At 65.6% G+C, this 43,973-nt stretch carries 44 protein-coding genes, 1 tRNA gene and 2 pseudogenes; 29 read left to right on the plus strand and 18 right to left on the minus strand.

Annotated features, from left to right (window positions below):
- Positions 1-8 precede the first annotated feature (8 nt).
- Positions 9-215, plus strand: a pseudogene (locus tag K7711_RS08895) (oxidoreductase); the annotation flags it as partial.
- Positions 216-235: 20 nt separating this feature from the next.
- Complete coding sequence (locus K7711_RS08900; RefSeq protein ID WP_222966414.1) at positions 236-1,009, plus strand: SDR family NAD(P)-dependent oxidoreductase; 774 nt, start codon at positions 236-238, stop codon at positions 1,007-1,009.
- 175 nt (positions 1,010-1,184) lie between these two features.
- On the opposite strand, the gene K7711_RS08905 is transcribed toward K7711_RS08900, so the two are convergent.
- Positions 1,185-2,540, minus strand: coding sequence for a hypothetical protein (locus K7711_RS08905; protein ID WP_222966416.1), 1,356 nt, complete (start codon positions 2,538-2,540; stop codon positions 1,185-1,187).
- A 296-nt stretch (positions 2,541-2,836) separates the two neighbouring features.
- Between K7711_RS08905 and K7711_RS08910 the strand changes: the two genes are divergently transcribed.
- Positions 2,837-3,247 carry a VOC family protein gene (locus K7711_RS08910; protein WP_222966418.1) on the plus strand — a complete coding sequence of 137 codons (411 nt, stop codon included), beginning with the start codon at positions 2,837-2,839 and terminating at the stop codon, positions 3,245-3,247.
- A gap of 157 nt (positions 3,248-3,404) precedes the next feature.
- Here the strand turns inward: K7711_RS08910 and K7711_RS48860 are convergent, their stop codons facing one another.
- The gene (locus K7711_RS48860; RefSeq protein ID WP_222966420.1) at positions 3,405-4,511 is read right to left on the minus strand and encodes a class I SAM-dependent methyltransferase; all 1,107 of its coding nucleotides are present in this window, start codon (positions 4,509-4,511) and stop codon (positions 3,405-3,407) included.
- Between K7711_RS48860 and K7711_RS08920 the strand changes: the two genes are divergently transcribed.
- The gene (locus tag K7711_RS08920) at positions 4,487-5,176 is read left to right on the plus strand and encodes an O-methyltransferase (RefSeq protein ID WP_222966422.1); all 690 of its coding nucleotides are present in this window, start codon (positions 4,487-4,489) and stop codon (positions 5,174-5,176) included. The two genes, K7711_RS48860 and K7711_RS08920, sit on opposite strands and share 25 nt — an antisense overlap.
- Before the next feature lie 8 nt (positions 5,177-5,184).
- Here the strand turns inward: K7711_RS08920 and K7711_RS08925 are convergent, their stop codons facing one another.
- The gene (locus K7711_RS08925; protein ID WP_222966424.1) at positions 5,185-5,805 is read right to left on the minus strand and encodes a TetR/AcrR family transcriptional regulator; all 621 of its coding nucleotides are present in this window, start codon (positions 5,803-5,805) and stop codon (positions 5,185-5,187) included.
- Between the two features lie 254 nt (positions 5,806-6,059).
- On the opposite strand from K7711_RS08925, the gene K7711_RS08930 reads away from it, so the two are divergent.
- Both K7711_RS08930 and K7711_RS08935 read left to right on the plus strand, forming a co-directional pair.
- Positions 6,060-6,791, plus strand: a complete 732-nt coding sequence (locus K7711_RS08930; protein ID WP_222966426.1) for a dienelactone hydrolase family protein — start codon at positions 6,060-6,062, stop codon at positions 6,789-6,791.
- 380 nt (positions 6,792-7,171) lie between these two features.
- A complete protein-coding gene (locus K7711_RS08935) occupies positions 7,172-7,477 on the plus strand; it encodes a putative quinol monooxygenase (protein WP_222966428.1) in 306 nt (101 codons plus the stop codon).
- Between the two features lie 3 nt (positions 7,478-7,480).
- Here the strand turns inward: K7711_RS08935 and K7711_RS08940 are convergent, their stop codons facing one another.
- On the minus strand, positions 7,481-7,678 hold the full coding sequence (locus K7711_RS08940) for a hypothetical protein (protein ID WP_222966430.1): 198 nt from the start codon (positions 7,676-7,678) through the stop codon (positions 7,481-7,483).
- An 85-nt stretch (positions 7,679-7,763) separates the two neighbouring features.
- Positions 7,764-8,927 carry an MFS transporter gene (locus K7711_RS08945; RefSeq protein WP_222966432.1) on the minus strand — a complete coding sequence of 388 codons (1,164 nt, stop codon included), beginning with the start codon at positions 8,925-8,927 and terminating at the stop codon, positions 7,764-7,766.
- A gap of 140 nt (positions 8,928-9,067) precedes the next feature.
- Between K7711_RS08945 and K7711_RS08950 the strand changes: the two genes are divergently transcribed.
- Together K7711_RS08950 and K7711_RS08955 are read left to right on the plus strand one after the other, a co-directional pair.
- The gene (locus K7711_RS08950) at positions 9,068-9,886 is read left to right on the plus strand and encodes a mycofactocin-coupled SDR family oxidoreductase (protein WP_222966434.1); all 819 of its coding nucleotides are present in this window, start codon (positions 9,068-9,070) and stop codon (positions 9,884-9,886) included.
- A 120-nt stretch (positions 9,887-10,006) separates the two neighbouring features.
- The gene (locus K7711_RS08955) at positions 10,007-11,044 is read left to right on the plus strand and encodes a hypothetical protein (RefSeq protein WP_235746613.1); all 1,038 of its coding nucleotides are present in this window, start codon (positions 10,007-10,009) and stop codon (positions 11,042-11,044) included.
- A gap of 20 nt (positions 11,045-11,064) precedes the next feature.
- Here K7711_RS08955 and K7711_RS08960 read toward each other — a convergent pair whose 3' ends face one another.
- Complete coding sequence (locus K7711_RS08960) at positions 11,065-12,213, minus strand: alpha/beta hydrolase family protein (RefSeq protein ID WP_222966436.1); 1,149 nt, start codon at positions 12,211-12,213, stop codon at positions 11,065-11,067.
- Positions 12,214-12,331: 118 nt separating this feature from the next.
- Positions 12,332-13,126 carry an IclR family transcriptional regulator gene (locus K7711_RS08965; protein WP_222966438.1) on the minus strand — a complete coding sequence of 265 codons (795 nt, stop codon included), beginning with the start codon at positions 13,124-13,126 and terminating at the stop codon, positions 12,332-12,334.
- A 278-nt stretch (positions 13,127-13,404) separates the two neighbouring features.
- Between K7711_RS08965 and K7711_RS08970 the strand changes: the two genes are divergently transcribed.
- Positions 13,405-14,058, plus strand: a complete 654-nt coding sequence (locus K7711_RS08970) for a TetR/AcrR family transcriptional regulator (RefSeq protein ID WP_222966893.1) — start codon at positions 13,405-13,407, stop codon at positions 14,056-14,058.
- 7 nt (positions 14,059-14,065) lie between these two features.
- On the opposite strand, the gene casG is transcribed toward K7711_RS08970, so the two are convergent.
- Together casG and K7711_RS08980 are read right to left on the minus strand one after the other, a co-directional pair.
- Positions 14,066-15,727: a steroid-24-oyl-CoA synthetase gene (gene casG, locus K7711_RS08975; protein WP_222966440.1), complete on the minus strand. Its 1,662-nt coding sequence runs from the start codon at positions 15,725-15,727 to the stop codon at positions 14,066-14,068.
- Positions 15,728-15,927: 200 nt separating this feature from the next.
- Complete coding sequence (locus tag K7711_RS08980; RefSeq protein ID WP_222966442.1) at positions 15,928-16,929, minus strand: sigma-70 family RNA polymerase sigma factor; 1,002 nt, start codon at positions 16,927-16,929, stop codon at positions 15,928-15,930.
- Between the two features lie 145 nt (positions 16,930-17,074).
- Here K7711_RS08980 and K7711_RS08985 point away from each other — a divergent pair, with 145 nt between their 5' ends.
- Positions 17,075-17,656, plus strand: a complete 582-nt coding sequence (locus tag K7711_RS08985; RefSeq protein WP_222966444.1) for a dihydrofolate reductase family protein — start codon at positions 17,075-17,077, stop codon at positions 17,654-17,656.
- A 44-nt stretch (positions 17,657-17,700) separates the two neighbouring features.
- On the opposite strand, the gene K7711_RS08990 is transcribed toward K7711_RS08985, so the two are convergent.
- Positions 17,701-18,597 carry an aromatic prenyltransferase gene (locus tag K7711_RS08990; RefSeq protein ID WP_222966445.1) on the minus strand — a complete coding sequence of 299 codons (897 nt, stop codon included), beginning with the start codon at positions 18,595-18,597 and terminating at the stop codon, positions 17,701-17,703.
- A 189-nt stretch (positions 18,598-18,786) separates the two neighbouring features.
- The gene (locus K7711_RS08995; protein ID WP_222966447.1) at positions 18,787-19,602 is read right to left on the minus strand and encodes an SDR family oxidoreductase; all 816 of its coding nucleotides are present in this window, start codon (positions 19,600-19,602) and stop codon (positions 18,787-18,789) included.
- A gap of 74 nt (positions 19,603-19,676) precedes the next feature.
- Here K7711_RS08995 and K7711_RS09000 point away from each other — a divergent pair, with 74 nt between their 5' ends.
- The 3 genes from K7711_RS09000 to K7711_RS09010 all read left to right on the plus strand — a co-directional run bounded on the left by K7711_RS09000 (position 19,677) and on the right by K7711_RS09010 (position 24,737).
- Positions 19,677-20,273 (plus strand): TetR/AcrR family transcriptional regulator, encoded by a 597-nt coding sequence (locus K7711_RS09000; protein ID WP_222966449.1) that lies wholly within the window; start codon positions 19,677-19,679, stop codon positions 20,271-20,273.
- A gap of 1,160 nt (positions 20,274-21,433) precedes the next feature.
- Positions 21,434-22,738, plus strand: coding sequence for a cytochrome P450 family protein (locus K7711_RS09005; RefSeq protein WP_308014563.1), 1,305 nt, complete (start codon positions 21,434-21,436; stop codon positions 22,736-22,738).
- Positions 22,739-23,021: 283 nt separating this feature from the next.
- On the plus strand, positions 23,022-24,737 hold the full coding sequence (locus K7711_RS09010) for an acyl-CoA dehydrogenase family protein (RefSeq protein ID WP_222966451.1): 1,716 nt from the start codon (positions 23,022-23,024) through the stop codon (positions 24,735-24,737).
- Between the two features lie 159 nt (positions 24,738-24,896).
- Here K7711_RS09010 and K7711_RS09015 read toward each other — a convergent pair whose 3' ends face one another.
- Positions 24,897-25,427 (minus strand): hypothetical protein, encoded by a 531-nt coding sequence (locus K7711_RS09015; RefSeq protein WP_308014565.1) that lies wholly within the window; start codon positions 25,425-25,427, stop codon positions 24,897-24,899.
- A 272-nt stretch (positions 25,428-25,699) separates the two neighbouring features.
- Between K7711_RS09015 and K7711_RS09020 the strand changes: the two genes are divergently transcribed.
- Together K7711_RS09020 and K7711_RS09025 are read left to right on the plus strand one after the other, a co-directional pair.
- Positions 25,700-26,491 carry an SAM-dependent methyltransferase gene (locus K7711_RS09020; protein WP_222966453.1) on the plus strand — a complete coding sequence of 264 codons (792 nt, stop codon included), beginning with the start codon at positions 25,700-25,702 and terminating at the stop codon, positions 26,489-26,491.
- Positions 26,492-26,801: 310 nt separating this feature from the next.
- Positions 26,802-27,542: a DsbA family protein gene (locus K7711_RS09025; protein ID WP_308014566.1), complete on the plus strand. Its 741-nt coding sequence runs from the start codon at positions 26,802-26,804 to the stop codon at positions 27,540-27,542.
- Positions 27,543-27,622: 80 nt separating this feature from the next.
- Here the strand turns inward: K7711_RS09025 and K7711_RS09030 are convergent, their stop codons facing one another.
- A complete protein-coding gene (locus tag K7711_RS09030; RefSeq protein WP_222966455.1) occupies positions 27,623-27,904 on the minus strand; it encodes a hypothetical protein in 282 nt (93 codons plus the stop codon).
- 13 nt (positions 27,905-27,917) lie between these two features.
- Positions 27,918-29,297, minus strand: coding sequence for a DUF222 domain-containing protein (locus K7711_RS09035; protein WP_222966457.1), 1,380 nt, complete (start codon positions 29,295-29,297; stop codon positions 27,918-27,920).
- A 151-nt stretch (positions 29,298-29,448) separates the two neighbouring features.
- Between K7711_RS09035 and K7711_RS09040 the strand changes: the two genes are divergently transcribed.
- The 3 genes from K7711_RS09040 (at position 29,449) to K7711_RS09050 (ending at position 31,935) form a co-directional block, all read left to right on the plus strand.
- Positions 29,449-29,521: transfer RNA gene (locus K7711_RS09040), tRNA-Ala, on the plus strand.
- A gap of 138 nt (positions 29,522-29,659) precedes the next feature.
- Positions 29,660-30,907 carry a tyrosine-type recombinase/integrase gene (locus tag K7711_RS09045; protein ID WP_222966459.1) on the plus strand — a complete coding sequence of 416 codons (1,248 nt, stop codon included), beginning with the start codon at positions 29,660-29,662 and terminating at the stop codon, positions 30,905-30,907.
- Between the two features lie 335 nt (positions 30,908-31,242).
- Entirely contained in the window at positions 31,243-31,935 is a 693-nt protein-coding gene (locus tag K7711_RS09050) for a hypothetical protein (RefSeq protein ID WP_222966461.1), read from the plus strand.
- A 54-nt stretch (positions 31,936-31,989) separates the two neighbouring features.
- On the opposite strand, the gene K7711_RS09055 is transcribed toward K7711_RS09050, so the two are convergent.
- Genes K7711_RS09055 through K7711_RS09065 form a run of 3 tightly spaced genes read right to left on the minus strand, consistent with a single transcriptional unit; the run spans position 31,990 to position 33,675 of the window.
- Positions 31,990-32,841 carry a helix-turn-helix domain-containing protein gene (locus K7711_RS09055; protein WP_308014567.1) on the minus strand — a complete coding sequence of 284 codons (852 nt, stop codon included), beginning with the start codon at positions 32,839-32,841 and terminating at the stop codon, positions 31,990-31,992.
- On the minus strand, positions 32,838-33,365 hold the full coding sequence (locus K7711_RS09060) for a DUF6879 family protein (protein ID WP_222966464.1): 528 nt from the start codon (positions 33,363-33,365) through the stop codon (positions 32,838-32,840). The genes K7711_RS09055 and K7711_RS09060 overlap by 4 nt, the downstream gene beginning before the upstream one ends.
- Positions 33,343-33,675, minus strand: a complete 333-nt coding sequence (locus K7711_RS09065) for a hypothetical protein (RefSeq protein WP_222966466.1) — start codon at positions 33,673-33,675, stop codon at positions 33,343-33,345. Before K7711_RS09065 ends, K7711_RS09060 begins: the two co-directional genes overlap by 23 nt.
- A 218-nt stretch (positions 33,676-33,893) precedes the next feature.
- On the opposite strand from K7711_RS09065, the gene K7711_RS09070 reads away from it, so the two are divergent.
- The 3 genes from K7711_RS09070 (at position 33,894) to K7711_RS49250 (ending at position 35,809) form a co-directional block, all read left to right on the plus strand.
- Entirely contained in the window at positions 33,894-34,196 is a 303-nt protein-coding gene (locus tag K7711_RS09070; protein WP_222966468.1) for a hypothetical protein, read from the plus strand.
- 447 nt (positions 34,197-34,643) lie between these two features.
- Positions 34,644-35,270 (plus strand): hypothetical protein, encoded by a 627-nt coding sequence (locus tag K7711_RS09075; protein ID WP_222966470.1) that lies wholly within the window; start codon positions 34,644-34,646, stop codon positions 35,268-35,270.
- A gap of 155 nt (positions 35,271-35,425) precedes the next feature.
- Complete coding sequence (locus K7711_RS49250) at positions 35,426-35,809, plus strand: pentapeptide repeat-containing protein (RefSeq protein ID WP_222966901.1); 384 nt, start codon at positions 35,426-35,428, stop codon at positions 35,807-35,809.
- 293 nt (positions 35,810-36,102) lie between these two features.
- Here the strand turns inward: K7711_RS49250 and K7711_RS09085 are convergent, their stop codons facing one another.
- Positions 36,103-36,573 (minus strand): hypothetical protein, encoded by a 471-nt coding sequence (locus K7711_RS09085; RefSeq protein ID WP_222966472.1) that lies wholly within the window; start codon positions 36,571-36,573, stop codon positions 36,103-36,105.
- Between the two features lie 575 nt (positions 36,574-37,148).
- Between K7711_RS09085 and K7711_RS09090 the strand changes: the two genes are divergently transcribed.
- The 8 genes and pseudogenes from K7711_RS09090 to K7711_RS09125 all read left to right on the plus strand — a co-directional run.
- Positions 37,149-37,508: a hypothetical protein gene (locus tag K7711_RS09090; protein WP_222966474.1), complete on the plus strand. Its 360-nt coding sequence runs from the start codon at positions 37,149-37,151 to the stop codon at positions 37,506-37,508.
- Between the two features lie 470 nt (positions 37,509-37,978).
- A complete protein-coding gene (locus K7711_RS09095; protein WP_235746615.1) occupies positions 37,979-38,875 on the plus strand; it encodes a hypothetical protein in 897 nt (298 codons plus the stop codon).
- Entirely contained in the window at positions 38,863-39,606 is a 744-nt protein-coding gene (locus K7711_RS09100) for a class II glutamine amidotransferase (protein WP_308014568.1), read from the plus strand. Before K7711_RS09095 ends, K7711_RS09100 begins: the two co-directional genes overlap by 13 nt.
- Positions 39,607-39,750: 144 nt before the next feature.
- The gene (locus tag K7711_RS09105; RefSeq protein WP_235746616.1) at positions 39,751-40,845 is read left to right on the plus strand and encodes a hypothetical protein; all 1,095 of its coding nucleotides are present in this window, start codon (positions 39,751-39,753) and stop codon (positions 40,843-40,845) included.
- The gene (locus K7711_RS09110) at positions 40,833-41,603 is read left to right on the plus strand and encodes a class II glutamine amidotransferase domain-containing protein (RefSeq protein ID WP_222966476.1); all 771 of its coding nucleotides are present in this window, start codon (positions 40,833-40,835) and stop codon (positions 41,601-41,603) included. Before K7711_RS09105 ends, K7711_RS09110 begins: the two co-directional genes overlap by 13 nt.
- A 201-nt stretch (positions 41,604-41,804) precedes the next feature.
- Positions 41,805-41,927 (plus strand): annotated as a pseudogene (locus K7711_RS49630) (DNA-processing protein DprA); the annotation flags it as partial.
- A gap of 363 nt (positions 41,928-42,290) precedes the next feature.
- Positions 42,291-43,346 (plus strand): amidoligase family protein, encoded by a 1,056-nt coding sequence (locus K7711_RS09120; RefSeq protein WP_235746976.1) that lies wholly within the window; start codon positions 42,291-42,293, stop codon positions 43,344-43,346.
- Positions 43,334-43,973: class II glutamine amidotransferase (locus tag K7711_RS09125; protein WP_222966478.1), on the plus strand; the 640-nt coding region annotated here is incomplete at its 3' end. The genes K7711_RS09120 and K7711_RS09125, both read left to right, overlap by 13 nt.

Raw genomic sequence — 43,973 nt, forward strand, 5'->3', positions numbered from 1 at the left:
AATGCGGGATCCGGGTCACCACCATCTCACCCGGGGTCGTCACTTCCGAACTGGCCGACTCCATCACCGAACCCGTTGCGGCACAGGCGATGCACACCTACCGAGCACACGCCATCGCACCCGATGCCATCGCCGCGGCCGTCTCCTACGCCATCGATCAGCCCGCCGACGTCGACGTGAACGAGATCGTCGTGCGGCCGGCCCGGCAGCGTTGACAATCATCGAAGGGAAAATCATGACCACGTCGAACACAGCCATTCCCGCGTCCTGGGACCTCACCGGGCGCGTTGCCGTCGTCACCGGAGCCGCGCGCGGCATCGGACGCGCCACCGCCACCCTGTTGCGTGAGCGCGGCGCCCGGCTGGTCGTCACCGACCGCCGGGACACCGTGGAGGAGTTCGCGGCCGAGGATCCGGACCATGTGGCCGCGCTCGTCGGCGATGTCGCCGAGGCGGAATTGGCAAGCGCCACCATGCAATTGGCTGTCGAGCGGTTCGGTCGCCTCGATATTCTGGTGAACAACGCCGGACGCACCCTGAACAAGCCGATCACCGACACCAGTGCCGAGGAATTCGACGAGATTCTGCGGATCAATGCGCGCGGTAATTTCTTGCAGGCCCGGGAGGCGTTCCGCGTGATGCAGACCCAGGGCGGTGGGGCGATCGTCTCGATCGCGTCGGTCTCGTCCGTCGTCGCCTTCTCGACTCAGACCGCCTATGCCGCATCCAAAGGTGCTCTGGCACAGATCACCCGAGTGCTCGCGATCGAGGGCGGCCCGCACGGGATACGTTCCAACGCAGTGCTTCCCGGTGTGATCGACACCGACATCATGGAGGGCGTGGTCGACAACGGCCGCGAGATGCTCGCCTCCTTCGGTTCCGCGCACCCGATCGGGCGCATCGGGCGGCCCGAAGAGGTCGCCGAGACCGTCGCCTTCCTGTGCAGCGACGCCGCGAGCTTCATCACCGGCGCACTCGTCGCCGTCGACGGCGGGTGGACCGCACAGTGAGCCTTCCCGGTAAGCGGTGTGTCGTGGGGTTCAGCTTCCCTACGGCGGGCTTCTCGACCGCGACGCTCACGGGCACGGTGATCGCCTGCACGCCACCGCCGTGATGAGGATGTTTCCAGGACCACCACACGTCGACATGCACACACTCGCCAACGCGGGGGCCGGTCCCAAGGGGTCAGTTGTCAATCGGCGGTGTCTGTTCCTGGGCTTGGAAGCTGCTCTGCGAGCTGACCGGTGCCACGAATTCGCGCTGCAGCTCGCGGATCTGCCCGGCTTCGTAAGCGTCGACGTCTCGATACGTCGATGCCGCCTTCACTATTGCTGCCGCGGAATCGGTGAGGGCGTCGGTGACTGTGGTCACCAGCCCGTCGAGTAGATGCGCCGCCTCGTTGAATTTTGCCACCGCCATCGGGAACTGGTGATCCACACCGATGATATGCGCTCCCGAACTGATCCCCGCCGCGATACCGTATTGCTCAGCAGCCTCCGGCAGAAGGCGATACCCGACCTCGAACAGCTGGGCGATGGCGATGATAACCGGATCGTGGGTGTTACTGATCGGGTCCGTGGTGTCATCGATTCCCTTGGAATTCAACTGTTGGTACGCCGACGACTGCAGCTGCGGGCGCCCCAGCCGAGCGAGCGGATTGTCGAACAGCTCAGAATCGGTGAGGTCCTTTTCGAGTCCCTGGTCGATCTTCGTGTCGAATTCGGCGAGGTTCTGGTCGAATTCGTTCAGCGCCGTCCACGCGCTGTAGATGAGCGGGATTGCGGCTGGTATCGGGCCGTTGGGTTCAACTTCGAAGGGCGACGAGAAAAATGGAATGTCCGATTCGGATTGCATGCCGGTGATCCACCCGCCGATGCTGATGATCACATCGGCGGCGTCGAGTTCAGGCGCGAGTACCGCGCTGAACAGCGAGACCGTGCTGAACAGGATCGACTCGAATCCAGCCACATCTTGTCCACCCGGTTGGCGCACACCGGGAGCCAGCCCGGGGGCGCTCCCTCCGCCGAGATAAAAAAGCAATGACTTGCAGATCCATATGACGGATTCCTTGGCCAGCTCGACCGCATCGGCGAGGGCCTTCGCGCTGATTGCCAGTTCTCGCGCACACAGGGCGTGGATCTGAGCGGCTTGCTGGAACGGACGCAAGAAATTGTCGAAAAATTTTTTCGTCCCCTCGCCATGCCATTGTCCACGGCTGACCAAGCTTTCCGTACCGCGTACGGTCTCTTTGGCCCGCACGATGCAGCAGTACGCGGAAGAACCCGTCGGCGACGTCGCCCGATCCGACGGAACAGCGAACTGATCAGCAATCTGAGCCAGATCGGGCCCATCCAGGGAATAGTACCCGCGAAACCGGACAAGGAGCTCCGACAGGTCACTTTTGAAACCAGCCACCGCCTGTTGATATTGCTCTGGGGTCGGCTCCGGTGGCTGGGAGATATTGTATTCAAATAAACTGTTGGCGGCCGACGCAAGCTTGATTAGTAGCGGCTCCAACTCGTCCTGCAATGACATTACCATCGAGTGGTCTCCTCCCGATCCGCTCTCCCAAATCGTAAACAACCCCCGCATCCGAGTGCCACGTAATTCGTTGATATCCGCCTACTCGCGGATGTTTCGGATCACGAGATCGCCACAACGCGGCCATCGCAGGCCGGACGGACCTGGCCACGGAGATCGCGTACGCGATGCTCTACCTTCCAGTGACGAATCCTCTTACGTGACAGGCACGGAACTCGTCGTCGACGGCGGCCTCACCGCACACTGACAGGTCCGAGCACTGTTATAGATCCGTCTACAGCTGACAGCATGTGCGGATGACCGTCACCGCACGCCTGTTCGCCATCACCGTCGACTGTCCGGATCCCGCCCAGCTTGCCCGGTTCTATCAAGCGTTCCTCGGTGGTGAACTTCGTTCGGCCAGTAGGGATTTCGTTGTACTGACCAGTGACGACGCGGTGCGGTTGGACTTCCAACGTGTCGCCAACCATCAGCCACCCCCATGGCCCGATTCCTCCGCACCGCGTCGACTCCACCTCGACTTCTGCGTCGAAAACTTGGCGCAGGCCGAACAGCACCTGCTCGACCTCGGCGCCACACTTGCGCCGCACCAGCCCGGCGGCAGACGCTTCCGCGTGCTGATCGACCCCGCTGGGCACCCCTTCTGCATCGCCACTGCCGCAGCGGCCGAAGTCCCGGGCCGGACACTCGACTCATCTACCCCCTGATTCCACCGTTGCTGAAGCGAAATATCTTGCGAAGCAAGGGTATTCGAACTGACAGCGCGAGTGCTGTCGAGATACGGAACACGTCCCCGGATCCGACTACCTCGAAACCTGCACCGCCCGAGCACATCTCAGTGCCTTATACCGATCCGTATGCGGGTCACGATACCGCTTCGGCGATGAACACGAACTCACGGCCGGGCCGGTCGGGAGCGTCGCGAACGTCCCGGAGTCGGTAGCCGCGGGCTCTCAAGTCGGATTCGATTTCGACACGCGCGCGGAACCGCAGGGTCGAATCCGATACGACGACCGAATCATCTCCTGTGAAGGTGTACGTATGCCGGATCGATACGAACGGGAGGTCGACCGCTGTTACTTCCAGGCGTTGCTCCACCCGCCCGACGTCCGGAATTTCGCGAACCACCGCACCTGTGCTCTCTGCCCAATCCTCCCAGGCGCGGCGTTCGGGACGTCTGGTCTCGAACGCGAGATGACCGCCGCCACGCAGGGCGTAGTGGATGCTGTCCAGCGCGTCGGCCCAGTCCTGGTCGGTGAGAAAGACCTGTGCCACGTTGCCGGTCATCACCGCGAGGTCGGCACCTGCTGCGGGAAGGTCTGTGGCGCGGCCGCGCAGCCAGGTGACACCGGTCGACGCAGGCTTTGCCTTCGCGACCTCCAGCGATGCTTCGGCCGGATCGATCGCCACCACCGATCGACCGCTGTGCGCTAACTGCACAGCGAGACTCCCTGTCCCGCAACCGATATCGACCACAAGCTCAGCGCCGATCTCGTCGGCAATTCCCATATAGAGACCCAAATCCGCACGATCCCCCTCGAACTCGTCGTAGAGCAAGGCGAGGCGTGAATCGGCGAAGATCGGATCCGGCACCGATCGACCGTAACCATTCGAGCGCTCTCCGCACCAATGGTTTTCAACCGCGGTCCCGCAAGCTGTGCGTACATGCCCTCTGGCACATGAGATTTCACTCGACACTATTTCGCCGAACGGCGCGTGCTCGGATGAATATCGCCGCGTCTCTCCAGGCTCTGGCGCCGCGTGGTACTCGAGCTCGACGAAATGTGAGCAGCCGCGGCAAATGCGCGCTTTCAGTGCGCTCGGCCAGGTCCCGACGGGGGCTGTTTTCGCAGTTCCGAGCGGCGACGCTTCAGTCGCATACCGCTGCCCACGACCGACCGTGAAAGCGAGTTTCGTTGGGGTGCAGATGTATTCAGAATTGAGCCATGACCAAACGTGATCCTTTCGCACTCCTGGACACCCGAGCCGCCGGGGTGCTGCGCCGGCTGCACTCGGCGAACGATCGGCAGTTGCCGCGGATGCTCGCACGGCTCGCCGGTGACCTGCCCGCGCTCGCGCTCGGGCGTCCACGGCGAGCCTCGGACGATGCGCCCGAGCGCTTCGACGACGCGTTCCTCGCACTCGGGCGGGAGCAGGCCGCCTATTGCTACGCCCAGGCTCGCGCCGTGCGCGCCCGCCGCGTGGTCGAGTTCGGGACGTCGTTCGGCGTCTCGACGATCTGGCTGGCGGCGGCCGTGCGTGACAACGGGGGTGGCACGGTGATCGGCACCGAGATGGTGCCCGCGAAGGCCGAACGCGCTCGCGCCCACGTGCGCGAGGCAGGTTTGGCGGATCAGGTCGACATCCGCACCGGCGATGCCCTGGAAACGTTGCGCGACCTCGACGGGCCGGTCGATCTCATGCTCAACGACGGCTTCCCGGACGCGGCCCTGGGCGTGTTGCGCCTCGTCGCACCGCACCTGCGCACGGGCGCTGTGGTGATCACCGACAACGTCGGGGTGATGCGCGGCGACTACGCCGACTACGTGTCGTGGGTGCGGGATCCGGCCAATGGCTTCGTATCGGTTCGGGTGCCGTACAAGGGCGGCACCGAAGTCTCGATCCGCGTGGCCTGACCGCGCGTCTATCGAGATCCGCGCAGGTACCGAGTCACCATGTCCACCAGCTCGTTCTCCATCGGCTCGACCGTGGTGGTGCGTGGATCGGCCATGAACTTGTGTGTGTTGATCTCCACCGTCAACACGATCAGCTCCGCGGCAGTGTCGAGGTCGCGCACGCCGACGTCCGGGTGCCGGGCGAGCAACTCGCGCACCTGACCGACGCGCAGCTTCCCGTGCCGGGCGATCGTGTCGCGCAGATCCTGCGACATCGGCGCCTGCTCGATCATGATCCGGAGCAGCTGCGGGTCGTCGCGGTGGTTGTCGATGGCGTCGCGGACCAGTGCTCGCACCATCGCCTCGAGGCTCCCAGCGGACAGATCGAGCTGGTCGGCCTGGGTCCACGTGCCGCGGTCGACGTGCTGCACCAGCAATTCGGCGAGGATCGCGTCCTTGTTCGGAAAGTATTGGTACAGCGAGCCGATGGAGATCTCGGCGTGTTCGGCGATGCGGTTCGTGGTGCCCGCGGCGTAGCCGTGCTCGACGAAGATGTGCGCAGCGGCGTCGAGGATGCGTTCGCGGGTGAGTTCGGCGCGCACTTGGCGGGGCTTGCGACGCGGGTCGAGGCGGCGACCGGCCGATGGCATTCGGATCCTCCCGCAGGACGCGACGAGCGAACAGTCGAAAAGCTGAGCTGGTGTTCACGATAGCGGCCGGGGCCTCCGCGAAAACCTGTTGGCGATGCCCGGCGGCCACTGCTACCTTTCCGGAGACCGTGCGAGAGAACGAGGAGGTGGTACCCGTGAACGCAGTATCGACATGGGTGCTCCCCTCCGGGGTCACGGTCGGGCGATAGGTCGTCCGGGAGCGCCGCTCGTGAGCACTCCCGAAAGGCACGACCATGCAATTCACTTCCGAACAGCGCCTCGACGACGGGGTCCTGGAACGCGAATTCACCCTCGGCGAGATCCCCGGCATCGTGTGGACGCCCGGATCCGCATCCGCACCGACACCGTTGATCCTGCTGGGCCACCCCGGCGGACTGCGCAAGATGTACCCCCGGCTGGTGGCCCGGGCACAGCGCGCCGCCGCGCAGGGTTTCGCCGCGGCCACCATCGAGTTGCCCGAGAGCGGCGAACGACCTCGCTCCGCGGCCGCCGAGCAGGCCCGCGCCGATCTGCGCGAGGCGCTGGCCGCCGGTGCGCCGGTCGACGACGAGATCGTCGAGCGGCTGATCCTCCCGCTGGTGGACCAGGCGGTCCCGGAATGGCGGGCCACCCTGGACGCCCTGCTCGAGCTGCCCGGGATCGGCGGCCCGGTCGGGTTCGCGGGCGGGGTGATCTCGATCGCCCTCCGGCTGGCGGTGGTCGAGCCGCGCATCTCGGCCGCGGTTCTGTTCGCCGGAAGTTTCGTGCCCCGCACCATGTTCGAGGAGGCCCGGCAGGTCAGCGTTCCGCTGCTGGTCCTGCTGCAGTGGGACGACGAAGGCAACGACCGGCAACTGGCCCTGGACCTGTTCGACGCCTTCGGCTCCGCGGAGAAGACGCTGCACGCCAATATGGGCGGGCACACCGGCGTCCCGCAGTTCGAAGGGGACTCCGGGGACCGGTTCTTCGCGCGGCATCTGAGGTGAGGCCGGGCCGTCGGGCCGACGGCAGACGGTAAGGGCTGTCGGCGAATCCGCGTATCGGGGACAGGTCCCAGCCCTCCCCGATGCGCGGTGGCCAGACCGACATCCACGCCCCTGGATCACCCTCGAAACTTACCGACAACCTTGAAAGTCGAAGCGCCATAACGACATCAGTCGCGTCAGCTCGACTGCGGTACCCATTCCAGACCGGAGAAGACGGCGGCGACGAGGTGCGCGCGCTGATCGCGCCGTACACGCCGCGATACGACTGGCAGGGCGTCTCCGACGAGGCCGAACTCGACGCGATCCGCGCCAGGATCCCGGGAATGGCACTGACCTGAGCAAGGGGTCCGGCCGCCGTGACCGGCTGGTAGCCTCGCCTCATGCCAGTGATCGTTGCCACCATTACGCCGAAGCCCGACAAAGTCGACGAGGTCGCGGCGGTTCTCACCCGCCTCATTCCCGAAGTCCACAACGAGGACGGGTGTGAGGTGTACGCCCTGCACAAAGGCAAGGACCGTTTCGTGTTCGTCGAGAAGTGGCGGGACATGGCAGCACTGGGCGCCCACAGCGGCGCGCCGAGCATCAAAGCCTTGAACGAAGGACTCAAAGATCTGGTGGCCGGCCCGCTAGACGTCCAGGTCCTCGAAGCTCTTCCCGCGGGCGACCCGGCGAAGGGCGCCCTCTAGCCACTACTCGTCGTCGAGTCGTCGGGCCAGCGTTTGGCCCGACGGCAGATGGTCGACGAAGCTGTGGATGAAGCCCAGTGCGGCCACCGAACCCGAGAACGTCCCCGGGGCGAAGCGGGTGAAGAAGCTCAGTACGAACGGGACGATCAGCGTGCAACAGCCGACCCACCGCATACCGGATGTTCGACGAGAAATCCCCACTGCCACAGCCTAGTTCGACATTTCTTCGCCGGGCACGCAGTCGAGAATCCGATTGTCCTGCCGCACAGCCGGTGTGCTGGCGATGTCATCGATCTCGGTGGAAGGACAGGGATACTGCCACGGCGATGGCCGCGACGAGGCCGGCCAGAGTGAGCAATCCGAGGTCGACCGTGGCGGCGGTGGCGACCGCGCCGACCAGCAGTGGGCCGCCGGCATCGCCGAGTTCGCGACCGATCTCGGCGGCGCCCATGGTCTGACCGAGCCGTTCCGGCGGTGTGGTGGCGGCCAGGTGGGCGAAACCCAGCGGGGTCAGCAGGCCGGTTCCGGTACCGATCAGGATGGCGGCGGCGAGAACTCCGATGAGGCCGGGCAGCATGGTCGCGAGCACGATTCCGGTCGCGGTCACCATCAGTCCCGCTGTCATCCCGGTGCGGTCGCGCAGGCGTCCGGTATCGCGGGCGCGTCCGGCACGCGGTTGAACGAGCGCGGCACTGGCAGCGAGCACGGAGACTGCGGCGCCGGTGGCCAGCGGACCGAGCCCGTGCCCTGCGCCGACCACGGGCAGGAATCCGACCCCGACCGCGAGCGCGGCCGTTCCTCCGGCGAGGGCTGTGGTCGGGCGCAGGAAGTTACCGCTGCCCAGGCGGCGGATCAGACCCAGTACGGTCTCGCGGGCCCGCGGCAACGCGGGCACGGCAGGCACCGCCAAGGCCGCCCAGACCGCGACGGCCGCGGCCAACACGGCGAGGGTCGCGAACAGCAATCTGTAGCCACCGAAAACGACCAGGACCCCACCGAGCAGAGGACCGAGCGCGTATCCGAGGCCCTTCCACGCCCCGTACCCACCGAACGCGCGACCGTGCCCGGTATCTGGCGTCAGACGGGCCACCATCGCCCCGGCCGCAGGCGAGAACGCTGCTGCCGCAGCACCTTGCCCGAGACGAGCGACGCCGACGAAGGCGGGGTCGGCCGTCGGCACGAACGCGACCGAGGCGATGGCGAAGGCGATGAGACCGCCGAGCAGCACCGGACGAGGTCCGATCCGGTCGGCCAGGGTTCCGAACACGGGTTTGAGCAGCACTTCCGCGCCGTCGTACACGGCCAGCAGCACACCGAGAGTCAGCAGGTCGGCGTGTTCGGCGGACAGGTAGCGGCCGAGGCCGGCCGCGATGCTGTGCGCGCCGAACGCGGTGACGAAACCGGCCGCATACAGCGGTAGCAGTCGCGCCCTCGGCGTCGCGGTGACCATCTTTTCCACAGTAGGCGTTGGTGATTCGATACCGGAGCCGGAGGTGATGCGTGCGTCACGCGGCCCCCGACGACCTGCCGGACAATTACCGTTGCGCTTACGATATAGCCGTCCACATTCCGAGAACTGCAGGAGGGCATGTGAGCGGCCGACTGAACGGCAAGGTGGCATTCATCACCGGAGCCGCACGAGGACAGGGACGTGCGCACGCGGTGCGGCTGGCGAGCGAGGGAGCCGACATCATCGCCGTCGACCTGGCCGGTCCCCTCCCACAGGTGCAGTACGAGTCCGCCACCCCGGACGACCTCGCCGAAACCGCCCGCCTGGTCGAACGGACCGGCCGGGGCATCGTCACCGCGCAGACCGACACCCGGGATCTGGACGGCCTGCGCAAGGCCGTGCAGGAGGGCGTGGAGACCTTCGGGCGACTCGATGCCATCGTGGCCAATGCGGGGATCTGCGTCCCCGAGACCTGGGACGAGATCACCCCGGAGTCCTTCCGGGATGTCATGGACATCAACGTCACCGGCACGTGGAACACCGTCGTCGCGGGTGCGCAGCAGATCATCGACGGCGGCCGCGGCGGGTCTATCGTGCTGATCAGCTCCACGGCCGGACTCAAGCCGCAGCCGTTCATGGTTCACTACACCGCCAGCAAGCACGCGGTGACCGGGATGGCCCGCGCCCTCGCGGCCGAATTCGGCAAACACTCCGTCCGGGTCAACAGCGTGCACCCCGGCGCGGTCGACACACCGATGGGCGGCGGCGACATGGTGAACGGACTACGCCGCGTCTTCGCGACGAATCCCCAACTGACGCAGATGAATGCACCGTTCCTGCCGGAGGGACATGCCGAACCGGAGGACATCGCCGCGACGGTGTCCTGGCTGATCAGTGACGACGCGCGCTTCGTCACCGGCGCACAGATCGCGGTCGATCTCGGGTCCGCCCAGTACTGACCGAACCTCCTGCGGCTCGATCCACTCCGAATCCGGAAGCCAATACTGTCGCATTAACAGTAGTGTTCGCAGTATCATATCCGGGAGCGACCGCAGCTACGCCGGAGAGGACCGACGCCGATGACCGCGGACAACACCCCGACCGAGACCCCGCCGATGTCGCGTGCAGAGCAGATGCGCGCCAAGGTCACCGTGATCCCGTACGTCTCGATGGCGGACGCCTCGGTGCACGACCACTCCACGCGCGACAAGCAGTTCCCCGGACTGCACAACGATCTGCTGTTCCTGTGGGCGATGGCCGATACCGCGGACGGGAAGCGCTACGAACTGGTTCGAACGTTGTCCGCCAGTGCCACATACGATTTCACGGTGCACGAATGTTCTACCGAGCTGTGGTCCGATCCGCGCAACGTCTGGTTCCCGGGTGAGAACGATCTGTACTGGGGCCCGATCCTGTGGATCGAGCGCGAGGGCGAGCAGACCCTCTTCCCGGCGAATCTGGACATGCGCGCCAAACATCCGATCCGGGTTTCCCTGGGCCCCGAGCGGTACGTGTGGAAGGAGCACCGCGACGGCGTCGACATCGTGCTGACGCCGTTGCCGATGAACGTCACCACCATCTACGTGCCCGGCCCGCCCGACGACGTCGGCTACACCAGCTCGGGCTGCTCGGTGTCCGGCAGTATCCAGGGCTCACCGATCGTCGGCGGCTACGGCGGACTCGACCGCATGTACTGCCTGCCGGGGATGAGCGCCCAGGTCTCCAAGATCGCTGAGCTGGAACACTATTGGTTCGTCTGGGGAGCGGTGTTCGCCGACGGGCACTGGGAGACCGGCAACGCCATGCTGGGCGCGGGCGACTACGCCACCGCCACCTTCCACCGCCAGGGCGAGGACCCGATCATCGCCACCAACCGCGAGGTCGGCTCCAAGGTGGTCTGGGAGGCGAAAGGTGATGTGCGCCAGCCTGTGCACGCGAGACTGGAGTTCGGCGGACGCACCTTCACCTTCGACGCCACGCACAATGCCGCGGCGGCCGCGGTGTCCATGGGCATCGCCTGGATGCACGGAAACGTCCGGGAGCAGGGCGCTCCCGAACCCGTCCGGTGCTGGTCGACGATGGAGGTCATCAAGATCCGCGCCACCCCGCGCGACTGAGCTCCTCGCCCGGCTACGGCTCAGTGGCCGAGCGCGTGGGCGACGAAGCTCTCCGCATCCTGCAGTGACACCCCGACCGTGCCGCGGTGATCCGCGCCCTGATATTCGCGGTAGTCGACGGTATTGCCGTTGTCCCGCAACGTCTTCACCAGCAGATCGGTCGATGCCTTCGATATCACCGCGTCGCCCGCGCTCTGCGCGAGCATCGTGGGAACCGACAGGTGCAGCCTGCCCGGATCCTGCTGGACGAGATACGCGGTCAGCGGCCCGAGGTCGGCGTCGGTCCGGAAAATCCGGTCCGCGGGCACCGGGGTCACCTTCCGCAGCGCATCGATGCAGTCCACCTTCCCCGCCGACAGCAGCGGCTGTGCGTCCTGGGTGACCCAGCGGGACGGATCGAGGGCCGGATCCGCGGCCTGCGCGCCGAGCAGGATCAGCGGCAGGAACGGTTCGGCGACCTCGGCCCCGGGAGTGCCCGCGGCGAAGTACCGCACGACCTGATCGAAGCCGCTGCCCGGTGCGATGGCCACCGCACCGGCGAGATGCAACTCGGGTGCGCGCTTGGGCCCCTGCGCGGCGGTGAACAGCGCGGCTTGCCCGCCCTGGCTGTGGCCGATCGCGAACCACGTCGAGCCGACCGAGGAATCCGTGTGCCGGGCGGCCCGGACGATATCGGTGACCGCGTTGACCTCGGTGACGCCGTTGACGTACGGATGAATTCCGGGCGTGCCCAGTCCCTCGTAGTCGGTGCTCGCCACGACGTAACCCTTGGCCACCCAGTCGTTCAGGGAGGTGTCCATCTCGGTGATGTAGTCGTGCGTCGGACCGCCGGGGAAGTCCGCCGAGGGTGCGCACCCGTCCGCGACACCGGTCGTCCCGTGCGCCCAGCTGATCACCGGATACCCGCCGGACGGGGGCGGAGTGCGGGGAATCGCCACGGTCCCCGAGACCACGACCGGCTTGCCTGCGGCGTCCTGCGAGACGTACGTGACGAGTTCGGTGCGCGCGGCGCTCGGTAGTGCCACACTGCCGTCGACGGTCCGGGAGGTCAGCAACTCTCCCGGGCGCAGCTCGGCCGCACCGGCGCTGTCATCGGATTTCGATGTGCTGCAGGCTGTTCCCGCGATCAGGACGGCGAGAGCCAGAACTCCGGCATGGATCGATTTCATGAAATGGTCTCCCGCGGTTCGGATTCGGTGATCAAGACATCGGCTCCACGGCTCGCACCGGAGGTCGAAGTGGACCCAGAGTGCCTACGCGCCAGGTCGTTCGGTGCGCAGGTCCCGCTCACCGAGATTCCGAATACAGCGCATCGGTCACCGCACGAGCCGCGGTGAGCACCAGCGGAGCGACCCGTTCGAGTCGGACGCTGCGCACATCGCCGCACAGCGACACCGCGGCCACCGGACCATCGGGCCCACGGACCGCGACGCCGACGCAGCCGATCCCGGAGACCGCCTCACCCCGCTCGTAGGCGATACCGTGCCGCTGCCTGATCCGGTTCAGATCCTGGTGCAGCAGTGGCAGTTCGGTGATCGTCCGGTCGGTGCTGCCGACCAGGCGCCTGCCACACAGCCGATCCACCTGCTCCGGATCGATCCACGCGAGCATCGCCTTGCCGCCCGCGGTGGTGTGCGCGGGCACCCGGCCGCCGACCCGCGAGGGCAGCGTCGTGGCCAGTCGCCCGCCCACCTTGTCCAGGTAGACGCTCTCGTCGCGCTCCAGAACCGCAAGGTGCACAACCAATCCCGTCTGCATGTGCAGTTCGTGCAGCAGCGGCGCCGCGGCCGCGCGGATCAGGCCGTGCCGGTTGTCGCTGCCGCCGAGCCGCCGGGCGCGCCGGCCCAGGCAGTACCCCAGATCGAGGTGATCGACCCAGCCGAGCCGAACCAGCTGATCGAGTATCCGGTGCACCGTGGAGCGCGGCAGATGGGTCCGCCGCGCGACCTCCTGGAGAGTCAGCCGCGAGTCGGGCCCATCGATGGCATCCAGGATCAGGGTCATCCGCTCCACCATCGAGGGCGGCAGATCCTGCTTCCCGGTGACCGCCGACGGTGCGTCACACGAATCGACGAGCGTCATCGACACCTCCAAATGCCCTGGTCGAAGACCTGCATCTTGACAAAACTGAAATTAATTCTTGAAATACTAGCAGCGGGCACCCCGACCCGGAAGTGAATCGGACATCGGGTTCGCGGTGGTGGACGCCGACACCCGGTTCGTTGCTAGCCTGGACGAACCGGCGGTCCCGCGATGTCCTCCGGACCATCGACGACCGCCGAGCCGGGCCTCGGGCCAGTGGCGCCGAACCGGTCCGCTACGACCGGATTCGTCGCCGTGGCAGGACCGAAGGGATGAGAGTGCCGAGAATCGCCGAAGCGCGCGACGCCGCCGAGCCGAGTTCGCAGGAGCAGCGCGCACGCCACGTCCGCATGCTCACCGCCGCCGCCGAACTGGCCTCGGAGAAGGAACTGGCCCGCGTGCAGATGCACGAGGTGGCCAAACGCGCCGGTGTCGCGATCGGCACGCTGTATCGGTATTTCCCTTCCAAGACACACCTGTTCGCGGCGGTCATGGTCGATCAGCTCGAACGACTGGCCAGCAGGTCCGCCCGCAAACCCACGTACGACGCACCGCAGGACGCGATGCGCGCCGTACTTGTCCGGGCCACCCGCGGGCTGCTGCGCCGGCCCGCGCTGTCCACGGCGATGGTCATGTCGACCTCCACCGCCAATCACGACCTGGTGCCCGACGCGGCCCGGGTGGACCGGATGTTCCGGCAGATGCTGCTGGACGCGGCGGGTATCGCACAGCCGACCGAGGTGGAGGTGACCTCGGTGCGACTGCTGATCCAGCTGTGGTTCGGCGTGGTGCAGTCCTGCCTCAACGGGCAGATCTCGCTGCCCCAGGCGGAATCGGATATCCGCCGGGCCTGTGAGCTGCTACTGGTCGACCTGCGCGATCCGCGCCGGGACGGACCGGGCGATGCGAACGGCATCGCTCCGCCGTCGTGAGTACCGCTCAGACCTCGATGCCGCGGCGGATCAGTTTGCCGGTTGCGTTGCGCGGCAACGGTTCCCCGGTGAAACGCCAGCGGCTGGGCACCTTGAAATACGACAGCCGCTCGGCCGCGTAACCGCGCAGATCCTCCGAAGTCACCACACTGCCGGGTTGCACGACCACGACCGCGGAGACCTCCTCGCCGAGATCCTCGTGCGGAGTGCCGATCACGACGCATTCCAGGACGTCGGGATGTTCGTCCAGGCACTGTTCGATCTCGGTGGGATAGACGTTCTCACCGCCGCGCAGGATCAGATCCGAACGTCGGCCGACCAGACGCAGCAGACCGTTCTCGACGATACCGAAATCGCCTGTCCGGAGCCATCGTTCGGGTGTGATCGCCGCATCGGTGGCCGCCTGATCCGCCCAGTAGCCGAGCATCACGTAGGGACTCCGCACGCAGACCTCGCCCTCGACACCCTCGGGCGCCGGATTCCCTTCCGGGTCACGGATTTCCAGATTCACGCCGATGATCGGACGCCCCAGTGTGCCCGGGAACTGCTCGAGCTCAGCGGGAGTCGCGACCGCGACCGCCGTACTGCATTCGGTCAGGCCGTAACTGTCCACCAGCGCCGCGCGGGCGAACGGAACCCGTTCTCGCAGACGCTCTTTGAAGGCGATCGAGGACGGTGCGGAGGCCAGGGCGAAGGCGGTGAGCGAGGACAGATCGTAGGCGTCGAACTCGCCGTACTCGACCAGGCGTGCGGCCATCGAGGGCACCGCACCCCAGCTCGTGACGCGCTCACGTTCGACCAGACGCAGTACCGCCGCCACGTCGAACGCGCCCTGATGCATCACGACCGCGCTGCCGGTGACCAGACGCGGCACCACCAGATTGTGCAGGCTCGCGATGTGGAACAGCGGCGAGGTGAGCAGATAGCGCAGCGAACTCGGCGCATCCGGGTCGTAGGGCTGCCCGGTGAACGCGGCGAGTGCGGCATCGTTGAACCGGTGGTAGTCGGCGACGGCCAGGATGTTCCGCTGCGAGTGCAGCGCGCCCTTGGGCCGACCACTGGTCCCGCTGGTGTAGACGATGGCCGCCGGGTCGTCCTCGTCGACCTCGGTGTGCGGCAACGGAACTCCGGCGTTGCGCGCGAAGATCGCGGGCAGGTCCTCGGCCATCGTGAGCACCCGGACGCCGGTATCGGCCGCGGCGAGCACAGCGGCGCGCTTGGCGTCGGCGATCACCACCGTGGGACGGCTGTGCTCGATGCCGAAGGCGACCTCCCGCGACACCCACCAGCCGTTCATGCACACGGTGACCGCGCCGAGCATCTGCGTCGCCCAGAACGCGATCACCCATTCGGGCGTATTGGCCGCGTAGATCGCGACCCGGTCGCCCTTCCCGACGCCGAAGTCGTCGCGCAGCGCAACCGCCAGCGCCGCGACCGCCGCCGCGTGCTCGGTGAAGGAGATCCTGCGGTCCGCGGTCACGAGATAGTCCCGCTCACCCCACCGCAACGACTCGGTCAGCAACTCCCCCACCGCACGACCCCGATGTCGCATCACCGGCATCCGCGCACCGAGCACCGTCTCCTCGACGAGTTCGAACGGTCCCCCGGGCCCCATCAGCGCGGCTATCGCCAGATTCGGGTCCCGCGCTGAATCCGTTCGCCCACTCATCGTGCCGACCTTTCGTCCCTGCCACTCGTACCAGGCACACAATGGCACCTACCAGCGCCACCGGCCCGTGTCGGTACCGCTCAGCGAGACCCGCATCAGCCGGTTGCGTCGGTTCCGGCTCCAGGCGCACCTGCACTCATCCCATACCGATTCCGTTGCAGTGCAACGGACTGGACGGTCAGCAGCAGGTACCAGCGAGGTCAGTTCGCGGGCCGGGGGCAGGGTAGTGAGCGCGGGAGTCCGAACCACGGCAGGACGGTGTTGTCGAACCGGGTCATGGCGCTGATCCGGTCGCCGGAGAGGGTGAGTTCGTAGAGTCCGGTGCCGTGGCCGATGCCGCTCGGGTCGCGCAGGTACGCGCCGAAGGCCGGTTGCCCGTTGGCCCGGGTGGGCACCAGGTCGAATCTTCTTCCCGCGCCGAATATTTCGGCGCAGAAGCGGGCGACGAGATCTCGGCCCTGGTACTCGAACGGTACCGGGGGCATGGCGATGAAGGCGTCGTCGGTGAGCAGCTCGATCAGGGCGTCCAGGTTCGCGGACTCCCAGGCGTGCACGAACTTCGCCACGATCGCGTCCTCGGCGCTCGAATGGGGTGGCGGCGGGCGATCACCCGTCGGCCGGGGCAGCGACGCGCGGGCCCGCTTGAGCGCACTGGTCACCGAATCGACTGTGGTGTCCAGCATTTCGGCCACCTCGACGGCATGGAAGCCCAGCACGTCACGCAGCAGCAGGACGGCGACCTGGCGGGGCGGCAGCGCCTGCACGGCGGTGATGAACGCCAGGGATATCGCCTCCCGGCGTTCGTAGCGCGCCTCGGGTCCCGCCTCGCCCGTGTCCGCGAGCAGCGCGTCGGGGTAGGGCTGCAACCAGACGATCTCGCCGAGGCGGGTCGGCTCGGGCGGCACGACGCCGGGCACATCCCACTCCCGTGCCCGGCGGCGGCTCGTCGCGCGGCGCGCGTTGAGACACCGGTTGGTCGCGATCCGGTAGAGCCAGGTGCGGACCGAGGAACGTCCGGCGAATCCGCTCATCCCCTGCCAGGCGGCCAGCATCGTGTCCTGCAGGGCGTCCTCGGCATCCTGGAACGATCCCAGCATCCGATAGCAGTGCACGTGCAATTCCGCGCGATAAGGCTCGGTCACCGCGCGAAACGCCGCCGCGTCCCCCGCCCGCGCCAGCGATACCTGGTCACCAGTCACCATCGGTGGTGTCACCCTCCTCGGTCGTAGGCCGTTTCGAATATCGACACCGCATCGCGCCCGAACTGGTCGCTCGCCGACCGACCGGTTCCCCGATGCCGCGGGTTCTACCTCAGTGATAGCCCGCCCGCCGACAAGGAGCATCGAAATGGGAAAGATCGTCGTGTTCGAGAACATCACCCTCGACGGGGTCGTCCAGGACCCGACCGGTGCGGAGGGCTTCTGCGCAACGGACTGGCGCACCGACCTCACCGTGAGCGACCACGAAGCGTGGAACCGGCTGATCCTCGACGACGCCCGCACCGCCCAGGCACTACTCCTGGGCCGTCGCGCCTACGAGTTCTTCGCCGCCCGGTACCCCTCCCGCACCGGCCCCCTCGCCGACGCGATGAACAACCTGCCCAAGTACATCGTCACCAGCACGCTCACCGACCCCGGCTGGAACAATTCGACAATCCTCAAAGGCGAAGTCCTGGAATCGATTACACAACTGATCGACACGATCGACGGCGAGATCCGCGTCTACGCGAGCTCGCTGCTGGTACACACCCTGATCGAGCAGAACCTCGTCGACGAACTCCGTCTGGCGGTTTTCCCGCTGATGATGGGCGCGGGCAACCGCCTGTTCGACCGAACCGATGAACCCGGCCCGCTGACCCCGGCGCGCCTGCACCTCGCCGAGGTTCGCACGATCGGCGACAACCTCATCCACCTCACCTACCGCCGGTAACAGGGAACGGCGGCCCCGCTGGGGCGCAAGCAGATCGGCAGGGTTCAGTGCGTCGGCGGGATCGCGACGTCGCCCGGCAACCGCAGATCACTGCTGCGCGGATTGTAGTCGGCCTGCACCTTGTAGTACCGGCCGTCGGGTTTGTAGGCGGCGTAGAAGGTGAAGGCGTGCGCACCGTCGCCGACCAGCGGTGCGCTCCGGACGAAACGCTCCAGCACCGGATCCAGATGCACCGGAAAGGTTTCCCGGGAGAACCTGCGCGGGAAGCAGATTCGCCGCACACCCGGATCGGACCAGGAGAACGTGCGGTAGATCGTGTAGGCGTGCGCACCGAGCGCATCCAACTCGGCATCGCTCGCCGGAGCGAAGTCGAGTTCGCGCAGGATCGCGGCAATATCCTCGGGCGGCAGCTGGCCGGGAGTCAGCAACTGCGAGTACAGATTCATGGTCCGGCCGACGAAATCCACTGCCACCAGCAGGAATTTCCCGCCACCCCACCGGGTGAGGTGCTCGGCATCGGCGCGCACCGCGTCGGGCATCCCCGGTAGCGCCGAAATCTGCTGTACATCGAGCATTTCGCCGAGCGCGAGCCAGACCTTCTGCACGCCGGACCCCACCGCGACGTCGACGCCGAACTGCACCGGCACCGCCTCGGCCACCGCGGCCAGCACCTGTTCGAGCGGATGCCCGGTGAACTCGAGCAGTCCCGCCTCCCGCAGCGCGACCGTCGGATCGGCCGTGAAATTCATGAACCGCACGTTGACTTCACGCTCGCCGACCGGCTCGGTGGTGGTACGCACAGCCATCAGTGCGTCCGGCGCGATATCGGCCAGCACATCGAGTACCGGCTCCACCCGCGATACGTCATATGCCGCATCGGCCAGTCGCGCGTACTCCCGCAGATCGTCTCGCAGACGTTGAGTCACAGCAGATGTCGGCATCGGACCAGTTCACCTCGCGTATGGAGTGTGTTCGTCGAATCTCCGGCACAGGATATCGCCGCCTCGCCGATCATCGGCAAGTATCGAGCATTCCGGCATGCCACGCCGCAGTCGATCGATCACCACCGGTGACCAGGTGATCCGCGCTCGCCGATGCGGATTCCCGCACGCGGACAACAGATTCGGCAATCACGCCCCGCCGTACCGGGCACCGGCCACGGCCCCGCCGTCGACCAGGAGATCGGTTCCGGTGATGAAGGAGGCGTCGGGGCCGAGCAGGAATGCCGCAGCCGCCGCGATATCGCCCGCGGTGCCCTGCCGCCCGGTTCCCGACGCCTCGACCATCGCACGCATCCCGGCGCCGGACTCCCCCGCCAGCTCCCGACGTCCCATCACGGTGCTGATGACGCCCGGACTGATGCTGTTGACCCGAGCGCCACGCTGTCCCCAGGCCAGGCTCGCCGCCTGCACCCGGACCTGATTCGCGCGTTTGGCGACGCTGTAGGCCGCGCCCGGATTCGGGAGCCCGGCCAGGAAGGGCAGGTCGAGCAGGTCGTCCGCAGCGGTGGTCGCCAGCGCGGCCTCGGCCTCGGCGGGCAGCTGCCCGATCGCGAACGCGCCGGCCATGCTCGCGATCACCACACCGGCCCCGCCCGGTGCGACGACCTTCGCGAACTCCTCGAGCACGAGTGCCACACCGACCATGTCCACCGCCAGGATCGCCGCGGTCGACGCCTGCGCCGGAGAGAGCCCGGCGGTGTGCGCCAGCGCCGTCACCGAGCCCAGCGCGGCGGCCTGGCCTGCCAGCGAGGACACCGAATTGCGCTGGGATACATCGACTTTCCGCGCATGCACCTGATATCCGTCACCGTCCAGCGCGGCGGCGACCCGGTCGAGAACCTCCGCGTCGAAATCGGCCAGCAGCACCTGCCGACCCGACCCGAGGCGACGCGCGATGGCCTCACCCATACCGCCGGCCCCGATCACCACCAGAACCTCGCTCATCGCACTCCCTACCTAAATACAATACGAATCGTCTCGCTTTCAGCGGACAGTACACCCCTCGTACGCTGACGGCCATGACCCAGTCCCGCCGCGGCCCCAAACGCAACGAGGCGTCCCGTCGGGCAATCCTCGAAGCGACCCGCGACATCCTACGCACCGACGGCTACGACCGACTGTCGCTGGACGGCATCGCCCGACGGGCCGGGGTCGGCAAACAGACGATCTACCGCTGGTGGTCCTCGAAGGCCGCTGTCGTGGTCGACGCGGTCCTGGACGGCTTCATCCCCACCCCGCCCCTGCCCGAACCGAGCGGATCCGATATCGCCGAGGCGCTGCGCGAATGGCTTCTGGCATTCCGCGAGCAGATCGCCTCTCCCGTCGGCCGCACCCTCTCCCGAGCCCTCACCGGCGCGGCGGCCGTGGACGACACCGCCGCCACGCGCCTGTACACCCATTTCACCGGCCCACTGCGGGAGCATCTGCGCGAGCGACTCGCCGCCGACGCCGAACTACGCCCCGACGCGGACCACCTCGCCGCCGCCGACGCGCTGATCGGCACCCTGATCTTCCTCACCCTCTCCCGGCAGCCCGTCGAATCCGACCACCTCGACGGACTGCTCGACGTCGTCCTCAACGGCCTGCGCGGATCCTCGAACGAATCCGCCGAGTAGATCGCCACGGCGCGTGGGGAATTCACCTCCGCGCCGGACACCTCCCGGTACCACTATCACGAATTGTTCACGAGCTTCTCGTCACACTTTTCACATCGATTTCACGAGGGAAATCCAGCTGTTTCCCATTTCTCCCGCACGAGCCACAGCGCGGATCGATAGCAGATGAGCATCGATCGAACCGATGGATCGCAGGCGAACGGTTGCTGTACGACCGCGAACGAGGCGGTTGCGCGCGGCGGAAACCGCTTCCACCGCAACGACGCTCACCCGAACGCCCACTCCGCGAACTCCGGCAACCCGCCCGAGCACATGCGGTGACCTGCGCCCGAGCGACCGGCCCCGAATCGGATTCGCCCGATGGCGAACGCTTGTTACCGTTCGCTGTGAGTCGTAAGAAAATTTGTGGCACAATACAATTCGTGACTAGGTCGGTCGAAAGCTACTCTGCGGCAAAGGCAATGCCTGCTGTCCGCACGATCGACATTTCCGCTCGCCATCGCCGGTGCATAGTCGCGCAACCGGCCGAAACAGACCACTCGCCGCCTCGGCGAGGACCGATCGAGCAACCGCGGCTTCGAGAGTTCGCCCCGGTGTCCACGCGATTGCCCGAGAGCCGGGAACAGTGCGCATTCGGCGCGCGCCGCCCGGCGTCCGGGTAGGGGCGCGTGGTGTACGTGAAGGTGTGTGATGCATCGAGCTTCTGACATGTGATCGCCCGGCTCCCGCCACCGGTCCCCCCGCATCATCGACGCAAATATGCGGTGAACTCCGGCGTGCCGAAGCACGGCAGCACGGACCTCGGTATGCCCAACGGTGGCGAGCTACCGCTGGATAGGAAATCAGCAGGAGGCAATCATTGCCTGGAGTCCGCCATGAAGTCCCCGAAGGTTCGTGCTGCGAGCCAAGTTGCCGAGGGCTATGATGAGATCGTTTGATCGCATCCAGATACATTGCGGTCGAACGACTTTCGCGTGTCGAAGGTTGGTCGAACAGGAGTTGCAGGACATGTCGCGCAGATCGGCCGGTACCGGTGACGCCACTACGCCTGGACAGCAGAGCGAACCGACCGGTCCGGATCGGTTCCGGTCGCGCCGTCCCGCTCCGAACCCCTTCGCCATCATCATCCATTATCAGGTCATCCGAGGAGCCGTTTCACCGTGAATTCCCCACAGCCCACCAAATTTCAGCGGCCGGATGCGTCCTCGGCGGTAGATATTGGCGCTGTCGAGGAACGCGTGCCGATGCACACCCAGGAATTCGCGCAGAATCCGCACGGTTATTTCCAGTTCATGCGCGATTATTATGGCGACCTACCGCTGATCCCGGTGTGGATTGCCGAGGGAATACCGGCGACGCTGGTGATCAAATACGAGACGGCGAGACGAATCCTACACGATCCCGCTCATTTCTCCGCCGACCCGCGCACCTGGCAGACCAAACTCCCCACCGATCGGCGGCTGGATTTCCTGCCGATGGTCGAGTGGCGATCGAACGCACTGCGCAGCAATGGCGACAGCCCGGAGCACAAACGCTACCGCGAGGCGACGCAATACGCGCTCTCGAAAGTCAACCAGTTCGCGTTGCTGGACCAGTTGGAGTACGAGGCACACAATCTGATCAATGCGTTCTGCGCCGAGGGCGCCACGCAGGATCAACCGCTCGATCTGATCCAGCACTACGTCGCTCCGCTGACCTTCACCATGCTGAACTACATGGTCGGCTCGCCGCCGGAGATCATGGCGCGCATCGCCAAGGCCAGCGCCGATCTGTTCGAGGGACAGGACACCGTCGAGACCAACGCCCAATTCGCCTCGGCGCTGCTGGACCTGATCACACTCCGGCGCACCGAGCCCGGCGACGACATCACCACTCGCCTGATCGCGCACGAGAGCGAACTGACCGACGAGGAGATCGCCCAGCAGTTGGTGACCTGCCTGTCGGCCGGTACCCAGGGCCCCGGCGATCTCGCGGCCAGCACGATCAAGCTGCTGCTGACCACGCCGGTGCACGAGCGGCCGCTGACCAAGACCGCACTGAACCAGACCCTGGCCACCGACCCGCCGATGGCGAATTACCAGATCACCTATCCGCGACAGCCGATCGCGATCGACGGCGTGTGGCTGCCCGCCGACGAGCCGGTGATCGTCAGTCTCATGGCCTGCTGCACCGATCCGATGATCAACAACGGTGATTATCACAGCGACGGTTGGCACGCCGGTTTCGGTTTCGGCCCGCACGAATGCCCCAACGATGCGAAAAGCATCTCTCTCCAGATCGTTCACGGACTCATCGACTGGCTCTTCGATATTCTGCCGGAAATACAACTCGCCGTTCCGGCCGAATCACTGGTGTGGCGTCCGGGACCGTTTGCTCACGGACTCCTGACACTGCCAGTCACATTCCCCAGAACTCCACCGATGATGCCGACGAGGCGTCCCCCGACTTCTCAGTACTCGGGCTGAGAAGAATGACACCTCTTGAAACTCCATGGAGAATATATGAGATGACCATGAATGTTTGATCGAAATAACATCGGGGCCACGACAGGATATGACCCCGGATGTTGGGCATTCCGCGCGGGGGGGTTTGCTGTGCCATAACTCCATGGCCTGGGCGCGGATTATAATCCGTTACCAGAGTGGGTGTGTTATGACAACAACAGATCTTCCCCGTCCCGCCGGTTCTGTCAATGAAACCCCTCCTCCCGTTCACGATCCACGGCTCGCCGCCGAATCAGCACCCACAGTGGCCGCACTGCGCCGGGTGATCTTCGGCGAACAGTGGCCACTCCAACGTCGATTCAGGGATGTCATCGCCGGACTGGGCGACGGTCCACGGACTGGACTCATTCACTCGGAAGAAGCTCTCATCGGGCCGGAACTGTTGCGGCTCGCACTGTTCCGGCTGGGCCACCCCGCCCGGGAGATCGCCGCCGACCATCAACTCCGCGGCGCGCTGTGCGGTAACGCTCTCGTGGCCGCGCCGCACATGGCGCCCATCCTGACCGGACACTTCTCGTTGTCCGCCAGCGCAATCAACCGGCTGGGCAACGGATCTCGCTATCAGCAGGAGTGCCTGACCGAACTGGACTCCGCGCAGGCGATCGGTCTGCTGTGCCTGACCGAACTCGGCGGAACCAACGGCAACGATCACAAGACCATCGCGGAGTGGGACGCCGAAACCGGAGGTTTCCGGATTTCCTCGCCCAGCGCCGAAGCATGGAAGTTCATGCCGAACGCGGCCTCGGCGGTGCCCAAGACCGCGGTCGTCACCGCGCGGCTGCTCGTCGACGGTGAAGACCAGGGCGTGCTGCCGTTCCTGTTCCGGTTGCGCACATCCGATGGTCTGGCGAAGGGGGTCGATGCGGTCACCCTGCCGGACAAATCCTCGACAGCGATGGACCACGGCATCTTCCGATTCACCGGACTATGGGTGCCGCGTGATGCGCTGCTCGGCGGCGACTGGGCCGTGATGACTCCGGACGGGCGGTTCGAATGCGATGTGCCACTGCGTCATCGGTTCCACCGCGCGATCGGTGTCCTGGGCGACGGCCGACTGGACCTGGCCAACTGCATCATCGCGGCGGCGCGGGCGGGGCTGGCCGGACTGGTCAACTACTCGCTGCAACGTCGGCCCGGCGAGGGGATGCTGATGGCCGACCGTGACAATGTGCAGCTCGACCAGGTCTCCGCACTCGCCGCGGTCTACGCCACGAGCGTGCTGGGTCGCCGCATCCGCGACCTGCGCAGCGGACCCGATGCGGATGCTCACCCGCACGCGGTGTGGTCGATGATCGCCAAACCTCTGCTCACCTACACCGGGCTCGAGGTCCTGACGATGTGCGAACAGCGGGCCGGCGCCCAGGGGGCATTGCGTTCCAACCTCCTGGCCGACTGGATCGGCGGCACCAAGGGCGCGATCACCGCCGAGGGTGAGAACCGGATCCTGCAGGTCAAGGTCGGACGTCCCGATATCGAGTTCCTGCGACTCCCGGGCACGCCCGACCGACTGCCGTGGTACCTGGAAATGTTGATCGACCGCGAACATCGGATCGCGACGAGTCTGCGCAACGGCTCACCCGACCCGGCGAGCTGCGCACTCGGTCCCGAATCGGCCGCGGTCGAGATGGCCGACGCGACAAGTCAACGACTCGCCGCCACAGCGCTGTATCTGGAATGGGTCAACGGGTCGGACCCGACCGCCTGCAGACTGGCCGAGTCCGCGGCTGCGGCGTACGCATTGGAATGCATTCACTCGAACGCCGCATGGTTCATCGGTCACGAGCACATGCCGAAGGTGGCCAATGAGCTCCGCGGGTACCGCACGGTTCTGCTCGATCACCTGACGACCATGGTCGACGGGTTCGCGCTGCCCGACCTGTCCTTCGCCCCCATCTTCTCGGAGAACTACATCGAGGCGTACCGAGAATTCACCGGTTGGGAGGATGCCACCGCAGCCTGAGCGCCCATCACCGCCGCCAACGTCGTCGGCGATCGATTCCCGACCCTCGTCAGGGTCGCGCCCATGCATGCGTTCTGACAGCGAAAGGTGCTCCGAGCCAAGCGGATTCGGCAGTCGTCGGTCGAATCACAACGGCCAGGGCACCTTTCGTCATGCATCTCACCATTTCACCATCGGCAGCGGATGTCTCGGATTCCGTACCGCATGGGATCCGATGTTCCGCAGCAGAAATGCATGGAAACCCCGGTACGGTAGTTCGGCCACGATATCGCGTACGTCCCGAATGCCCACTCCGGAACGAACCAAACCACCACTGACATCTATTCGGTCGGCTATTCGGAATGTTTCATTCAGCTCGTCGGCCGAACGGCGTAAGCGATGGTGGTCCAGTACGAGTGTGCGCACTGTCTCGATGTCATCGATCCCGTAGTCGGCGGCCAACTGCTCGGCGAGGTCCGCGGACGGAGCCAGATAATCGACCGTCCCGGCCGTCCAGATACCCAGGTCGTGGATCGCCCAGGCCAGTGCCGCGGTCTCGGGCGGATCGGCCCGCAGCAGCAGACGTTGATAGTTGACGCAGCGCAGCACGTGGTTGCGGTACATCTGCTCGTGCGAGCCCAGCACATCCACGTACCGCTGTAGCACATCGTCGATCAGGCGGTGCGAGGTGATCACACCCGAACCATGCACTGAGAATCCTTCCCACGAAATGGTGACGTACCAAGTGATTCGATGCCCAGACTACCGGCATCGACCTCGCCATTCGAGAGCAATTCCGACAAATCCGACCCACTGCACCCGCGCCTCGATTCGATGCGCGTGCCGGACGACGAACCCGAGATGTGCCGGTTCACCGATCCCGTCGAAATGTCCGCGATATCGCGTTTGCTGATCCCGCGCAGTCTGCAGATATTCGAAATAGTCACTGTGTTTCAACAGCTTTCGCGCTACAGTGCGTAATTGTGGACTCCTCGGAGCTCGACCCCCAACTCGCGCACACCGCGCGGGTCTACGACTACTGGCTCGGCGGACACGACAACTACGAGGCGGACCGCCGCGCCGGTGAACGTTCCGAACAGGTCCATCCACACGTACGGGTGACTGCCCGGCAGAATCGCAGTTTCATGTTGCGCGCCGCGGAATTCTGCGCGCGAGAGGGTATTCGGCAGTTCCTGGATATCGGCACCGGCATTCCCACCGAACCGAATCTGCATCAGGCCGTCCAGAAGGTCGACCCCACGTCGCGAGTGGTCTACGTCGACAACGACCCCTTGGTCCTCGCCCACGCCCGCGCCCTGATGACCAGCACTCCCCAGGGCTGCACCACCTACGTACACGCCGACGTACGGAATCCGGACTCGATCCTGACCGCCCCCGAACTACTCGAAACCCTCGACCCCACCCTGCCGACCGCGCTGTCACTGATCGCCGTGATGCATTTCGTGGAAGACGAACACTCCCCCTACGAAATCGTCGAACACCTCGTCGCCGCACTGGCCCCCGGCTCATATCTGCTGATGACCCACGCCACACCCGATTTCGGCCCGGAGATGGCAGAAGTCGAACGCGTCTACCACGAATCCGGAATGCCCGGACAGATCCGCACCCGAGACCAATTCGCCCGATTCTTCACCGGCCTGGAATGGGTAGCCCCCGCCCTCACCACCCCACACAAATGGCGTCCGGCGATCACACCACCCGACAAGATGGACAACCAGGTCCAGTTCTACGCGGGCGTCGCCCGCAAAATGTGAACCGCCGCAAACGGTTCGAGGCTCACGCCGCCAGATGCGAACCGGCGGATCACCGAGCTACCACAACTGGTTCGAGATCTACCCTGGCCGGTGGACGCAGGCGACGCAACGTCCGGTCGAACCCGGTGAAACACAGCGCCCACCCCTCACCGTCCGGACCGATCCGCACCGAACTCGGCCCGGTCCAACCGCCCGACAGCCCCGACGCGATCGCGCACGAGTGGCCGGTGGCGGGATCGAGCCGATAGATCGCGCAGCAGCGGACGTGTCGGATTCCGGCGGGTGCGGCTGCTTTGGCAGAGTGGGGCCCGTGAACTCCTCCCCCGGATCGACGTATCAGCCGCGACCGATGTCCAGCCGCACTGCCTACCTCCTCGGCGGCGTCGCACTCGTGGTCATCGTGCTGATCGTGGTGTACGTGATGCATTCGAGCAGCAGCAAGAGTCTGAAGGTCCAGGAAGACGGGTACGGTCCGGTGCACGACTCGGCGGTGAGCGCACTGCTGGATTCGGACGGCGCGATCGTGCTCGGTAAATCCAACGCCGCCAAGACGATCGATCTGTACGAGGATCCGCTGTGCCCGGATTGCGGATCGCTCGAACACTATTACGGGCAGCAGATCGCCAAGAATGTCGACGCGGGCAAGCTCATCGTGCGGTACCGGTTCGTGAACTTCCTGGATTCGAAGTCGGGCACGAAGGATTACTCGACCCGTGCGATCGCGGCCAGTGATTGCGTCGCCTCGGCCGGGGACGGCCCGACGTTCTCGAAATTCCATCAGGCGCTGTTCACCACCAAACAGCCCAGCGAGGAAGGCGGCAGCCTCAGCAACGACGAGCTGGCCGCGATCGCCAAGGATGCCGGGGCTTCGCAGGACGTGCAGCAGTGCATTGCCAAGGGCGACCGCGTCGACGAGGCGCGCGACCACGCCCAAGCCGCGATGACGGCCCTCAAAGACGCTGCGGGGCAGGTGCAGACCCCGACGGTGCTGGACGGCGGCAAGAACGTCGACACCGAGGACTCGACCTGGGTGACCAAGCTCGCGGGATAGCCGCGCTCGGTCTCGAACCGCCCGGACGGCAACCCCAGCCGTCCGGGCGGTGTCCATCAACCCCGTGGACAAACTCCGGATCAGGGGTCCTCATCGATCAGCGCCTCGTAGACGCGATTGCGCGCATCGGCGATGGCGTTGACGGTGTCGCGCAGTTGTCCGGCCATCGCGGCATAGCCGGATCCGGCAGGGGTCCGGTCGAGTTCGGATTCCAGGCGACTGCGAAGTTTGTCGAGCGCTGCGATTCGTTCGCGTTCCACGGCGACGTCGATGACGGTCGGCGCCGGCGGGCGGTCCGGGTGCGACATGTGCGGTGTCCTGTGGATCGCTACCGGACGGACGTCCGGCTGCAGAGCGAGCATCAGTGAATCCCCCTCAGCGACTTGGGTTTTCGACAACAAGGTGACCGGGCGGCTCGTTCTCGGGCGTCATCGAGACCAGCTCCGGATGGACGAACGCGCCGTGCTCGATCGGGTAGGTCAGGTCGACAGTGGACGGGTGCGGTGGTGCGGAAACACTTGCAGGGGAGGGCCATATAGCATCGAACGCCTCGATATCGGTGTGTGGAAACAGATATCGCTCACCCTCGCGGAGGGTGGTGCGCTCATCGCCGGTGGGACTCCTCCAGCGTAGCCGATCGGCATCGACGCAGTCGATCCGCCACGACGTCTCCCCTCGCCCGGCCGCAGCTTTCAAGCGAAGATGACGTGTACACAACACGGCGAGGTTCGCCAGAACCGTCCCCCGGCGCGCGGCATCGAACGGAACACTGTGGTCCAGTAGCGATTCCGAGGACGGCATCGTGCACCCGGGAAAACGGCACATGCCATCGAGCGCGCGGACATCCCGCTCCTGCCACTGCGCCGGGTCGGGCCGCGCCGCCTCCTCCGAACTGGTCGGATCGTCGATTCGCTCCGGAATCAGTTGGAACCGAGCGTATTCCGCGATCCGGCGAACGAGCGCCGCATCGATCGGACCGTAGCCCGCCAGATGAGCCGGGGCATCGCGCTCACCCAGGAACGCCTGGGCGGGCACACCGATCTGGATCAAGGGCCGCCGTGATGGCTCGGATTCCGGTGCGGTACAGCGTTTTCCGCGCCCACACGTGCAACGCAGATGTCGCGACCCGTCGGCCAGCGCCACCAGCGCATCCGCACGCCGCTGTGCCATCGTGCGCGGATCGGACCGGCACACCTGCAGACTCATCTCCCGCAAACGCATCGCGACCGTCTGCGCGCCCACCGCGGGAACCACACCGTCGAACACCGCCATACCGTCCTGCACGGCCTTGATGCGCACATCGCGATCGCCCTCACGCCGCTCGCGACGACGACTCTCACCCGCAGGATCGAGCCTGGCCACCCAGCGCCGCACCGTCTGCCGCAGCCGCGCGGGCGGCAGCCGCTCCGCCACATCGATCAGCGTCGGTTCGACATCGGCGAGCAACTCCTCCGGCAGATCCCGCACGTTTTCCACCAGGACCTGCGTCCGCGCCAGATCGATCCGCCCGGAAGCGAACGCCTCGCGAATCCGCGGCAGCCGGTCGAGCCCGATCCCGATATCGATCAGCCCCGCCGCCACCGTCTCGGAGATCTGCACCGCCATCGACGCCTCGGCCGCGGCGAACTCCGCGCCCCGCTCCGCCGCCGCCCGCCGCCGATACAACTCCCGCACGGCAAGCACCTCGGCAGCCTGCGCGAAGGCCGCCGCCCCATGCGCCCGCCGCACCGCGTCGAGCAGCCCCTCATCGGTCATCCCCTGAAGCTCTCCGCCATCGAACATGTGTTCGATCCTACCTTTCGAACACCCGTTCCACCACCCCGTTGTCCAGGCGATTTGGCGGCAAATACCCACGTGGTGTAACTTCGTTCAAGCCGAAGGGGAACACCCCCGAGGCAAACTTCACGGGGCTATGGCGCAGCTGGTAGCGCACCACACTGGCAGTGTGGGGGTCAGGGGTTCGAGTCCCCTTAGCTCCACTCAGGAATCTGCATGTCGGAGGCAGGATAGCTAGACTGTCTCCGTTCAGGTCAACACTCGCGGTCAACACTCGTTACCAGCGGTCGGTAACAGCACATCTCAGGGGATGTCGGCTGATACCCAACCGGAGGTAACAGATGCCCACCCCACGTCCCCGTCCTCGCAGCGACGGAACGGTCGCCTGGCAGGTGCCGTTCAGCATCTACGAGTACGGCCGCCGTCGCCAGACCTCGGAGACGTTCGACACGCTGGATGACGCCTCCCGCTGGGCCGATCTGCTCGATCGTATCGGCGTCGAGCAGGCACTGAAGGTCCTCGACGCCCAACAGAACGACCTGCAGCGCGAGGTCGTCACGGTAACGGCGTGGCTGCGCCGCTACGCGGACCTGCGGACGGGGATACAGTCCGATTCCCGTCGCAAATATCACCGCTACATCGACAACGATATCGACCCGTTCATGGGCTACCTGCCGATCGAGGCCGTCACACAGGAGACCGACGCTTCCTTCGTAGTTCATCTGGAAGAGGACAAAGGCAACGCCCCCAAGACAATCCACAACAAGCACGGCTTCCTGTCCGCGGGCATGCGCGCGGCGGCCGAACTACGCCCGACACCGCTGATCGCATTCAACCCGTGCGCGACCACACGGCTGCCGCGGGTGGACACCCCGGAAATCGAGATCTTCGACGACACCGAATGGGAGCTGTTCGAACAGCTCATGCCGCCACGGTGGCGCCCGCAGGCCGAATTCGGCCTCGTCTCCATGGCACGCCCCGGTGAGATCAGTGCGCTGCTGGTCGGGGACGTGAACCGCAAGACCGGTGCTGTGCGGATCAACAAGGCATGGAAAGACCAGGGAAGCCGGATGGTCCTCGGCAAGCCGAAGACCAAGCGCGGCGTGCGGACGGTCAACATCCCCCTGGAAAGCCTGGACCGGCTCGACTTGGATCGCCCTCGCGATGAGCTTCTGTTCCACACCACCCAAGACACCCCGATTCGGTCGGTCTACTTCTACGAGAAGGCATGGCTCCCCGCCCTACGGCGGCTACAAGCGCTGCATGATCTGAATTTCAGGCCCTTCACCAGGGCGGCAGGCTGGACTGGGGCCGATCCCGAGATGCTGCTCGACCAGTTCGAAGACACTGTGCCGACCTTGATCGCCAAACGCCTGACGCCCTACACACTCCGGCATACAGGCATCTCGTGGCGACTGCAGGACGGTATCCCGCTGTTCGTGGTCTCACGCGACGCGGGCCACGAATCGACCAGTACCACCGATCGCATCTACGGACACAACAACCGCAGGGCCAGCGAATCTGCGGCGCTCGTCGTCGCCAGCCGACTCCCCCGCGTCCGAAGGGCCCTTCTGCAGATCGCGGCCTGACTGCGACGGCGGCGGTTTCGATGTCGCCGTTTCCTTACGCAACGGTAATGAAATGCTATGGAATGGAATGAAATTCAATGGCAGAGGTAAGTGGGGCCCAAATCATGTCCACCGCCTCCACGCGTACGTGTCAATTCCCCACGGGACCCGACAGCGTGTGCGGGGCACAGATCGTGAACACCGGGCCAGTGCGAGGCGCTCCTCGGCAGTACTGTGACCATCCCGATCACACAGCGCAGAAGGCACTCCGACTCAAACGCAAACTGGCCGACCAGGCATTACGGGACGAACCAGTGCCTCAGGTAGAGCGACCCATTGCCGGCGGAATCGTCACGTTGTCCGCCCTCATCGGGCGAATTGAACAGCTGCAGGGTGAGCTGGCCGCCATAGTGACCGACGTCGGCACGGTCGTTGCTTCCATCACCAACCCTGAAGCCCTGACACGCGAGATCATATCGATCGAGCGGGATGCTGAACTCAAGATGGCGGCGATCGAACGGGCCAAGGCCGGCGCAGAGAGGGCCGCAGAGGTCATGTCGCGACGACTCGGCGAGGTCACCGAACTCGAGGCACTGGCAGCTGCAGCCGCCGAGGAATCAGGTGCGGTCGCGAAGGAAGCGATAGAACGTGCCGAAAGGATTGCCACCACGGCTGTGGAAGAGACTGCGGCAGCTCGCGCCGATCTGGACCAAGTTCGCATCGAGTGCGACCGGACGGTGCGGCAACAGCGCGAGAGATGCGAGCGCGCCCTTACTGCGCAGGCTGACGCAGAGGACGAACGCGACAGCGCCATAGCCAAGGCACACGCTGACGCCGAAGAACTAGCGGCACTTCGTCAGCGGCTCAGCGAGCAGGAACAGCAGCACCGCCAGCAACTCGAAGCACGAGACATCGAGTACGCACGAGCCATCACTGCCGCACACGCGATGGCCGACCGAGCCGCGCGCGAACAGCGCGAGCAGGTCAACCAGATCCTGGACAGCTATTCGGCGGGCGGTCCGCGCATCCCGGAGTCCACCAGGAAATAAGAGTCATATGTGCTGCTGGCAATGCGGCACCTGAGTATCAATCTGCCGGGCAGATCAGCGCAGCTGCACACCGCCCGTGCGTCCATCGAGCGCGTTCGCGATGAGCGCACGGGCGGCATCTCCGTAGACGGCCTTAGTGTGTAGCCCGCCCCACAGTCGTTCGTACAGTTCCAGTTCGCTGGGTGCGGTGATGGTGAGTTCGGCGCTGGCGGTTTCGATCAGGGCTTGCCGACGATCGAATAGATGGAAGCTGCCGGAGAGATAGACGAATTCGGCGCGCAGCGGAACGATGCCGAAGTGCAGGCGTGGGTTACCGAACGCCACATAGAGCAGGTGCCGCAGTTGCCCAGCCATCACCTCGTCATCGCCGAGGGTGGTGTGTAGCGCCGCCTCATTGATCAGCACAGCCACCCGCGTGCCACCGGTGCGCAGGATGTTCTGACGTGACATCCGTGCCAGGACAGCGGTATCCAGATCATCGAGGGTGCCTAGGAATCCGATGCACTGGGCGAGCACCGCGCGGGCATACGGTTCGGTCTGGAGCAGGCCCGGCACGATGGTGGGGTTGTAGATGCGAAGTTCTCGCGTCTCGGATTCGAGTTCCCGGCCGCGCTGCTGGCGGCGGGTGTGTCCGGCAGCGGTGATCCTCCGCCACTCGGCCCACTGCGCGCGGACATTGCGCAGCGCCGCAACCAGATCGGGGAGCGCGAGCGTTGCATCACACACCCGGCACCACACCGCCAAGTCGGATTCGCTCGGCATCTGTTTGCCGTGCTCGATGCGGGATGTCTTGGACCAGTGCCACCCGGCGGCGGTGGACAACTGCCGTCCGTCCAGCCCGGCGTCTTGGCGTAGCTCCCGAAGGCGTGCTCCGAGAGCTACTTTCGCCCGTGCTGCTCCATTCACTCCTTGCGGTACTCCTCGAACGGTGTTGCCGCAGGCCATACCCGGTCACGGATCGCGACCGCGTGAGCGACGATCGCCGGTTCGTCGGTCAGCGCCGCACCGGCCCAGATCCCGCGTTCATCGAACAGCGAGAACGCGACCGCTCGCTCATCGAACAACCAGAAATCCTCGGCCGAGGCGTCGCCGGGCAGCGCCGCATGCCTTGCAAGATAACGGATCTCCTCACCGGCGACGATGTTGTGCGGGCTCAGCGCGAGCAGATACCGCGTGTACTGGGTGTGCGGCTCGGTGACGATCCGTGCACGCCGCACCGCCACGCCGCGCGCCACCGTGGTGGCGACGTGGTTCGTCCAGCCCGAGAACCATTCCCCGCCGGGGTCGGTGGTCTCGTCGGCACGAAACGCGGCCAGCGACTCGGACTCCGATTCGCTCGCGTAGTCGTCGTGGGTTTCCAGATGGAACGCGGCCCGCTGCGCCGTTGCGAATTCGGGCCGCAGCTCGTCAGCGCCGCGAAGCAGGCGCATCCGGGAGCACCTCCTGACCGATCGGTACCAGCACGGCGCTCTCGTGCGCGGGAATCGCCATGATCGCCAACGCTTCCGTGTCGGTGAGCGGTTCTCCGGACAGCAGGAACGAACCGTGCCCAGTGTCGCGCACACCCGAAATGCAGGTGCCCGGCTCGGCGTATCGGAGCAACCGGTGCGGGATTTCGACGATGCTGGGGTCGTCGGTCGCCCAGCCTTGCACCGCGTAGCGCGGCGGAGTGGTTTCAGTGACGTAGAGCCGGGGGGAGCCGTCGCCGCCCGAATCACCACCGATGAATCGAACCTGCATGGTGCTGTCCTCTCGTGGTGCGAGTGCGGGCCGAGTGCGCGGTCCAATTTCGATTGTCGTTGTGTTGCACGGCAAATGACAACCAGTTGCGCACTCTCACGCACTTTTGTTCCGGGCGCGAACTTCACCCGCTTAGCGTGCTTTTCATGCCTCGCCGCCGGGAGCCTCGCAACCGGCAGCGAGCTGATCCAGCGAGACAGTAGACAACAGGGGATGCTATGGCAGAGCCGACCGCATTCGGATGGATCGACTTCGAGGTGTCCTCCGCGCCCGAGTGGCATCGGGCCCAGGTGATCCGGCTCGCGCGGACACTCGGGTACCGGATCATCTGGCCCGACGAGCGATCCCTACTGCCTGTGGCCGACCAGGCGCGCGAGGCAGGGGCCGACATCGTGATACTGCCCGCACCCGATCACCTCGCCCCTACCGACCTGACCAGAACGATGGACTTTGTCGACGTGGAGGTGGTGCGGCCCCGGCTGACCTTCGCCCGATGGCGTCCGATTGGGGCTCGGCGGTGATCTGGCTCGGGTGGATAGTCACGATCGGCCTGCCGACGGCGGTCATCGGCTGGGCGGTCCTGTGGCCCGAACCCGTCCCGCGGGCGAACATCGTGGAGGCTCCTCGCCGGAGGATCGAGGAGGGCTCCTCGCCGACGACGACACCGCCGCGATCTCTTCGGCCTTCACCACCTTGAAATCCGTGCTGGCGGTACACAGACCAACGGTGCGTATTGGGCATCGACTCCGCCAACACGAATCACGGTGGAGTACCCACAAGGAGGAGTCCAGCATGGTATTCGATCGGCATCGGCGAATACCTTCAGTTGCCGGGCCAAGGCTCGACATTCCGAGTACTCAGGTGTTCCATTGAAGCGGCCGACCGACGCCAGACCGGCCACACGGAGACCAGCACCCTTGAATCGGCCAAACGCCACGTCCATGGCACTGCAAGGACCGGATATATCTATGAATATCGACGACATTGCCTGCCCGTCGTGCAGACGAACCGACTGGGTTCAATCCCTGCCCTCGATTCGATCCACCGGCGTATCCAAAGTATCCAGTTCTGAAACCTTCACAGCAGTGGGCTTCAGCTCGAACGGCTTCGTCCCAATCATCGGTACCTCGCGGACCGAGGAAAATCGGACCACGGAACTCACCGAGGCAACCGCCTACGCACCGCCGCAGATCGCGACGACATGCCCCTTGGTGTTGGGCCTGCTGCTGACGATCCCTGCGGCCATCGTGCTCATTGGCGGCATCAGCGACTTGATCACGCACCCAGGAGTGCAAAACCCAACCATCACAACGACTCTCGGCGAGACCATCGTCCGAATGATCTTCGTTCTCATGGCAGCTATTCCGGCAGCTGTGGCGTTCCTTATCGCTGCAATCCGCATACGCCGAAACGGCCTGATCACCCACGGGTGCAGCGCGGCGTACGAGGTTTGGCGGACCGGCTTCTACTGCCATCGCTGTGAAACCTGTTACTTCCCAATCACATCCAACGAGCGCATCCCGGCCCGGCAACCACTGTCCACGGCCCAATTCCGGCGGATCGTCTGGAGCGCAGGAGGTTACGCGAACATCTGACATGCATCCCCGCGATACTGCCGGTATGGAACGCACAAGACCGATTCGACGACCGCCCGACACAGGTTCCAGCTCTCCGGATAGGTCTCAACATGACAGAAAAAGACTGGCAGGCCAATTCTTTCGCGATCCACCGATCCTCAACCTGACCTGAAATATCCCCTGGCGACGTCTGGTTCGACCACGCGACCTTCTCCGAAACCGCCTCGTTCCGCGACGCGACCTTCTCCGGCGGCGTCTCGTTCGCCGCCGCAACCTTCTCTGAAACCGCCTGGTTCGACGACGCGACCTTCTCGGGCACCACCGAGTTCGATGGCGCGACCTTCTCCGGGAACGCCCGGTTCGACCGCGCCAACTTCTCTGGGGCCGCCTGGTTCTCCCACGCGTCGTTCTCCGACACCGCTGTGTTCGAGAACGTGGACTTCGGTACCAAGCCCATTTCGTTCGCCGAACCCAAACGGTGGGGGCCACCGGCACCGGTCTTCGACTGGTCTGCGGACATCACCTTGAAACCCGCCAATGTCGAACCCCAGGGTTGACCGCCAGTCGCGGTGACACGGTTGCCCTCTTCATAGTGAAGAGGGTGTTGGAAATCGATCGTTTTTCCGACACTCGACCAGTCGGCGGAGAGTCCCTGGTCGGCCTCGCCGGACCACTGTCGGAAAAACATGTCGAAAAGTCTTGCTGTGCAACAAGTCCTGTCGGACCTTTCTCGTACAGTCACGCCACGACCGAAACCTCCGCCGCGCCCGCGGTGCTGCGAGACGACGCATGTGTCGCCCCTCGTGGCGGTCTGGACGGGCACAGAACTCGGCCAGTCTGTTTGCCCTCTTCACTTTTCCGTTGTCCGGCTTCGTAAAGTGTCGGAGTCGTCTTTCTCCTCACTCCCGGGGTGGGATCCACTCGTACGGCCAACCTCCGGCAGCAGAGCAGCATCTTCGGATCCATTTCCCGCCAGCGGGTTTGGCTGCCCCGAGGCTATGTCCGGTTGTGCTCTGACCAGTTTCGTTGTTTCTGTCTGGCGGGATGCGGAGATCAGCTGTCGTGCACGCTTCGTACTGATTTCGAGTAGTTCGGCGATCTCGGTGTCGGTGTGGCCTTGGTCTTGGATTGTGGAGGCCGCTGCTGCCTGCGCTTGTTCGTGACCGGCGATCTCCTGTTCGGCGTGAGCGGTGACGTCTTCGATCCGGCGTTTGAGGTCGTCGATGTCGGTATCGCGGCGCTGTTGCACGAGCCCGATGGCGTGCCATGCGTTGATGTAGTCCCGCACTGCTGCGGTGACGATCTTTTCGCGTTCACGCACCGCGGCTCGGCGGTCCAGGGCTCTGCGGCGTGAGCGTTGCAGGCGTGCGGCGACTTCCGGTGATGACCCGCGGCGGACGCGGGCGGGGCGGGGGCGGCGATTTTCGTCCATAACGAACTCCTGACACGTGTGAAACCGGTCAGTCCCTCGCACACGCCACCATACCCGGTGCCGCTGGCTCGAGTGCATACACAGACCGGCTCTATCGATCCCGCTGGGTAGCAGTCCTGCCCCTGAGCAAGCGCCCTGGACGCCTTGAGGTCCGGACACACATGGCATCCAAGCGAATTCGATCGTTTCGCCTGCTCAACAGACCCGTACATCCGTCAAATTCGCACCGGCGCCAGGGGCCATCCCCTCTACCGAGGAAGGAGACATCCGTGACTTGTGAGCCTGAACCGTCAGCCCTCGGCGATATGCGTGATCTGTTCGGGCACATCGAATCCACGATGAACACTGTGTTCGCGCAGCGAGAGTGTATGGAGGATGAGATCCGCCACGCGCAGGAACGTCACCCTGCGACGCGGGATCTGTTGTGGCACAGCGATGGGCTGTGTGTGCCGACTCATCGAGTGATGTCGACCGAGTTCATATATCGCAGCCATGTGCGCGAGTTGCTCGAACGTGTTGCCGCAGGCGCCGATACCCGGCCAGGCACCGCAGCCGAGGTTGCCGCGGCGATGATGACCACCAGCCTCGCCGGGCCGCTCAACAGCACTGGCATGGGCTTGTATCTGCGGATGTGGCGCAAGGCCGGTTTCTCTCCGGTCGGCGACTCGACACGCGACTACTACGAAGACGCCGTGGGCCCGCTGATCGACGATGCCGAGACCACGACCCGCCGCAAACTGGCAGCCGCTACCCGCACGCTGGGCACCATCACCTGCACCGGACACCACGACCCGAACTGCCAATTCACCGCCCCCGGCCACTGAACGCTCACGCGCCTCGCCCGACTCGGATGCCGGCTTCACTCTGGCCTCCTTCCGCGGCGTGACCGCCGCCTGCTCTCCGAATGTTGTTGACGCCGTGACGGATTCCGCCGTCACGGCATTCGTCGTTTCTGCACCCGTTTCAGGAGGCGATCCTCATGCCCTATCTGTCGGTGTCTCTCGCCCCGCCGTGCGCGCTGTGCGGATCCCGAACTGCCGGTGTCCGCCACGGCACCGCCGAGAACGAAACCGTCTGTACCGCATGCCTTTCCATGATGTCGTGGTGTGACCGGTGCCGGGCCCCGAGCCGGGTACTGGTCACGACCTCCGATTCGGGGAACTGGTGCGGCGCGTGCGTGGCCGGGGTCGCGATATGCGCGCACTGCGGCCGCTACAGCGACAATCAGGTCCCCGCAGTGGGTGGAGTCACTGTGTGCGCGGTGTGCGCACACCGTCATTTCGATCAGTGCAGCATGTGCGCGCTCTGGGCCGCGACGACGCGCTACGTTTCCGGCGGGCGTCGCGTCTGCCAGGGTTGCGCGGCCGGGTTCGCCCCGTGTGAGGACTGCGGCACGCTGCTGCCGGACTACACCGCTTGTGATGCGTGTCATTCGGGTCCAGAGGTGTGGAATTACAGCTATAAACCCGATCCCCGCTTTTACGGCACCGGACCGCTATATCTGGGGATGGAGCTGGAAATCATTGTCCCTCAACGCCATCGGCACGAAGCGATATCCGCGGTCACTGACGCGGTCGGGCGGCTGGCGTACCTGAAGAACGATTCCTCGATCGAGCCGTCGGGGTTCGAGCTGGTTACCCATCCGATGGATTTCCCGTTCGCGATGGGTGAGTTCCCGTGGCCGTTGCTGGGTGAGCTGTCCGCGCTGGGCTGCAGCTCGGATCGGCGGGTCGGATTGCATGTGCATGCCTCGCGTGCCGGGTTCTGTTCCCCCGCGCACATCTACCGGTGGGCTACGTTCCTGTACCGCAACGAGATCGCGGTCACCGAACTCGCTGGCCGCCGGTCTCGGTACGCGCGGTTCTCTCCCCAGGCGCGCACCCGCATCAAGGACACCGCCAAGGGGCATCCACACGGAAACGACGTGGACCGCTACCAGGCGGTGAACCCGCATCCCCGCCACACCCTCGAGGTGCGGATATTCGCCGGATCGCTGAATCCGGTCCGGGTTCAGGCCGCGCTGAGCTTCGTGGCAGCCTCGATCGAATACACCCGCGGTCTCACCGCGCATGACATCGCTGCCCATCACGGTTGGGACTGGCCGCGATTCACCGACTGGGTGCACGCCCACACCGGCTACCCGGCCCTGTCCGAGCGTCTGGGAGAGGTGAGCCTGGCGTGTGCCTCCTGACATTCTTCCCCGGCGGTGTCGGCCCGGACCTGTCCGCTCTCGCGATCGGCGCGAGCATCAATCGCGACGGTCACGGATGGGCCGTGCTCACCGACACACAGATCGTCACCGGGCACGGGATGGACGCCGATCAGGTGATCGCCGAATTCGCGCACGCCCGGGACCAACACCCGAACGGGCCCGCGGTGTTCCATTCCCGGTGGGCCACCCGCGGCATCATCACCCTCGGCAACTGCCATCCGTTCCCCCTGGGGCGCGATGAGCGAACCTGGCTGGCACACAACGGAACCCTGCCCCAGCGCGTGCATCCACGCCCGTACGATCCGCGGTCGGACACCCGGATCGCCGCCGAGGACTACCTCCCCAAGCTGCCGTTCGGGTCGGTCGATACCCGGCGCGGATTCCGGGGCCTGGAATCCTGGCTCGGCCACAGCAAACTCGTCCTGCTGACCCTCGACCCCGCCTACGCCCATCGCTCGTATGTGTTCAACGAGCACCTCGGGATCTGGGAGTCGGGCATCTGGTACTCCAACACCGGCTACCAAGCCCGCCAACCCCGGTCGTGGCGGGGCCCGTGCCGGTACTGCCGCACCCACGGCCCCGAGCCAGGAAGCCGGTACTGCAGCCGGTGCGGCTGGTGCTTCATCTGCCTGGCCGACTTCGCCGACTGCGACTGCTACTCACTGGCCTCCCGCCGCCGCCCGCGCACCTGCGCTGCGTCCCGGCCCTGACGGCGACGAGTCCGACCGATCCGAGGGCACCCCGCGTCTGGTCGTACGCCGTTCCCCCGTTCGCACCGTTTTCGACGGCCCCGCACCCTATCCGCCCCGGGGTGCGGGGCCGTCGTCGTTTCCGTTGAAGAGAGGCGATCTGTCATGCCTGTGTCCGACGATGTGCAGTGCCGCAACTGTTCTGCCGTGCTGCCAGAGGATTCACCCGATTCGCGTTTGTGCCAGGACTGCGGGGATTGGTCAGTCTGCGAGGGATGCGCGCGGCCCGCCGAGGAGCTGTACCTCGCCGTCGACAGTAGTGAACTGTGTGAGGACTGCTGCGCGGACTACGGGCTGTGTGATCGCTGCGACCGGTACGACGAGAGCACCTACACCCTCGATAACGACGACGTGATCTGCGAGGGCTGCTCCTCATTGTATGACGAGTGCGGCAACTGCTACACCCTGCTGGCCGAGGGGCACACATACTGCGAATCCTGCGGGCACGCAATCGGATCCGACGACCGTATCCACGACTACTTCTACAAGCCCGCACCCCGGTTCCATGGAGCCGGGCCGCTGTTCCTCGGGTTCGAACTCGAGATCAAGACCCTGCCCCGGGCACTGGAAGAGTGTGTCGATCTGGCTCTGGACCGGCTGCGCGGTCTGGGCTATTTGAAGGAGGACTCCTCGATCGGGTGCGGGTTCGAACTCGTCACCCACCCGATGAGTTACGCGTACGCGATCGACCGGTTCCCATGGGATCTGCTGCCCGCCCTGGCCGCGCGAGGCGCGTACACCGACCGCCACGTCGGATTGCACGTGCATGTCTCCCGTGCCGGATTCTCCTCCCCCACTCACGCGTATCGGTGGCTCAAGTTCGTGTATCGCAACCAGGGCCCGGCCACGGTGCTCGCGCGCCGGGATCCGGCCTCCTGGGCGAGTTTCGACCCCTACGCCCGCTCGAGGACCGCTCGCATTGTCAAGGGTGAGCGCGGATTCGGACGCTGCCAGGCGGTCAACGCCGAGCCCGAGGACACCTTCGAGGTGCGGATCTTCGCCAGTTCCCTGCACCCGCAGCAGGTTCACGCCGCCCTCGGGTTCGTCGACGCCACCGTCGCGTACACCCGCACCCTCACCGCCGCCGACATCGCGCGCCGCCGCGGCTGGGAATGGACCGCGTTCACCACCTGGCTGCGTACCCGCCCCGCCTACACCCCGTTGCTGACCGAACTGGAGGACCTGGCATGTGCATCCTGACCTACTTCGCCCCGGGTATCGCACCCGACCTGGACGCCCTGTGGGGTGGGGCGCTGGCCAACCCGCACGGCCACGGCTACGCCGTCATCACCGGGGACCGGATCGTGGTCGGGCGCGGCTTGGACCCCGACGTGGTGATCAGTGAATTCGCCGCTGTGCGTGGCGAATACCCCGAGGGTGCGGCGTTGTTCCATTCCCGTCTGGCCACGCACGGCCCGATCGACCTGGCCAACACCCATCCCTTCGCGGTCGGTGGCGACGAGCGAACCGTCATCGCGCACAACGGGATCCTGCCCGCCAGCATGCACCCGGGGCCCGGTGATCTGCGCTCGGATACCCGCATCGCCGCCGAGGACTTCCTGCCCCGCCAGCCCTTCGGATCGCTGAACTCCCGCATCGGGCATGACCGGCTCGAGCGGTGGCTCGGCACCGACAAGATGGTGCTGTTCACGGTCGATCCCGCCTATCAGCAGCGTGTCCTGCTGTTCAACCAAGACCTCGGACACCGCAGCGATGCAGGGATCTGGTACTCGAACCTGTCCTACCGCACCCCGCGATGGGCATACGGCAGTGACTACAGCATCGAGGACGAGGTGTACTGCCTCGATTGCGGCGAATACGACCCCGAACGCCCCGGCTCGCACTGCACCTACTGCGGATTCTGCGCCGAGTGCCTGCGGACCTTCCCGCACTGCGAATGCCGCGACCTGCACGGCCGCGACCGATACGCGGACCTCAATGAATACCTCACCGCCTGATCGCCGGTCGCCGAATCAGCCGGGCCCGCCAGGTTCACCGCGGCGGCGGGGCACCGCCGCGCGCATCGCTCATGCCAATCCGTTTTCGCCGAGAGGAGCACCACTGTGCAGTCGATGACCGACACCACGCATACACCCGACCCGCAGCGGCGGAGTACCTGCCCGGCACCGGACCGGTGAAATCTCGGTTCCTGGCGAGGAATCGGATCAACAGAGGCGCTCTCGCGCGGAGTGTTGGTGTGCGAAACGGGCCTGCGCAGCGGCGCAGCCAACACCGTGCAGTGGGCCACCCGGCTGGGCCGCCCGGTCGGTGCGGTACCAGACCCGATCATCGACCACATCGAGGTACTCACCGCCGGTAGCCGACATGCCAGCGGCCTCACCATGTTCGGGCGGGCTCCACCGCTGATACCGCCGGTCCACGTCAGGTCGGTTCCTTCGGCCCGATCCCCATCACAGCGCCCCGTCCTGTCCGCCCCAGCGGACCGGACGGGGCGCTGTCGTCTGCATGCATCCCTCTGTCCCGAAAGGCGATTACTCATGCCTTCTGCTGTGACTCAGGCGCGTTGCTCGACATGTTCGACTGCCCTGCGGTCCGACGATCCGAGCACCGACCATCCGCTCTGCGACGTCTGCACCCAAACCTCTTGGTGCGATGAGTGTTCCCTGCCCGCGACCGAACAACATATGACCGTCGATGACGGGGTGCTGTGTGGCGACTGCGTCACCGCATGGTCCGCGTGCGGGCGCTGCGACCGCTACACCCAGGACACCGACGGCACTGTCGAGGACGGGCCGGTCTGCGACGACTGCGCCGCGCACTATTGCCGCTGCGACGACTGCGGGCTCCTGGATCGATACCTGCGCGAGCTCGACAACGGCACCGAAATCTGCGCGCACTGCGCGATCGACTATTGCTCGTGTCAGCGCTGCGACGCACTGATCACCGGCTACGCCGACTACTGCTCGGATTGCTCGCGCAGCAACGGCATCCACGATTACAGCTACAAACCCACCCCGCTGTTCCACGGGACCGGACCGGTGTTTCTGGGCCTCGAACTCGAACTCAAAACCTCCGACGGGGATTGCTACGACTGTGCCCGCCTGGCCACCAGCACGTTGGGTCACCTCGGGTATCTCAAGGACGACGGTTCGATCGGGTACGGGCGCGGGTTCGAGGTGGTCACCCACCCGATGTCCTACCCGTACGCGATGCAGCAGTTTCCGTGGGATCTGCTACCCCGACTCGAGGAGCGTGGCGCGTACATCGATAGCGATGTCGGGATCCATGTGCACGTCTCCCGTGCGGGGTTCGCTTCGCCGGTGCACGTGTATCGGTGGATGAAGTTCTTCTACCGCAACGAATCCCACCTCACCCGGTTGGCGCGGCGCTCCTGCGACGAGTGGGCGGCGTTCGAGCCCGGCGCACGGGCCGGGATCGTCGATTTCGCCAAGGGCAACCATCAATGGGGCCTCGGGGACGGGGGCCGCTATCAGGCGATCAACACCCTGCCCGAGCACACCTTCGAGGTACGGATCTTCGCCAGTTCCCTGATCCCGCAACAGGTTCAAGCCGCCCTCGGGTTCGTGGCCGCCTCGGTCGAGTACACCCGCATTCTCACCAGCATCGACATCGCCCGCCGTCACGGCTGGGAATGGACCGCATTCGTGACCTGGCTGCGCGCCCATCCCGATTACGCGCCGCTGCTGGCCGAACTGGAGGACCTGGCATGTGCATCCTGACCTTCTACAAACCCGGCATCACCCCCGACCTCGACGCCCTTGCTGCCGGGGCGGATGTCAACCCGGACGGGCACGGCTACGCCGTCATCGCCGAGGACCGGATCCTGGTCGGTCACGGCCTGGACCCCGAGGAGGTGATCGACGAATTCGCTGCCGTGCGTGCACGATTCCCGCACACCCCGGCGTTGTTCCATTCCCGCCTGGCCACCCACGGACACATCGGCACCGACAACTGTCACCCCTTCCACGTCGGTGGTGACGAGCGAACGGTACTGGCGCACAACGGGATCCTGCCCGCCACGGTGCAACCCCTCACCGGTGATCCGCGCTCGGACACCCGGATCGCGGCCGAGGATTTCCTCCCCCGGCAGCCGTTCGGACCGCTGGACTCGTGGACCGGCCGCTGCGGGCTCGAAACCTGGTTACGCACCGACAAAATGGTGCTGCTCACCCTCGACCCCGGCTACCGGCACACCGCCTACATCTTCAACGAACACCTCGGGCACCACAGCGACGACGGGATCTGGTACTCCAACACCACCTACCAGTGGGCCCTGAAATCTCACTGGCACAGCGCATCCGGCCCGAACGTCCTGGACGAGGCGTACTGCGGGTTGTGCGGCGACG

Origin of the sequence: Nocardia coffeae (assembly GCF_019890715.1) — a bacterium.
Lineage (GTDB): Bacteria > Actinomycetota > Actinomycetes > Mycobacteriales > Mycobacteriaceae > Nocardia > Nocardia jiangxiensis.

What these genes read in the sequence shown, in the direction of transcription:
- K7711_RS08900 (WP_222966414.1), top strand. Translation starts at nt 236, where the DNA reads ATGACCACGTCGAACACAGCCATTCCCGCGTCCTGGGACCTCACCGGG.
- K7711_RS08905 (WP_222966416.1), bottom strand. Translation starts at nt 2,540, where the DNA reads ATGGTAATGTCATTGCAGGACGAGTTGGAGCCGCTACTAATCAAGCTT.
- K7711_RS08910 (WP_222966418.1), top strand. Translation starts at nt 2,837, where the DNA reads ATGACCGTCACCGCACGCCTGTTCGCCATCACCGTCGACTGTCCGGAT.
- K7711_RS08920 (WP_222966422.1), top strand. Translation starts at nt 4,487, where the DNA reads ATGACCAAACGTGATCCTTTCGCACTCCTGGACACCCGAGCCGCCGGG.
- K7711_RS08925 (WP_222966424.1), bottom strand. Translation starts at nt 5,805, where the DNA reads ATGCCATCGGCCGGTCGCCGCCTCGACCCGCGTCGCAAGCCCCGCCAA.
- K7711_RS08930 (WP_222966426.1), top strand. Translation starts at nt 6,060, where the DNA reads ATGCAATTCACTTCCGAACAGCGCCTCGACGACGGGGTCCTGGAACGC.
- K7711_RS08935 (WP_222966428.1), top strand. Translation starts at nt 7,172, where the DNA reads ATGCCAGTGATCGTTGCCACCATTACGCCGAAGCCCGACAAAGTCGAC.
- K7711_RS08945 (WP_222966432.1), bottom strand. Translation starts at nt 8,927, where the DNA reads ATGGTCACCGCGACGCCGAGGGCGCGACTGCTACCGCTGTATGCGGCC.
- K7711_RS08955 (WP_235746613.1), top strand. Translation starts at nt 10,007, where the DNA reads ATGACCGCGGACAACACCCCGACCGAGACCCCGCCGATGTCGCGTGCA.
- K7711_RS08960 (WP_222966436.1), bottom strand. Translation starts at nt 12,213, where the DNA reads ATGAAATCGATCCATGCCGGAGTTCTGGCTCTCGCCGTCCTGATCGCG.
- K7711_RS08965 (WP_222966438.1), bottom strand. Translation starts at nt 13,126, where the DNA reads ATGACGCTCGTCGATTCGTGTGACGCACCGTCGGCGGTCACCGGGAAG.
- casG (WP_222966440.1), bottom strand. Translation starts at nt 15,727, where the DNA reads ATGAGTGGGCGAACGGATTCAGCGCGGGACCCGAATCTGGCGATAGCC.
- K7711_RS08980 (WP_222966442.1), bottom strand. Translation starts at nt 16,929, where the DNA reads ATGGTGACTGGTGACCAGGTATCGCTGGCGCGGGCGGGGGACGCGGCG.
- K7711_RS08985 (WP_222966444.1), top strand. Translation starts at nt 17,075, where the DNA reads ATGGGAAAGATCGTCGTGTTCGAGAACATCACCCTCGACGGGGTCGTC.
- K7711_RS08990 (WP_222966445.1), bottom strand. Translation starts at nt 18,597, where the DNA reads ATGCCGACATCTGCTGTGACTCAACGTCTGCGAGACGATCTGCGGGAG.
- K7711_RS08995 (WP_222966447.1), bottom strand. Translation starts at nt 19,602, where the DNA reads ATGAGCGAGGTTCTGGTGGTGATCGGGGCCGGCGGTATGGGTGAGGCC.
- K7711_RS09000 (WP_222966449.1), top strand. Translation starts at nt 19,677, where the DNA reads ATGACCCAGTCCCGCCGCGGCCCCAAACGCAACGAGGCGTCCCGTCGG.
- K7711_RS09030 (WP_222966455.1), bottom strand. Translation starts at nt 27,904, where the DNA reads ATGCTCGCTCTGCAGCCGGACGTCCGTCCGGTAGCGATCCACAGGACA.
- K7711_RS09035 (WP_222966457.1), bottom strand. Translation starts at nt 29,297, where the DNA reads ATGACCGATGAGGGGCTGCTCGACGCGGTGCGGCGGGCGCATGGGGCG.
- K7711_RS09045 (WP_222966459.1), top strand. Translation starts at nt 29,660, where the DNA reads ATGCCCACCCCACGTCCCCGTCCTCGCAGCGACGGAACGGTCGCCTGG.
- K7711_RS09060 (WP_222966464.1), bottom strand. Translation starts at nt 33,365, where the DNA reads ATGCGCCTGCTTCGCGGCGCTGACGAGCTGCGGCCCGAATTCGCAACG.
- K7711_RS09065 (WP_222966466.1), bottom strand. Translation starts at nt 33,675, where the DNA reads ATGCAGGTTCGATTCATCGGTGGTGATTCGGGCGGCGACGGCTCCCCC.
- K7711_RS09070 (WP_222966468.1), top strand. Translation starts at nt 33,894, where the DNA reads ATGGCAGAGCCGACCGCATTCGGATGGATCGACTTCGAGGTGTCCTCC.
- K7711_RS09075 (WP_222966470.1), top strand. Translation starts at nt 34,644, where the DNA reads ATGAATATCGACGACATTGCCTGCCCGTCGTGCAGACGAACCGACTGG.
- K7711_RS09090 (WP_222966474.1), top strand. Translation starts at nt 37,149, where the DNA reads ATGTCGACCGAGTTCATATATCGCAGCCATGTGCGCGAGTTGCTCGAA.
- K7711_RS09095 (WP_235746615.1), top strand. Translation starts at nt 37,979, where the DNA reads ATGTGCGCGCTCTGGGCCGCGACGACGCGCTACGTTTCCGGCGGGCGT.
- K7711_RS09105 (WP_235746616.1), top strand. Translation starts at nt 39,751, where the DNA reads ATGCCTGTGTCCGACGATGTGCAGTGCCGCAACTGTTCTGCCGTGCTG.
- K7711_RS09110 (WP_222966476.1), top strand. Translation starts at nt 40,833, where the DNA reads ATGTGCATCCTGACCTACTTCGCCCCGGGTATCGCACCCGACCTGGAC.
- K7711_RS09120 (WP_235746976.1), top strand. Translation starts at nt 42,291, where the DNA reads ATGACCGTCGATGACGGGGTGCTGTGTGGCGACTGCGTCACCGCATGG.